Origin of the sequence: Pseudomonas sp. SG-MS2 (genome assembly GCF_009933855.1) — a bacterium.
GTDB classification, from domain to species: Bacteria; Pseudomonadota; Gammaproteobacteria; order Pseudomonadales; family Pseudomonadaceae; genus Aquipseudomonas; species Aquipseudomonas putida_E.
In genome coordinates, this window is sequence record NZ_MOMO01000171.1 from 1 (window position 1) to 41589 (window position 41589).

The 41589-nt window shown below is 60.4% G+C and carries 35 protein-coding genes, 2 tRNA genes and 3 pseudogenes; 10 read left to right on the forward strand and 30 right to left on the reverse strand.

The window, feature by feature from the left end; translation table 11 throughout:
* From BLX42_RS26920 to BLX42_RS14505, 4 genes and pseudogenes are all read left to right on the forward strand, one after another.
* Nucleotides 1-117 (forward strand): annotated as a pseudogene (locus BLX42_RS26920) (phage infection protein); the annotation flags it as partial.
* A 175-nt stretch (nt 118-292) separates the two neighbouring features.
* A complete protein-coding gene (locus tag BLX42_RS14495; RefSeq protein WP_161872039.1) occupies nt 293-1990 on the forward strand; it encodes a hypothetical protein in 1698 nt (565 codons plus the stop codon).
* Nucleotides 1991-2057: 67 nt separating this feature from the next.
* Complete coding sequence (locus BLX42_RS14500; RefSeq protein ID WP_046787815.1) at nt 2058-2690, forward strand: TetR family transcriptional regulator; 633 nt, start codon at nt 2058-2060, stop codon at nt 2688-2690.
* A 49-nt stretch (nt 2691-2739) separates the two neighbouring features.
* On the forward strand, nt 2740-3837 hold the full coding sequence (locus BLX42_RS14505) for an AGE family epimerase/isomerase (RefSeq protein WP_046787814.1): 1098 nt from the start codon (nt 2740-2742) through the stop codon (nt 3835-3837).
* 99 nt (nt 3838-3936) lie between these two features.
* Here the strand turns inward: BLX42_RS14505 and BLX42_RS14510 are convergent, their stop codons facing one another.
* The 6 genes from BLX42_RS14510 to BLX42_RS14535 all read right to left on the reverse strand — a co-directional run bounded on the left by BLX42_RS14510 (nt 3937) and on the right by BLX42_RS14535 (nt 10405).
* Nucleotides 3937-4704 (reverse strand): SDR family oxidoreductase, encoded by a 768-nt coding sequence (locus tag BLX42_RS14510; RefSeq protein WP_046787874.1) that lies wholly within the window; start codon nt 4702-4704, stop codon nt 3937-3939.
* 606 nt (nt 4705-5310) lie between these two features.
* Nucleotides 5311-6027 (reverse strand): ABC transporter ATP-binding protein, encoded by a 717-nt coding sequence (locus BLX42_RS14515; RefSeq protein ID WP_012316454.1) that lies wholly within the window; start codon nt 6025-6027, stop codon nt 5311-5313.
* Nucleotides 6024-6899 (reverse strand): ATP-binding cassette domain-containing protein, encoded by an 876-nt coding sequence (locus tag BLX42_RS14520; protein ID WP_012316455.1) that lies wholly within the window; start codon nt 6897-6899, stop codon nt 6024-6026. The genes BLX42_RS14515 and BLX42_RS14520 overlap by 4 nt, the downstream gene beginning before the upstream one ends.
* Entirely contained in the window at nt 6896-8197 is a 1302-nt protein-coding gene (livM, locus tag BLX42_RS14525) for a high-affinity branched-chain amino acid ABC transporter permease LivM (protein ID WP_125924575.1), read from the reverse strand. The genes BLX42_RS14520 and livM overlap by 4 nt, the downstream gene beginning before the upstream one ends.
* A gap of 2 nt (nt 8198-8199) precedes the next feature.
* The gene (locus BLX42_RS14530) at nt 8200-9114 is read right to left on the reverse strand and encodes a branched-chain amino acid ABC transporter permease (RefSeq protein WP_012316457.1); all 915 of its coding nucleotides are present in this window, start codon (nt 9112-9114) and stop codon (nt 8200-8202) included.
* A gap of 154 nt (nt 9115-9268) precedes the next feature.
* Nucleotides 9269-10405 (reverse strand): branched-chain amino acid ABC transporter substrate-binding protein, encoded by a 1137-nt coding sequence (locus tag BLX42_RS14535; protein ID WP_012316458.1) that lies wholly within the window; start codon nt 10403-10405, stop codon nt 9269-9271.
* Nucleotides 10406-10873: 468 nt separating this feature from the next.
* Here BLX42_RS14535 and pncB point away from each other — a divergent pair, with 468 nt between their 5' ends.
* Entirely contained in the window at nt 10874-12079 is a 1206-nt protein-coding gene (gene pncB, locus BLX42_RS14540) for a nicotinate phosphoribosyltransferase (RefSeq protein WP_046787811.1), read from the forward strand.
* 3 nt (nt 12080-12082) lie between these two features.
* Nucleotides 12083-12910, forward strand: coding sequence for an ammonia-dependent NAD(+) synthetase (gene nadE / locus BLX42_RS14545; RefSeq protein ID WP_012316460.1), 828 nt, complete (start codon nt 12083-12085; stop codon nt 12908-12910).
* A gap of 115 nt (nt 12911-13025) precedes the next feature.
* On the opposite strand, the gene azu is transcribed toward nadE, so the two are convergent.
* From azu to rnr, 9 genes are all read right to left on the reverse strand, one after another.
* Entirely contained in the window at nt 13026-13475 is a 450-nt protein-coding gene (gene azu, locus BLX42_RS14550; protein ID WP_161872040.1) for an azurin, read from the reverse strand.
* Nucleotides 13476-14019: 544 nt separating this feature from the next.
* The gene (locus tag BLX42_RS14555) at nt 14020-16323 is read right to left on the reverse strand and encodes a YgiQ family radical SAM protein (protein WP_161872041.1); all 2304 of its coding nucleotides are present in this window, start codon (nt 16321-16323) and stop codon (nt 14020-14022) included.
* A gap of 122 nt (nt 16324-16445) precedes the next feature.
* Nucleotides 16446-17843, reverse strand: coding sequence for a replicative DNA helicase (dnaB, locus tag BLX42_RS14560; RefSeq protein ID WP_046787808.1), 1398 nt, complete (start codon nt 17841-17843; stop codon nt 16446-16448).
* 113 nt (nt 17844-17956) lie between these two features.
* The gene (gene rplI / locus BLX42_RS14565; RefSeq protein WP_012316464.1) at nt 17957-18403 is read right to left on the reverse strand and encodes a 50S ribosomal protein L9; all 447 of its coding nucleotides are present in this window, start codon (nt 18401-18403) and stop codon (nt 17957-17959) included.
* Between the two features lie 20 nt (nt 18404-18423).
* Complete coding sequence (locus BLX42_RS14570) at nt 18424-19287, reverse strand: hypothetical protein (protein WP_115273768.1); 864 nt, start codon at nt 19285-19287, stop codon at nt 18424-18426.
* 33 nt (nt 19288-19320) lie between these two features.
* Nucleotides 19321-19551 carry a 30S ribosomal protein S18 gene (gene rpsR / locus BLX42_RS14575; RefSeq protein ID WP_003249563.1) on the reverse strand — a complete coding sequence of 77 codons (231 nt, stop codon included), beginning with the start codon at nt 19549-19551 and terminating at the stop codon, nt 19321-19323.
* Between the two features lie 28 nt (nt 19552-19579).
* Nucleotides 19580-20005, reverse strand: coding sequence for a 30S ribosomal protein S6 (gene rpsF / locus BLX42_RS14580; RefSeq protein ID WP_003249557.1), 426 nt, complete (start codon nt 20003-20005; stop codon nt 19580-19582).
* A 308-nt stretch (nt 20006-20313) separates the two neighbouring features.
* Entirely contained in the window at nt 20314-21060 is a 747-nt protein-coding gene (rlmB, locus tag BLX42_RS14585; protein ID WP_161872042.1) for a 23S rRNA (guanosine(2251)-2'-O)-methyltransferase RlmB, read from the reverse strand.
* On the reverse strand, nt 21057-23636 hold the full coding sequence (gene rnr, locus BLX42_RS14590) for a ribonuclease R (RefSeq protein WP_046787806.1): 2580 nt from the start codon (nt 23634-23636) through the stop codon (nt 21057-21059). The genes rlmB and rnr overlap by 4 nt, the downstream gene beginning before the upstream one ends.
* A 271-nt stretch (nt 23637-23907) precedes the next feature.
* On the opposite strand from rnr, the gene BLX42_RS14595 reads away from it, so the two are divergent.
* The 4 genes from BLX42_RS14595 to BLX42_RS14610 all read left to right on the forward strand — a co-directional run bounded on the left by BLX42_RS14595 (nt 23908) and on the right by BLX42_RS14610 (nt 26931).
* Nucleotides 23908-23994 (forward strand) — tRNA-Leu (locus tag BLX42_RS14595).
* An 87-nt stretch (nt 23995-24081) separates the two neighbouring features.
* Nucleotides 24082-24168: transfer RNA gene (locus BLX42_RS14600), tRNA-Leu, on the forward strand.
* 184 nt (nt 24169-24352) lie between these two features.
* Nucleotides 24353-25366, forward strand: a complete 1014-nt coding sequence (locus BLX42_RS14605) for an extracellular solute-binding protein (RefSeq protein WP_012316468.1) — start codon at nt 24353-24355, stop codon at nt 25364-25366.
* On the forward strand, nt 25366-26931 hold the full coding sequence (locus BLX42_RS14610; protein WP_161872043.1) for an iron ABC transporter permease: 1566 nt from the start codon (nt 25366-25368) through the stop codon (nt 26929-26931). Before BLX42_RS14605 ends, BLX42_RS14610 begins: the two co-directional genes overlap by 1 nt.
* Before the next feature lie 105 nt (nt 26932-27036).
* Here the strand turns inward: BLX42_RS14610 and BLX42_RS14615 are convergent, their stop codons facing one another.
* From BLX42_RS14615 to mutL, 15 genes and pseudogenes are all read right to left on the reverse strand, one after another.
* Entirely contained in the window at nt 27037-27693 is a 657-nt protein-coding gene (locus BLX42_RS14615; protein WP_161872044.1) for a Bax inhibitor-1 family protein, read from the reverse strand.
* Nucleotides 27694-28184: 491 nt separating this feature from the next.
* A complete protein-coding gene (locus BLX42_RS14620; RefSeq protein ID WP_161872045.1) occupies nt 28185-28748 on the reverse strand; it encodes a hypothetical protein in 564 nt (187 codons plus the stop codon).
* Nucleotides 28749-28933: 185 nt separating this feature from the next.
* Nucleotides 28934-29308, reverse strand: a complete 375-nt coding sequence (locus BLX42_RS14625) for a hypothetical protein (protein WP_161872046.1) — start codon at nt 29306-29308, stop codon at nt 28934-28936.
* Complete coding sequence (locus BLX42_RS14630; protein WP_161872047.1) at nt 29305-30276, reverse strand: hypothetical protein; 972 nt, start codon at nt 30274-30276, stop codon at nt 29305-29307. Before BLX42_RS14630 ends, BLX42_RS14625 begins: the two co-directional genes overlap by 4 nt.
* Nucleotides 30277-30285: 9 nt before the next feature.
* Nucleotides 30286-30774: a type VI secretion system tube protein Hcp gene (locus BLX42_RS14635; RefSeq protein WP_161872048.1), complete on the reverse strand. Its 489-nt coding sequence runs from the start codon at nt 30772-30774 to the stop codon at nt 30286-30288.
* 371 nt (nt 30775-31145) lie between these two features.
* Nucleotides 31146-32030: a methyl-accepting chemotaxis protein gene (locus BLX42_RS27220; protein ID WP_371926677.1), complete on the reverse strand. Its 885-nt coding sequence runs from the start codon at nt 32028-32030 to the stop codon at nt 31146-31148.
* A 21-nt stretch (nt 32031-32051) separates the two neighbouring features.
* Nucleotides 32052-32744, reverse strand: a pseudogene (locus BLX42_RS27225) (methyl-accepting chemotaxis protein); the annotation flags it as partial.
* Nucleotides 32745-33269: 525 nt separating this feature from the next.
* Nucleotides 33270-34562, reverse strand: coding sequence for an adenylosuccinate synthase (locus BLX42_RS14645; RefSeq protein ID WP_012316474.1), 1293 nt, complete (start codon nt 34560-34562; stop codon nt 33270-33272).
* Between the two features lie 56 nt (nt 34563-34618).
* Entirely contained in the window at nt 34619-35806 is a 1188-nt protein-coding gene (locus tag BLX42_RS14650; RefSeq protein WP_012316475.1) for an ATP phosphoribosyltransferase regulatory subunit, read from the reverse strand.
* Between the two features lie 290 nt (nt 35807-36096).
* On the reverse strand, nt 36097-36966 hold the full coding sequence (gene hflC, locus BLX42_RS14655) for a protease modulator HflC (RefSeq protein WP_046788095.1): 870 nt from the start codon (nt 36964-36966) through the stop codon (nt 36097-36099).
* A complete protein-coding gene (gene hflK, locus BLX42_RS14660) occupies nt 36966-38147 on the reverse strand; it encodes an FtsH protease activity modulator HflK (protein ID WP_046788096.1) in 1182 nt (393 codons plus the stop codon). The genes hflC and hflK overlap by 1 nt, the downstream gene beginning before the upstream one ends.
* A gap of 96 nt (nt 38148-38243) precedes the next feature.
* Nucleotides 38244-39545, reverse strand: a complete 1302-nt coding sequence (gene hflX / locus BLX42_RS14665; RefSeq protein WP_012316478.1) for a ribosome rescue GTPase HflX — start codon at nt 39543-39545, stop codon at nt 38244-38246.
* A gap of 12 nt (nt 39546-39557) precedes the next feature.
* Nucleotides 39558-39818 (reverse strand): RNA chaperone Hfq, encoded by a 261-nt coding sequence (hfq, locus tag BLX42_RS14670; RefSeq protein ID WP_003258160.1) that lies wholly within the window; start codon nt 39816-39818, stop codon nt 39558-39560.
* 94 nt (nt 39819-39912) lie between these two features.
* A complete protein-coding gene (miaA, locus tag BLX42_RS14675; protein ID WP_115273763.1) occupies nt 39913-40884 on the reverse strand; it encodes a tRNA (adenosine(37)-N6)-dimethylallyltransferase MiaA in 972 nt (323 codons plus the stop codon).
* 1 nt (nt 40885) lies between these two features.
* A pseudogene (gene mutL / locus BLX42_RS14680) lies at nt 40886-41589 on the reverse strand (DNA mismatch repair protein MutL); the annotation flags it as partial.

The following is a 41589-nucleotide window of genomic DNA, read 5'->3' on the forward strand; positions in this document are numbered from 1 at the left end:
CTGATCGAGCGCACCGGCCGCGTTGCCGAGGGTGGTTCGGATCGCCTGATCGAGCGCACCGGTCGCGTTGCCGAAGGCGGTTCGGATCGCCTGATCGAAATCAGCCGTGTGAGCTGATCTCCATGGCCGAAAACAACAACCTGCATCAAAGTGCCTACCCACCTCCCAGCCCGGTCAATTGACCGGGCTTTGTTTTCAGGTAACACCGCCCCGCGCAACTGGTAATTCTGCTAGTTCCACATCGCCCATCGCCATTGCTAGGTTACTGAAGGTATGGCTACGGAGCGTTCAAATGAGAAACCCGGCAACTGATCTGATAGCACTCAGGCCTGACTGGCTGGACGAAAGACTGCTGGCGCTCATTGCCCGGCCGATCGAGAACAGCGAAGAGGCCAAACGAACCTTCATTGAACTGTTGGCGCAGCCAAGCCTGCAGGGCGATGCATTGCTTGCCGATCTGCCTAAGTTGCTTCGGTTTCATACAACCTGTGCCATACATGACGGTGCCTTGGCATCGATGATCTCCATTCATTACAACTTGTGCATGGGCTCGATCAAATCGATGGGCAATGACAGTGACTATGTACGCAGCCTGTACAAACAGTTGAACGAAGGCACGGCAATCGGTGTATACCTCGCCACGGAACTGGGGTATGGCAGCAATCTTTTTTCACTGGAAACAGAAGCACGCTATTGCCCCGAGCGACAGATATTCGTGCTTGATTCGCCCAGCCGCCAATCCTACAAGTTCATGCCAAACAGCACGCATAGCCCCTTGCCCAAGATTGCAGTGGTGATGGCGCGCCTGATGGTCAACGACAAGTTCATCGGTATCTTGCCGTTTCTTGTGCCGCTGCACGCAGGCGACACGGCCTTCCCCGGTGTTCGTATTACTGCACTGGGCCACAAACCAGGGATGCACCTGGACAATGCCATGACCTCGTTCGAAAACGTTGAACTCCCTTACGAGGCGCTCTTGCAGCGAGGCACCATCGAACTGGACCGCGATGGGCAACTGCGCACGCTGGCCACTACACGCAGCCAACGCTTCATGCGCTCCATCGAACGTGTCCAGTCCGGCAAGCTGTGCATGGCCAGTTGCGCCCTGGCGGTGGCGATGGCCGGCTTGCATATCAATTACACCTACGCGCAGAAACGTCAGACTTTCAGCCCGGGCGGTCCGGTCAACTTGCTTGCCCATCCCACCTATCGCCACCCACTGGCCATTGATGTCGTGACCAACCTAGTTCATGCCGCGTGGCTTGAACAGATCGTCGCCGGGCACGGCAAAGATGCGCTCAAGCCTTTAGCGCCTGACGTACTCAACGAAGTGGCAATTCTCAAGGCAGTTTCAACCTGGGCCAGCCAGGACATTCTGGTGCGCTGCCGTGAACGTTGTGGCGCACAAGGCATGTTCGCGGCGAACAAGATCATCGGTTACCTGTTGAACAATAACGGCGCGATCACTGCCGAAGGCGAAAATCTGGTGATCATGCTCAAGGCCGCTGCCTACTTCATGAAACACGCGGCCCCAGCCTGCGCGCACGCAGTGAAGGGCAAAAAGCGCCAGCGTCTGCTCGAACACCTCGACACCTGTATCGACCTCATCCGCTCAGGCATTGCCGACAAGCGTGACCGGTTCTTGCAAAGCGAGGACATGCTGCTGCTGGCCAAGCTGCTGGGGGTACGCATGGCCAGTGTGCGCTACCTGGCCCATATCGATGAAAGCCCACTGGATGGCGTTATCCTCGATGTTTTTCTGCTCAGCCAGTTAGAGCAACATGCTGTGGCGCTGGTACGGACCCAGGCAGCATCCTCCAGGCAGATCAGGAGCTGGGCAAACCGCAAACAGGCACTGCTGGTGCAGCATGCACCCTTGATTCTGGAGCGGTTGAAACGCATGGACATGAGAATGTTGGAGGTGCCGATCAGCAGCGACAGCTACATCGAGCATTACGCTTCCCGCCACCACGACGGGCAGGCAGCGTGAAACCTTTTTTTGACTTTTGTCCATGAGCCAATAAAGTGCAGGTTTCCTTCGCGATCAATGGCCTGACATGCTGCCGCGCGCCGAACAGAAGCTACAGACTCGCCAGGCCCTGCTCGACGCGGCCTGCCAGCTCATGGAAAGTGGTCGTGGTTTCGGCAGCATCAGCCTGCGCGAAGTGGCCAAGGCCGCCGGCATCGTGCCCACCGGGTTCTATCGGCACTTCACCGACATGGACGCCCTGGGCCTGGCCCTGGTGGCCGAGGTCGATGACACCTTCCGTCAGACCATCCGCCTGGTGCGGCAGAACGAGTTCGAACTCGGCGGTATCACCGACGCCTCGGTACGCATCTTCCTCGACGTGGTAGCCGCCCACCGGGCCCAGTTCCTGTTCCTGGCCCGCGAGCAGTACGGCGGCTCGCAGGCAGTGCGCCAGGCCATCGGCCGCTTGCGCCAAGGTATCAGCAACGACCTGGCCACCGACCTTGCGCGAATGAAACGCTGGCAGCACCTGAACGGAGCAGCGCTGGCGGTGATTGCCGACCTGGTGGTGAAGACCGTGTTCGCCACCCTGCCGGAACTGATCGACAACCCTGAACAAGGTTATCCACAGGCGCTGAGTGCACGGGACAAGATCACCCAGCAGTTGCGCTTCATCTTCGTCGGTGCGCGGCATTGGCAGGGTTTGGGTAATCCGGGCTGAAGCGCACTTCTGCTACCATGGCGCACTGCCGATTGTGACGAGCGCATTCATGTCCGACCCCCGCCCCACTCCAGCCGAACTGGCCCGCTTCAACCAGCACTTCGCCGAACGCATCGTGCCAGTGTGGCTGGGCCCCGGCTGGAATCCCGAAATGGCCCTGCCCTACGAGGCCCTGGATGCTACGCACCGCCCGCTGCCAGTGCAGCGCTACCGGGCGATGGCCTGCGCGCGTCAGTTGTACCTGTTCAGCAGCCGTATCGAGCAACCGGGAGCGGCAGAGCGGGCCGCAGCCCTGTTTCGCTCGCTGCAGCGGCATTTCCACGACGCCGAACATGGTGGCTGGTTCTACAGCATCGATGCCCAAGGCAAACCGCTGGACCGGCGCAAAGACCTCTACACCCACGCATTCATCGTGTTTGCCTGCGCTCATTACTGGGGAAAAGTCCGCGAAAGCCTGGTGGAATCGGCGCTCAATGCTGCCCTCGAGATCGTCAGCGAGCAGTTTGCCCGCGATGACGGCCTTTACGAAGCGAGCCTCGGTGAAGACTGGTCCGACCTCGGCAGCGGCCCGCTGCAAAACCCACAGATGCACCTGGCCGAAGCCTTCCTGCAGGTTCTCGCCGTGCGTGCAGATCAAGGTGTGCAACAGGCACTGCTGCAACTGTGCCAAGCCCTGCAGACGCACTTCATCGAACCGCAACATGGCCTGATGCTGGAAAAACCCCGCGGTGCTGTGGATAACTGGTTCGAGCCGGGGCACCAGTTCGAGTGGTTCTACCTGCTGCATACCTCGGCACTGCTGCGCGGTACGCCGCTGCATGCGTCCATCGACCGCGCATTCGCTTACGCCGAGCAGTGCGGAGTGAAGGATGCTGCCGTGCTGGCGATGCTGGCTGTGGATGGCCAGGTGATCGATGCGACCCAGCGCATCTGGGCACAGGCGGAGTACCTGCGGGCGCTGGCCTTGCGGTCAGGGAGTGAAGTGAAGGTGGCTGAACAGTTGCAGGCAATGGAACAGCGCTTCCTGCACGATGGTGGCTGGTATGAGTGCCGCGATGGTGAAGGTGCGGTCAGCCGCCATGACATGCCTTCGACTACGCCCTATCACCTGGCGACTTGCCTGGAAGGCTTGCACCGGCTGAACTGACGCAATTGCCGGCAAACTGGCTTCCACAGAGCAAGCAGAGCCGCAACACCTGTGGCAGCCGGCTTGCCGCCGATTGGGCGGCGAAGCGCCCTTACTGCATCAGCCTTTCACCGAACGGTCGATCGATAACCCAGCCCAGTCCTGGCTCACCGGCATCACCTCCAGGCTGTTGATGTTGATGTGAGCCGGCTGATTGAGGATCCAGAAGATAGTCTCGGCGATATCCTGCGGCTGAATAGGCTCGGCACCGGCGTAGGTGGCATCATACTTGGCCTGGTCCCCACCGAACCGCACCAACGAAAACTCGCTTTCGCACAGCCCTGGCTCAAGGTTGCTGACACGCACGCCCGTGCCACGCAGGTCACAACGCAGGCTGAGCGAGAACTGGCCGACGAACGCCTTGGTACCGCCATAGACGTTGCTGCCAGGGTACGGATAGTTGCCCGCCACCGACCCCACGTTGAGGATCGACGCCCCCCGGCCGTGGGCGATCAGGCGTGGCAGCAGCAAGCGGGTGGTGTACATCAGGCCCTTGATGTTGGTATCGACCATGGTTTCCCAGTCGTCCAGGCTGCAGTTCTGCGCCGCATCGACGCCCAGCGCAAGGCCTGCGTTATTGACCAGCCCGCGTAGCTTGTCAAAGCCCGCTGGCAGGTTGGCTATAGCGTGTTCCATGGCCTTGCGGTCACGTACATCGAGCACCAGGCCGTGCACTTCGGTCTTGGCCGACAGTTCGGCGCACAGGGCATCCAGGCGATCCTTGCGCCGGCCGGTGAGGATCAGCTTCCAGCCGGCGTCGGCGAAGCGGCGAGCCGTGGCCTCGCCAAAACCGGAAGTCGCGCCAGTGATGAATACGGTGGACGTCATGCTCTGTTCCTCGCTGTGGATTATTTTCGGCAAGCTTTGCAGCATGCCCGCGACGGGCGTAGTCAGCAAGCCATCGAGACACTTGGTCATTTTTTGTACATTACCCGCAAAGCCGCATGGCAGAGGGTCCAGCGCGAGCTATGCGCATGTTATCCACAAGGCTTTCCCCACGGATTGGGGGCAACTTGACCATCAGGCGGAACCCTTTCAGCCACCTACGGTCAGGATCACGCGTTGCGGTAATGGCGCACCCTTTCAAACATGCCGCTTACAGCAGTCTGTCCAAGGGTTTCGCACAGAGTTATCCACAGGCTGGTAGCCTATCGTTAGCGCTCTAAGGCGTCTGCGAAAACCCGCGCTGAATGACTCATAACAGCAACTGATCAAAATATGAACAGAACCGTGCAGGCCTTGATCTCATTGGGTTGCAGCTAGATGCCACCATGTTTTCCACAGGCGGCTCCACATTATCCGTGGACAACAATGAGCCTGTGGAAACAATGGCTTGCGTAGGGGTTGTGGCAAAGCTCAAGAAAGATATGCGACAAGTTGTCCACATTCGCCAGGTGATGCCGATCGGGGCCGCACAGCAGCCCCGGAGTCAGCTTAGTGCCCGCCAAGATAGGCGCTGCGAACCTCTTCGTTGACCAACAACTCCTGCCCGGTGCCGGTCATGCGAATCTCGCCGTTCACCATGACATAAGCCCGGTCGGACAACTTCAAGGCATGGTTGGCGTTTTGCTCCACTAGAAAGATGGTCATCCCGGTCTTGGCCAGTTCGCGCAGGGTCGAAAAGATCTGCTTGACCACGATCGGCGCCAGCCCCAGCGACGGCTCGTCGAGCAGCAGCAACTTGGGCCGACTCATCAGCGCACGGGCAATGGCCAGCATCTGCTGCTCACCACCGGACATGGTCATCGCACGCTGGTTGCGCCGCTCCTTCAACCGAGGGAACAGCTCGAACATGCGTTGCATGTCCTCACTGGCATATTTGTCACCGATAGGGATGGTACCCATCATCAGGTTTTCCTCGACGCTCATGTCGGGGAACACCCGGCGCCCTTCCGGCGACTGGGCGATGCCATTGGATGCGATGTAGTGCGACGACTTGCGGGTAATGTCGGTGCCACGGTAGACAATCTGCCCCGAGGCTGCGCGCGGCTGGCCGAAGATGGACATCAGCAGGGTCGACTTGCCGGCACCGTTGGCGCCGATCAGGCTCACGGTCTCACCTTCATCGATGTGCATCGAGACCTTTTTCAACGCCTGGATCGGCCCGTAGAACACGTCCAGGTCCTTCAGTTCCAGAATGGGTGCACTCATACCAGCTCCTCTTCGTCGGCACCCAGGTAGGCGGCGATCACCGTCGGGTTGTGGCGGATATCCTGCGGCGCGCCTTCGGCGATCACGTTGCCGTGGTCGAGCACGACGATATGGTCGGAAATGCTCATGACCATGCCCATGTCGTGTTCGATCAGCACCACGGTGATGTCGTGCTCGTCACGCAGCACGCGGATCATACGGCTAAGTGCTTCGGTCTCCTGCGGGTTGAGGCCGGCCGCCGGTTCGTCCAGGCAGATGATCTTCGGCCGCGTGCACATGGCCCGGGCGATTTCCAGGCGGCGTTGCTGGCCATACGACAGCTCCCCGGCCAGGCGGTTGGCACAGTCGACCAGATCGACTACCTCCAGCCAGTAGAATGCGTGGTCCAGGGCATCACTCTCGGCCTTGCGGTAGGCCTTGGTGTTGAGCACGCCGGCCAGCAGGTTGCGGTTGACCCACATGTGCTGGGCGACCAGCAGGTTTTCCACCACCGACATTTCCTTGAACAGGCGAATGTTCTGGAAGGTGCGCGCCAGCCCCGCGCGGTTGACCAGGTGGGTGCCGCCGAACATCTTGTAGTACAGGCGCGAACCAAAACGTGCCGGCGAAACGAAGTCCGCCGCCTGGAAGCGCTCACCAAGCAACTGGATGACGTTGGTATGGCTGCCGCGCACGTTCAGCTCGATGCGCCCGCCGCTGGCCTTGTAAAAACCGGTCAGGCAGTTGAACACCGTGGTCTTGCCGGCGCCGTTGGGGCCGATCAGGGCGAAGATCTGGTTACGCTTGACCTTGAGGCTGACGTCGCTGAGCGCCTTGATGCCACCGAACTGCATCATCAGGTTGTCGACCGAGAGAATGATTTCGTCGCTCATGGCGCCACTCCTTTACGCGGGACCACACCGGCGCGGCTGATGCGGATCAGCCCACGCGGTCGCCAGATCATCATCAGCACCATCAGCACACCGAACAGCAGCACCCGGTATTCGGAGAAGCTGCGCAGCAGCTCCGGCGCTACGGTCAGTACGAACGCAGCGATCACCACGCCCACGGTCGAGCCCATGCCGCCCAGTACGACAATGGCCAGAATCAGCGCCGACTCGAAGAAGGTGAACGAGGACGGGTTGACGAAGCCTTGGTAGGTGGCGAAGAACACCCCGGCGAGGCCCGCAGTGGAGGCCCCCAGGGTGAAGGCCGAAAGCTTGACCAGCACATGGTTCAGGCCCATCGAGCGGCAGGCGATTTCGTCCTCACGCAGCGCTTCCCAAGCGCGGCCAACCGGCATGCGGGTCAGCCGATGCTTGATGTACAGCACCGCCAGCACGACCAGGAACAGCACGGCATAGATGAACACGAACTTCAGATTGGCGTTGTAATCGAAGCCGAAGTACTCGTGGATCGGCACCCCGCCATCCTTGGCTCGACGGCCGAACTCCAGGCCAAAGAAGGTCGGCGCCGGGGCCGGCATGCCGTTCGGGCCACCGGTGAACGACAGCCAGTTGTTCAGCACCAGGCGGATGATCTCGCCAAAGCCCAGGGTCACGATCGCCAGGTAGTCACCGTGCATGCGCAACACCGGAAAGCCCAGTATGCACCCTGCCAACGCCGCGGCGATGGCCGCCAGTGGCAGCACACTCCAGAACCCCAGCCCCAGGTACTGATAGCCCAGCGCCAGGCCATAGGCGCCAATGGCGTAGAACGCCACGTAGCCCAGGTCGAGCAGGCCCGCCAGGCCCACCACGATGTTCAGGCCAAGGCCCAGCAGCACGTAGATCAGACCGAGGATGACCACGGTCAGCAGGTACTTGTTGGCGAAGATGGGGAAGACGATGGCGATCACGATCAGCGCCGGAATGATGTAACGCAGACGCGACTTGTAGTTCGGTGCATTGACGTGCACCCCCGAGCCGCCGCTGTCGAAGCCTTGCAACATGCGTTTGCCTGCGGCGGTCTGCAGGTACAGGCTGAGCAGGAAGCGCCCGACCATCACGCCACCGACCAGCCAGGCCACGCGGCGGGGTTCGGCATTGAAGCTATAGCCGTCGAGCACCACGCCGACGACCGGACCAAAGACAATGAGCGCGAGCAGGCCGGCGACGATGGTCTCGAGCAAGCTGCGTTTGAGATCGAAACCTTGGGTTTCGGAAACGGAGGCAGTTTTGGCAGTGGACATGTTCACACCTTAGCCACGAGCGGGCGACCCAACAGGCCTTGTGGGCGGAAGATAAGGATCAGCACCAGCAGCGAGAAGCTGAACACGTCCTTGTAGTCGGAGTTGATCAGGCCAGAGAACAACGACTCGGAAATACCCAGGATAATCCCGCCCAACATGGCGCCGGGCAGCGAGCCGATGCCGCCGAGCACCGCAGCGGTGAATGCCTTGATGCCGATGATGAAGCCGGCGTAGAAGTCGAAGGTGCCGTAGTTCATGGTGATCAGCACACCGGCAAGCGCAGCCATCACCGCGCCGATGACGAACACGTAGGAGATCACCCGGTCGGTGTTGATGCCAAGGATCGAGGCCATCTTGCGGTCTTGCTGGGTAGCGCGGCACATGCGGCCGAGCTTGGTGTACTTGATCACATAGGTGAGCAGCCCCATGCCGACGAATGCGGCAATCAGGATGAAGATCTTGGTGTAGGTCAGTTGCACGAAGCCAGTGCCCACTTCGACGCGCCAGGCGCCTTCGAGCAGGGTCGGCACGCCTTGCTGGCGGGCGCCCTGGCTGATCTGCGCATAGTTTTGCAGGATCAGCGAGATGCCGATGGCACTGATCAGCGGTGCCAGGCGGGTGGAGTTGCGCAGGGGTTTGTAGGCGATGCGTTCAATGGTGAAGCCATACACACCCGTGACGACGATGGTGAACAACAAGGTGCCCAACATCAGCAGGGGGAACGACTCGATACCGAAATAAGCCAGCAATGCCAGGCTGATTGCCGCGAGGTACGCGGAAATCATATACACCTCGCCGTGCGCGAAGTTGATCATGCCGATGATGCCATAGACCATTGTGTAGCCGATGGCGATCAGGCCATAGACCGACCCGAGGGTCAGGCCGTTGACCAGTTGCTGCAGGAAAATACCATCCATAACGCAATCTCACCTGAGCGAGACTGCACAAGCGCCGAGCACGCCAGGCCACGGATAAAGCGGCCCTCGCAGCGCAGAACCGTGCAGATCTCCGAATAAAGACAGGTACCGCAGGGGCATCGGCCCGGGCGCAGGCCCGGGCTGGCTGCCGTTGTTATTTTTGTTTTTCCAGCTGGTGGTACTTGCCGTCCTTGTCCCACTGGTAGACCACGTAGTCAGAGACAGTCAGGTCGCCTTTGCTGTCCCACTTCTTCTCGCCCATGACGGTCTGCACCGGGTTTGCCTTGAGCCACTTGGCAGCGTCTTCGCCCTTGTTCGACTTGGCGCCGTTGAAGGCAGCGGCCAGGGCTTGCAGCGAAGCGTAGGCGTAGAGGGTGTAGCCTTCAGGCTCGGTGCCGGCTTTGCGGAATTCTTCCACCACCGCCTTGCTGTCTGGCAGCATGCGCGGGTCGGCACCGAAGGTCATGTACACGCCGTCCACGTACTGGGCGCCGCCCGCAGTTGCGACCAGTTCATCGGTGACGATACCGTCATCGGACATGAACTTGACGTCCTTCAGGCCTTGCTCGCGCAGCTGACGCACCAGCGGACCGGCTTCGGGGTGAAGGCCGCCAAAGTAGACCACGTCGGCACCGGTGGAACGGATCTTGGTCACCACGGCGCTGAAGTCTTTCTCGCCACGGGTCAGGCCTTCATACAGCACCGGCTTGACGCCACGCTTCTCCAGCTGCGCCTTGGTTGCATCGGCCAGGCCCTGGCCGTAGGTGTCCTTGTCGTGCAGCACCGCCACCTTCTTGCCCTTGAGCACATCGACGATGTAGTCACCGGCAACGATGCCCTGCTGGTCGTCACGGCCGCACATGCGGAACATGGCGCTCAGCCCGCGCTCGGTGACTTGTGGGTTGGTAGAGCCAGGGGTGATGGCGATCACGCCTGCTTCGTCATACACCTCGGAAGCTGGAATGGTGTTGGAGGAGCAGAAGTGGCCTACCACACCGATTACCTTGTCCTGATCGACCAGACGGTTGGCAACCGATACAGCCTGTTTCGGCTCACAGGCGTCATCGCCTTTGACCAGGATGATTTTTTCGCCGTTGACGCCACCGGCAGCGTTGATCTTGTCAGCTGCCGCCTGGGCACCTTTCATGTATTGCTCGCCAAACGCTGCGTTAGCCCCGGTCATCGGGCCCGCGACACCGATCTTGACGTCGGCCTGAACATACGAAGAAACACCCAGTGCCGTAGCCACGGCCAGTGCCAGGAAACCTTTCTTGTAAAACGTCTGCGACATGAGGTGGTGCTCCTAGAGTTTTTTTTGGTTGGCACTACAACTTCTCAGCCCTGTGCTCAGAGCAAGGGCCGTGCCATCGGTTTTGTCTTCCGGGAAATCACACTGTTGGGGCCGCGTCGAGGCGACCGACGGCCTTTTCTTTACTGAGTGTGCAACCGTCTGCCACGCGACAAGCGCCACCGTGCGCGCAAACAAGGAGCAACCACCGAGTGCCATCATTGCAACCCTGACAAGTGTTTACGTGCAACCACCCTGTAACAGCAGACGTCACCGAACTGCACACCACTGGTGCGCAACTGCTACAGGCGGCACCGTTTCAAGGCTAGCTGGTGCACGGAAAAACACCTGATTTGTCTGTTTCGGCCTCTTCACACACGCACCCGCTCCCGCCGGTAACGCGTTGCCGGCAAGTTCGGAGCGTTTCCTGTGGCACAATGACCGCCATTCGCCGCTTTGGAGCCCACCCTGATGAGCGAGAGCGCATTCGCTGAGCGCATCGTGCACAACCTGCTCGACACCGACTTTTACAAGCTCACCATGATGCAGGGCGTGCTGCACAACTACCCGGATGCCGACGTGGAGTGGGAATTCCGCTGCCGCAATGGCGAAGACTTGCGCCCCTATCTGGGCGAGATCCGCAACCAGCTCGAACGGCTGAGCGAACTTACCCTCGATGATGGCCAGCTGGCCTTCCTCGAACGCATCAGCTTCCTCAAGCCCGATTTTCTGCGCTTTCTGCGCCTGTTCCGTTTCAACCTGCGCTATGTGCAGGTTGGTATCGAGGGCGACCAGCTGTACCTGCGGCTCAAAGGGCCCTGGCTGCATGTGATCCTCTTCGAAGTCCCGCTGCTGGCCATCATCAGCGAAGTGCGCAACCGCCACCTGCACCCGCGCATGCGCCTGGCCGAGGCCCGTGACCAGCTTTACCGCAAGTTCGACTGGCTACAGGCGCATGCCAGCGCCGACGAACTGGCCGAGCTGCAAGTGGCCGACTTCGGCACCCGCCGGCGTTTTTCCAGCCGCGTGCAGGAGGAGGTGGTGCGGGTATTGCGCGACGATTTCCCGGCCCGCTTCGTCGGTACCAGCAACGTCGATTTGGCATGGAAACTGGATATCAAGCCGCTGGGCACCATGGCCCACGAATGGATCATGGCCCACCAGCAGCTCGGCCCGCGGCTGATCGACAGCCAGATCGCCGCCCTGGACTGCTGGGTCCGGGAGTACCGAGGCCTGCTCGGCATCGCCCTGACCGACTGCATCACCATGGATGCCTTCCTCAGCGATTTCGACTTGTACTTCGCCAAGCTGTTCGACGGCCTGCGCCACGACTCGGGTGAGCCGGTGGCCTGGGCGGAAAAGGCCATCGCCCATTACCAGAGGTTGGGGATCGACCCGATGACCAAGACCCTGGTGTTCTCCGACGGCCTCAACCTGACCCGCGCGCTGCAGATCTTCCGTGCCCTGCGCGGGCGCATCAACGTCAGTTTCGGCATCGGCACCAACCTGACCTGCGACATCCCCGGCGTGGCGCCGATGAATATCGTGCTTAAAATGACCGACTGCAACGGCTCGCCGGTGGCGAAGATCTCTGACGAGGCCGCCAAGACCCAGTGCCGCGACGAGAACTTCGTCGCCTACATGCGTCACGTGTTCAAAATCCCCAGCAAGGAGTAACCCATGCAAGCCGTTCAGCAAGAGATTGCCCAGGCGCTCAACGTGCAGCCGCCGTTCGCAGACGCCGCTGCGCTCGAGGCCGAAGTCGCCCGGCGCGTGGCGTTCATCAAGGATTGCCTGGCCAACGCCCGCCTCAAGACCCTGGTACTGGGCATCAGCGGGGGCGTCGATTCGCTGACTGCCGCCCTGCTCGCCCAACGCGCCATCAACGAGTTGCGCGCCGAAAGCAGCGACCCGGCCTACCGCTTCATTGCCGTGCGCCTGCCGTACCAGGTACAGCATGACGAGCACGACGCCCAGGCGTGCCTGGAAGTGATCAACGCCGATGAAGTGCACACCGTTGATATTGCACCTGCCGTGCGTGCACTGGCCGCAGAGGTGCAAGCATTGAAAGACGGCTCGCCGTCACTGGTGGACTTCGTCGTGGGCAACGTCAAGGCGCGTACGCGCATGGTCGCGCAGTACACCATCGCTGGCGCCCGCGCTGGCCTGGTGATCGGCACCGACCACGCCGCCGAGGCAGTGATGGGCTTCTTTACCAAGTTTGGTGACGGTGCCTGCGACCTGGCCCCGTTGAGCGGCCTGGTAAAGAACCAAGTGCGGGCCATTGCGCGCAGCTTTGGGGCGCCGGAGTCGCTGGTGGAGAAGGTGCCTACTGCGGACCTGGAAGACCTGGAACCAGGCAAGCCTGACGAGGCGTCGCATGGCGTGACCTACCAACAGATCGATGCCTTCCTGCATGGGCTGCCGGTTGAGCAGGAAGCGTTCGACATCATCGTCGCCACCTACCGCAAGACCCAACACAAGCGCGAACTGCCGTTCGCACCGTGAGACCTCTGGGGCCGCTTTGCGGCCCTTTCGCGACACAAGGCCGCTCCTACAGGACTGTAGGCGCGGCCTTGTGTCGCGAAGGAGGGCAAAGCCCTCCCCTGCTTTCAAGCTGTCATTACTTGACTACAACCTTGCCCTTCATCATCGAGATGTGGCCGGGGAAGGTGCAGAAGAAGCTGTAATCGCCACCCGCCTCCAGCTTGGAAGTGTCGAACTTCACTTCGGTTTCTTTCTCAGGTGCACCGATCATCGCGGTGTGGGCGATGATGTTGGCGTTGTCTTCCTTCAGATAGCCTTTGTCGATGCCCTGGCTCATGCCTTCAGTGGCAATGGCCTGCATGTCGGCAGTCTCGCTGATCACCAGATTGTGGCCCATCACGTTTTTCGGCAGGTTGCCGGAATGGGTCAGCTTCACGGTGAACTCTTTGCAGCTCTTGTCGACGGTGAATTCCTTGGTGGTGTAGGACATCTGGTCAGTCGAGTCGACAGTTACCGAGCACTCGGCGGCGAAGACGGAGGCGCTGGCGAGGGTCAGCAGGGATACCGCTACAGCTTTCGCAAACATCATGAATCTCCTTGGCAGGGTTTTATCAATTGCGAGACTGCCTGAAACCGTTCAGCCCCTTGCTGACATGCATCAAAGGGTGTCAAGTGGTCAGCCAGTTGAATTGTTCAATGGATTGTATACAACCAATCTAAGGGCACATCATGCCCTTTTAATGGACGATGGGACAACCTCTCATTCAGGAGCAACTGCAATGGCCCTCTCAAGTTTCATGAACAGCCTGCTCGCCGCCTACGCCCACGGGGCCAGCGGTGCGATCTGTGAATTCTCCCGCCCGGAGTGACAACTGCCTTCGAACATTAAGGCCAGGCTTGTTTGATGCGGATGGACTCAACGAGAAGTCGCGTGGTTTTCTCGGCCTTGGCGGCGAAGTGGGTCGACAAGAAGCCTGATTGACCCAGAGGCTTTTGGGACCGCTTTGCGGTCCTTTCGCGACACAAGGCCGCTCCAACATCGACCGCGCTGCCAAATGAATTGTGCTTGCGCGGACATTGCAGGAGCGGCCTTGTGTCGTGATGGGCTGCAAAGCAGCCCCAAGAATCAATCAGCGCGGAATGACAGGCTGGCGCGGCTTCTTGCTGCCTTTGCCACCACCTTTTGCCGCTTCCTTGCGCTCCTTGGCCGCCTGCTGGTTGCGGGCGAACGCTTCAGCCTTGGCCTTCTCACGCTTGTCCCACGGCTTGCTGCCGTCACTGCCACGCGGCGGCAAACCGGTGTGCTGGGTGAGGATCTTCTGATCCTTGCCCACCTTGTGGCTGCCGGCCGGCGTCGAGTTCTTGCGCCGTGCACTCTGGTAGGTGTCGGTCTGTGGCTGGTGCAGCGGTATCAACTGATGCTTGCCCGGGCCAATGAGGTCGGCACGGCCCATACGCTCTAGTGCCTCGCGCAGCATCGGCCAGCCCTTAGGATCGTGGTAGCGCAGGAACGCCTTGTGCAAGCGGCGCTGCTCGTCGCTCTTGACGATCTCCACGCCTTCACTCTTGTAAGTGACCTTGCGCAGCGGGTTCTTGCCCGAGTGGTACATGGCCGTGGCCGAGGCCATGGGCGACGGGTAGAACGCCTGCACCTGGTCGGCGCGGAAGCCGTTGCCCTTGAGCCACAGGGCGAGGTTCATCATGTCTTCGTCGGTGGTGCCTGGGTGCGCAGCGATGAAGTACGGGATCAGGTACTGCTCTTTGCCCGCCTCTTTCGAGTACTTCTCGAACATGCGCTTGAAGCGGTCGTAGGAGCCGATGCCGGGCTTCATCATCTTGTCCAGCGGGCCACGCTCGGTGTGCTCCGGGGCAATCTTCAGGTAACCGCCCACGTGGTGGGTGACCAGCTCCTTGACGTACTCCGGCGATTCCACTGCCAGGTCATAGCGCAGGCCCGACGCGATCAGGATCTTCTTCACACCCGGCAGGGCGCGTGCCTTGCGATACAGCTCGATCAGCGAGCTGTGGTCGGTGTTGAGGTTTTCGCAGATGCCCGGGAACACGCACGACGGCTTGCGGCAGTGCTTCTCGATCTCCGGGCTCTTGCAGGCGATGCGGTACATGTTGGCCGTCGGCCCGCCAAGGTCGGAGACCACGCCGGTGAAGCCAGGGACCTTGTCACGCATCTCCTCGATTTCATGCAGGATCGACTCGTGGGAGCGGTTCTGGATGATCCGGCCTTCGTGCTCGGTGATCGAGCAGAAGGTACAGCCGCCGAAGCAGCCACGCATGATGTTCACCGAGAAGCGGATCATCTCGTAGGCCGGGATGCGCTCCTTGCCGTAGGCCGGGTGCGGAATACGGGCATAGGGCATGCCGAACACGTAGTCCATTTCCTCGGTGGTCATTGGAATGGGTGGCGGGTTGAACCACACATCCACTTCGCCGTGCTTCTGCACCAGCGCACGAGCGTTGCCAGGGTTGGTCTCCAGGTGCAACACACGGTTGGCGTGGGCGTAGAGCACCGGGTCGTTACGCACCTTCTCGAACGATGGCAGGCGGATCACCGACTTGTCGCGGGTCATGCGCGGGCTGTCGAGGATCTGCACGACCTTGGCTTCGTTCGGGTCTTCCTGGTCGCCCTTGGCCTGCTCGATGGCGCAGGCCTGGGTGTCCTGGGTATTGACGTACGGGTTGATGATCTTGTCGACGCGGCCAGGGCGGTCGATGCGGGTCGAGTCGATCTCGTACCAGCCCTCGGGCGTGTCACGACGCACGAATGCGGTACCGCGCACATCGGTGATGCTTTCGATGCTCTGGCCACTGGACAGGCGCTGGGCGACCTCGACGATCGCCCGCTCGGCGTTGCCGTACAGCAGGATGTCGGCGCTGGCGTCGATCAGGATCGAATGGCGAACCTTGTCCTGCCAGTAGTCATAGTGGGCGATGCGGCGCAGCGATGCCTCGATGCCACCGAGCACGACCGGCACGTGCTTGTAGGCTTCCTTGCAGCGCTGGCTGTACACCAGGCTGGCACGGTCAGGGCGCTTGCCGGCCATGCCGCCCGGGGTGTAGGCATCGTCAGAGCGGATTTTCTTGTCTGCGGTGTAGCGGTTGATCATCGAGTCCATGTTGCCCGCCGCGACGCCGAAGAACAGGTTCGGCTCACCAAGCTTCATGAAGTCGTCTTTGGACTGCCAGTTCGGCTGGGCAATGATGCCCACGCGAAAGCCCTGGGCTTCCAGCAGGCGGCCGATGATGGCCATGCCGAATGACGGATGATCGACGTAGGCATCACCGGTCACGATGATGATGTCGCAGGAATCCCAGCCGAGCAGATCCATTTCCTCCCTGCTCATCGGCAGGAAAGGTGCTGGCCCGAAGCATTCGGCCCAGTACTTGGGATAGTCGTAGAGTGGTTTGGCTGCTTGCATGTCAGTGACCGGTTCTGTTGTGCAGGGAAATCGCGGGCGCGGAATATAGCACAAAATTTGACCAAATCCGACGATAGCCGTCGGATTCATACGCTAGTGGGCTGTGATACCCGCGTAGCCTTTTATTCGTCGTCGTCGAAGTTGTACATGCCCGGTGCGAGGTTCTCGAAGCGGGTGTACTTACCGATGAACGCCAGGCGGACGAAGCCGATGGGGCCGTTACGCTGCTTGCCGATGATGATTTCGGCAACGCCTTTGTGCTCGGTCTCCGGGTGGTAAACCTCATCCCGGTACACGAACATGATCACGTCGGCGTCCTGCTCGATTGCACCCGATTCACGCAAGTCGGAGTTCACCGGGCGTTTGTTCGGGCGCTGTTCCAGGGAGCGGTTGAGCTGCGAAAGGGCGATGACCGGGCAGTTGAATTCCTTGGCCAGGGCCTTTAGCGAGCGGGAAATCTCGGAAATTTCGTTGGTCCGGTTGTCACCGGCCGAGCCCGGGATCTGCATCAGCTGCAGGTAGTCGACCATGATCATGGCGATCTCGCCGTGCTCACGCGCCAGGCGGCGGGTACGCGCCCGCATCTCCGAGGGGCTGATGCCGGCGGTATCGTCGATGAACAGCTTGCGGTCGTTGAGTAAGTTGACCGCCGACGTCAGGCGCGGCCAGTCGTCATCGTCCAACTGACCGGAACGCACCTTGGTCTGGTCGATGCGGCCAAGGGAAGAGAGCATACGCATGATCAGCGATTCGCCTGGCATCTCGAGGGAGAACACCAACACCGCCTTGTCGGTACGCAACACGGCATTTTCCACGAGGTTCATGGCGAAGGTGGTCTTACCCATCGACGGACGGCCGGCCACGATGACCAGGTCGGCAGCCTGCAGGCCGCTGGTTTTCGCGTCCAGGTCGGTGAAGCCGGTGGAAACACCGGTGATGTCGCTGTCGGAGTTGAACAGCGTGTCGATCCGGTCGATAGCCAGGGTCAACAGTTCGTTGACGCCCACCGGGCCGCCGGTCTTGGGCCGCGCCTCGGCGATCTGGAAGATCTGCCGTTCGGCATCATCGAGGATTTCGGCGGCATTGCGCCCTTGCGGGTTGAAGGCGTTGTCGGCGATGTCGGTACTGATGCTGATCAGCTGGCGCAACGTTGCCCGCTCGCGAATGATCGCGGCGTAGGCCTTGATGTTGGCAACCGACGGGGTGTTCTTGGCAAGCTCTGCCAGGTACGCCAGGCCGCCAACCTGGGTCGACAAGCCTTCCTTGTCCAGTTGCTCGTGCAGGGTGACGACGTCGAACGGCTGGTTGGCGTCGGCCAGCTTGTGCACGGCACGGAAGATCAGGCGGTGGTCATGCCGATAGAAATCGCCATCCGAAACCTGATCCAGCACCCGCTCCCAGGCGTTGTTGTCCAGCATCAGGCCACCGAGCACGGCCTGTTCGGCCTCGATGGAATGCGGCGGCACCTTGAGGGCAGCGGTTTGCAGGTCTAGCTGTTCGGGATTGGTGATCTCGTTCATGGCCACGAAAGAATTCTGGAGGATGAAAAAGACAAAGGGCACGGCCTGTTCAGAGACAGGACGTGCCCGATGTTAACCGGGCAGCCCGCGAGGAGCTACCCAGTCAGCGCAGCTTAGGCAGCTACGACGACCACACGTACGGTGGCTTCAACGTCGCTGTGCAGGTGCACGGCTACGTCGTATTCGCCAACCTGACGGATGGTGCCGTTCGGCAGACGAACTTCAGCCTTGGCCACTTCAACGCCGGAGGCGGTCAGGGCGTCAGCGATGTCGTGGGTGCCGATCGAACCGAACAGCTTGCCTTCGTCGCCAGCGGTGGCAGTGATGGTCACTTCCAGCTCGGCCAGTTGGGCAGCGCGGCTTTCAGCCGACGATTTACGGTCAGCAGCTGCTTTTTCCAGCTCGGCGCGACGCTCTTCGAACGCAGCCAGGTTGGCGGCGTTGGCAACGGTGGCCTTGCCGAATGGCAGCAGGAAGTTACGGCCGTAACCAGCCTTAACCTTAACTTTGTCGCCCAGGTTGCCCAGGTTAGCGACTTTTTCCAGCAGGATCAGTTCCATTTGGTAAAACCTCTTAACTTTTAACCTTCACCGTTCGCGGAGTCATTCCCCTCAGGGGACTTGCGACCGCGAAAATCAATCAGGCTGTCGACAATGGCCAGAACCACGAGCAACGGATAAATCAGCTGCATTATCAGCGGCAGTGTCACGTACATGCCGACCAGCCAGAAACCGGCCAGCCGACCCTGTGCCACCAGCCCGTGCATCAAGGCGATGCCGGCCAGGACGAGCACCAGGCTGGACGCGGAAGCCAGGACGATGAACTGCGGGCCGATGAACGGACCCAACACCATCGCGGCAACCAGAGCCAGCATGACTGCCCGCGGCAACTTCAGGGCGCGAAACTCGCGACCGAAGCCTCCAGGGTTGTACAACGCTGCTTGCCAATAACGCGCCAGCATCAAAGCCAGCACGCTGAACAACTGCAGCATCACCGCTGTGGAAGCGACCAGCACAGGGCCGATCAGCTCACCGGGAATGACTGGCTTGCCTTCGATTTGCGGCAACGCTTCGGAAAGCGCCTTGGCCAACACTTCGAAGGTTTCGCGCAGTACCGCGTCCAGGATGAGGCTGTAGACCAACCCCAACACAACACTGGACAACAACACCCGGCTCCAGGAATGCCCGGCACGCAACAAGGCGGCCAGCCCCAGTGTTCCCAACAGCACCAGCAAGGTGCTTGGATCACCGAAGGCCCAAATGGCCACCGCCGGCAAAAGGCCGAAAGCGATGACCGTTGAAGCGTCCTTGAACCCGCGCCGCAGCAGCACAAGGCTCCCGGCAGCGGCACTCAACCAGAACAGCAGCGGTAATACCGCACTCACGACCACCACCAAGGTGGCCTGCACACGACCGCGCATGATGAAATCAGCCAACGCTCGCATGCTTATCCCTTACTACTTGTCGACGACCCGGTCTCAGCGGCCGTGGCTGTCGGTGTAGGGCAGCAGGGCCAGGAAGCGGGCGCGCTTGATAGCGGTAGCCAGCTGACGCTGATAACGAGCTTTGGTACCGGTGATACGGCTTGGAACGATTTTGCCGGTTTCGGATACGTAAGCTTTCAGGGTGTTGAGATCTTTGAAGTCGATCTCTTTCACGTCTTCAGCAGTGAAGCGGCAGAATTTACGACGACGGAAGAAACGTGCCATGTAATAGGCTCCTCAAAAGGTCCGTGGATTACTCGTCAGCGTTATCGCTGGAGTCGCTGTCATTGCTGTCGTCGCCTTCGGCGGAGTCAGCATGCTCAGGACGCTCACGACGCTCACGGCGCTCGCTGCGGTTCTCTTCGGCCTTCAGCATCTCGGACTGACCGGTTACGGCTTCGTCGCGACGGATGACGAGGTTACGGATCACGGCATCGTTGTAGCGGAAGTTGTCTTCCAGCTCGGCCAGGGCCTTGCCGGTGCACTCAACGTTCAGCATCACGTAGTGAGCCTTGTGAACATTGTTGATTGCGTAGGCCAGTTGACGACGGCCCCAGTCTTCCAGGCGGTGGATCTTGCCACCATCTTCTTCGATCAGCTTGGTGTAACGCTCAACCATGCCGCCGACTTGCTCGCTCTGGTCCGGGTGAACCAGGAAGATGATTTCGTAATGACGCATGAATGCTCCTTACGGGTTAGTAGTCTGCCAGCGTATCTGGTCAGACAAGGAGTGAATGACACTGTATGTCTTGCCATGGAGGGGAGGCACATGTGCGCCTGCCAGCTCGGCAAGGGGCGCAATTGTAGAGAAGGCGGTGCACACAAGCAAGGTGATTGGCGATTATTTGAACAGCCGGAAACACTTTACCTTGGGCGAGCCCTACCGCCAGCTCGCCGGCTTGCAGCGAAGCACCACAGCCATTGAACCTGGCGTGGTGCTTTTGGGAGCCGGCTTACCGGCGATAGGGCCGCTACAGTGTCGACAGATCAGCGCTTGGCCTGGCGCTGGCGCACTGCCTCGAACAGGCAGACGCCCGTAGCCACTGAAACGTTCAGACTGCTGACGCTGCCCGACATTGGCAACTTGACCAGGAAATCGCAGTGTTCACGGGTCAGCCGGCGCATGCCCTTGCCTTCCGCGCCCATGATCATCACCAACGGGCCGGTCAGGTCCTGCTGATAGATCTCCTGCTCGGCCTCACCGGCCGTACCCACCACCCACAGGCCACGCTGCTGAAGCTTCTCCAGGGTACGCGCCAGGTTGGTCACCGCCACCAGCGGAATCACTTCCGCTGCGCCGCAGGCCACCTTGCGCACCACCGGTGTCAGCGTCGCCGATTTATCCTTGGGCACCACCACTGCCGTAGCCCCGGCAGCATCGGCGGTGCGCAGGCAGGCGCCGAGGTTGTGCGGGTCAGTGACGCCGTCCAGCACCAGGATCAGCGGTGGCGTTTCGGTGCGCTTGAGCAACTCCTCGAGCATCAATTCGCCCCACACCTGGCTTGGGCTGACCTCGGCAACAACGCCCTGGTGCACGCCCTCGACCCAGGCATCGAGCTCACGGCGCTCGGCCTGGCCAACCTGCACACGGTTTTCTGCGGCCAGCGCCAGCAACGCCTGGATGCGTGGCTCGCTGCGCCCTTCCGACAGCCAGATCTGCTTGACCCGCTTCGGATGGTGCTGCAGCAGCGCCTGCACGGCATGCACACCGTAGATTTTTTCCAGCTGACTCATGACTTGTTCTTGCTCTTGCGTGGCGCGCCGGATTTCGGCGGGCCTTTACGGTGCTTGGTGGGCTTGCCGGAGGGCTTGCCGCCTTTGTCCGACTTGCTGCCGGCGTTGCCACCAGTGCGCGCGTCGGTCATCAGCGCCTTCTTCATTTCGCGACTTTTGCGCACTTCAGCATTACGCTGCACGGCATCTTTCGGGAAGTAAGCCTCGGCGGTCTCGCTCTTGCGGCTGCGCGGTTTCGGAGTGGCCTTGGCCTCCACCACTGGCTGCTGCTCGGCCTTTTCTGCGGCCGGTGCGGCGCCACGGCCCTTGCGCCCTATCGGCGCAGCGAGCTGCTGATCGGACACTTCGAAGTCGATCTTGCGCTCGTCTAGGTCAACGCGCATGACCTTGACCTCGATGGTGTCGCCCAGACGGAAGCTACGCCCGGTGCGCTCACCCGACAAGCGGTGATGCACGGGGTCGAAGTGGTAGTAGTCACCCGGCAGCGCACTGACATGCACCAGGCCTTCGACGTAGATATCGGTCAGCTCGACAAACAGCCCAAAACCGGTGACCGCAGTGATCACACCCGGGAAGGTCTCGCCCACACGGTCCTTCATGAACTCGCACTTGAGCCAGTTGACCACGTCACGGGTGGCTTCGTCGGCGCGGCGCTCGGTCATGGAGCACTGCTCGCCGAGCTGGTCGAGGGTGTTCACGTCGTACGGATAGATACGCGCTTTGGGAATGCTCATGGCGCCGGCACGCTTGACGTGCGGAGTATCGACCTTGGAACGGATGATGCTGCGGATGGCGCGGTGCACCAGCAGGTCCGGGTAACGACGGATCGGCGAGGTAAAGTGCGTGTACGCCTCGTAGTTCAAACCGAAGTGGCCGTTGTTGTCGGTGCTGTACACCGCCTGGCTCAGCGAACGCAGCATCACCGTCTGGATCAGGTGGAAGTCCGGGCGCCCGGCAATGCTTGCAAGCAGTGCCTGGTAGTCCTTGGGCGAAGGGTCCTTGCCTTTGTGCAGGCTAAGGCCCAGCTCGCCGAGGAAGGCACGCAGCTTTTCAAGGCGCTCCGGTGGCGGGCCATCGTGCACGCGGTACAGCGCCGGCACGCCATGCTTGTTGAGGAACTCGGCCGTGGCGACGTTGGCCGCCAGCATGCATTCCTCGATCAGCTTGTGGGCATCGTTGCGCACGGTCGGGCGGATTTCCGCGATCTTGCGCTCTTCACCGAAGATGATGCGGGTTTCCTGGGTTTCGAAGTCGATGGCGCCGCGGGCGTGACGGGCATCGAGCAGCACCTTGTACAGGTTGTACAGGTTCTTCAGGTCCGGCAGGACCTCCTGGTACTCCTCGCGCAGCGCCTTGCCCTCGCGGGTACGGGCATGCTCGAGCATGCTGCTGACCTTGTTGTAGGTCAGGCGGGCATGAGAATGGATCACACCTTCGTAGAACTGGTAGTCGACCATCTGGCCGGCCTTGTTCATGGTCATTTCGCAGACCATGGCCAGGCGATCGACGTGCGGGTTCAGCGAGCACAGGCCGTTGGACAGCTCCTCGGGGAGCATCGGGACAACACGCTCGGGGAAGTACACCGAGTTGCCACGCTGCTGCGCCTCGACATCCAGGGCAGAGCCCAGACGCACGTAGCTGGACACGTCAGCGATGGCCACATAGAGGCGCCAGCCACCAGAGAACAGCCGCAGCTTGCCAAGCGGCTCACAATAAACAGCGTCGTCGAAGTCGCGGGCATCTTCGCCGTCGATGGTGACGAAGGGCAAGTGGCGCAGGTCGATACGCTTTTCCTTGTCCTTCTCTTCGACATCGGAGCGGAACTTGCGCGCTTCCTTGATCACGTCCTGGGGCCAGACGTGCGGGATGTCATAGCTGCGCAGGGCAACATCGATTTCCATGCCCGGCGCCATGTAGTTGCCGATCACTTCGACCACATCGCCTTGTGGCTGGAACCGCGGGGTTGGCCAGTGGGTGATCTTGATCTCGACGAACTGGCCGATCTTGGCGCCACCGTTACGGCCCGCGGTCACCAGCACTTCCTGCTGGATCTTCGGGTTGTCCGGCGTCACGTAACCGATGCCGCCTTCTTCGAAGTAGCGGCCGACCACACTTTCGTGGCCGCGGGAAATGACTTCTACCAGCACACCTTCACGGCGGCCACGGCGGTCGAGCCCCGAGACACGCGCCAAGGCACGGTCGCCATCGAATACCAGGCGCATTTGCGACGGGCTGAGGAACAGGTCGTCGCTGCCATCGTCAGGGATAAGGAAACCGAAACCGTCGCGGTGGCCGGAGACCCGGCCGCAGATCAGGTCCAGTTTGTCTACCGGGGCATATGTGCCGCGCCGGGTATAGATAAGCTGGCCGTCACGCTCCATGGCGCGCAGACGACGACGCAAGGCTTCGATCTGGTCTTCTTCGTAAAGACCGAACTCGGCCGCCAGCTCCTCGCGCGCGGCCGGTTCGCCACGGTCGGCAAGGCGCTGCAGGATCAGCTCACGGCTGGGGATAGGGTTGTCGTATTTTTCCGCTTCGCGAGCGGCCTCGGGATCGAGGGATTGCCAATCGGCCATCAGAAGGGGTTCACCTTGGGGTATATAGATATGAATTCTGGCATAGGCCTATTGAAACCGGAAATGTCGGGCTTGGACAGCCCCAGCAGCATGTCCGCAGTGCGGCAATAGGCGTGTGGAATCAACAAGTTGAATTTTTTGAAATTTTTTTTGATCAAGGGCTTTACAGCCCCCGGGAGCGTCCGTATAGTGCGCACCACAACGACGGACAACCCCGAAGTTGTAGTAGAGATGAACGGCGCTGTAAAGCATCTTTTTATCTCGAATGTGTGCCCAGGTGGCGGAATTGGTAGACGCGCTGGTTTCAGGTATCAGTGACCGCAAGGTCGTGGAAGTTCGAGTCTTCTCCTGGGCACCAAGTATTTCAAGTAACAGATGACCAAGGATCTGTTACTACTGTGTGAAAGCGAACGATAGTCGCCTTCATCAGACGATGTAAAGCTTTGCCCAGGTGGCGGAATTGGTAGACGCGCTGGTTTCAGGTATCAGTGACTTAACGGTCGTGGAAGTTCGAGTCTTCTCCTGGGCACCATTCAAAAAACCCACTAGCTTGCTAGTGGGTTTTTTCTTGCCTGCGATTTTTGTGTCACCCTCCCCTGCAGGGCCAGCCATCCGACGATGGGCTAACCATGAATTTCTCGTCACACGGCCACTTGAGAACCGATTTCGTTTACCATTGTTTCCAAATATGTAGCCGTAAGCGAGGAAGTACCCGCATGACGATCCGTCCGCAACCGCTGATGCGCACCCTGGCCGCCGCTGTCCTTAGCCTGGTGATGGGCGCTCCGGCCGCCATGGCAGACGACCCGGTCACTCTGACCATGTACAACGGTCAACACAAGGAAATCGGCGAAGCCATCGCCAAGGCCTACGAGGCCAAGACCGGCATCCATATCAATATCCGCAAAGGCAGCAGCAATCAGCTGGCCAGCCAGATCATCGAGGAAGGCGACCGCTCGCCGGCCGACATCATCTACACCGAAGAATCGCCACCACTGAACAACCTGGGCGAACTGGGCTTGCTGGCGAAGATCGACGACGCCACGCTGAACATGCTGCCCAAGGAATACGTTGCCGCCAACGGTTCCTGGATGGGCGTGACCGCCCGCACCCGCGTGGTGGTGTTCAACCCGAAGAAGATCGATGAGAAAGACTTGCCGCAATCGGTAATGGATTTCGCCAACCCCGAGTGGGACGGCAAGGTCGGTTTCGTACCGACCAGCGGTGCATTCCAGGAACAGGCCGTGGCCATCCTCAAGATGCACGGGCGTGACGCTGCCGAAGAGTGGCTGACCGGCCTGAAAGCCTTCGGCAAGACCTACACCAACAACATGGTCGCACTCAAGGCCGTGGAAAAAGGCGAAGTCGCCGCCGTGCTGGTGAACAACTACTACTGGTACGCCCTGGAGCGCGAGCGCGGCAAGCTCGATTCGAAGCTGTATTACCTGGCCGACGGCGATGCCGGTGGCCTGGTGACCATCTCCGGCGCCGCAGCGGTCAAGGCCAGCAAGCACCCGAAAGAAGCGCAGGCCCTGCTCAACTGGATGGCCAGCGAAGAAGGTCAGCGTGTGATCACCCAGACCACCGCTGAATACCCGCTGCACAAAGGCATGGTCTCCGACCGTGGCCTGAAGCCGTTCGAAGACCTGCGCCCGCCGAAAATCTCGCCGGCCGACCTGGGCAATGCCGAGGAAGCGCTGGAGCTTGAACGCGAGGTCGGCCTGCTCTGATGACCGCCGCCCTGTCCGAGCCGGTGCCGGTACGCTTCGTACCGCGCCGCAAGCGCCCCTCCATCTGGGTGGTGCTGCCTGTACTGTTTCTGGTGGCGATGAGCTTGCTGCCATTGCTGTACGTCGCGATGAAAGCCTGGGAAGCCGGCTGGCGAGAAGCCTTGCACCTGCTCTGGCGCCCGTTCGTCTGGGGCCTGATGCGCAACACCCTGATGCTGATGGTCGGGGTGACGGTGGCGTGCATGGTGGTTGGCCTGGCGCTGGCGTGGCTGCTCGAACGCAGCAACCTGCCGGGCCGTCGGCTGTGGGGCGTAGTGCTATGCCTGCCCTTCGCCGTGCCCTCGTTCGTCAGCAGCTTTACCTGGGTGTCGCTGAGCTCGGACTTCGAGGGACTGGGCGGAGCTATCCTGGTCATGGCCCTGTCCAAGTACCCGCTGATATTCCTGCCGGTGGCCGCCACCCTGCGCAACCTCGACACTTCGCTTGAAGAGTCGGCGCGCACCCTGGGCTGCAGCCGCTGGGGCGTTTTCACCAAGGTCACCCTGCCGCTGCTGTGGCCGTCGATGCTCGGCGGCGCATTGCTGATCGCCCTGCACATGCTGGTAGAGTTCGGCGCGTTGTCGATCCTGGGCCTGCAGACCTTCACCACGGCGATCTACCAACAGTTCGAGCTGGAGTTCAGCAACTCCAACGCCGCCATGCTCTCGGCGGTACTGCTGGCACTGTGCCTGGTGATGCTCTGGCTGGAACTGAAGGTGCGCGGCAAGGCCCGCCACGTACGCATCGGTCAGGGCGTGGCACGCCGCGCGCAGCCGGTACGCCTGGGTAGCTGGGCGCCGCTGGCGCAACTGTTCTGCCTGGGCCTGGCGATACTGGGCAGCGGTATTCCACTGGCCATGCTCGGTTACTGGCTGAGCGTGGGGTCTTCGGCGGCGTTCCCGGTGGCGGAGATTTCTAAGGCGCTGCTGACCTCTCTGTCGGTGTCACTGGGCGGCGCCGGTTTCTGCGTGCTGCTGGCGTTGCCGGTGAGCTTCCTGGTGGTGCGCTACAAAGGCCGCCTGGCGCTCTGGGCCGAGCGCCTGCCCTACCTGCTGCATGCCCTTCCCGGCCTGGTGATCGCCCTGACGCTGGTAGTGTTTTCCCTGCACTACGTGCCGGCGCTGTACCAGACCGCTGCATTGCTGCTGCTGGCCTATGCGCTGTTGTTCCTGCCTTTGGCGCAGGCCCCTGTGCGCACCGCGCTGAACAAGGCATCGCCAACCCTGGAAGAAGCCGCCCGCACCCTGGGTGCCAGCAGTTTCGCGGCGTTCTGCCGGGTGACCTTGCCGATCATCTTCCCAGCATTGGCGGCCGCCTTCGCACTGGTGTTCCTCGATGCCATGAAGGAGCTGACTGCCACCCTGCTGCTCAGCCCGACGGGCATGACCACCTTGGCCACCGAGGTCTGGGCGCATACCGCCAACGTCGAGTTCGCGGCGGCGGCACCTTATGCGGCGTTGTTGATTGTGGTTTCGGGGTTGCCGGTGTATCTGCTGACTACGCGGATGTATTTGAACAAGGCGTGAGAACCTGTCCAGGCTGCCGAACAGCCTGGACCGTCACTAGGCGCTGTACACACAAAAAGGCTATCACCAATATCAGGGGCAAACGCTTGCCGCGGCCTGCACAAGTCACTTCCTGGACATGATCCGCAAGACCCGCAGAAACAGATTGATAATGTCTAGATAAAGCGAGGCGGCGCTGTCGATTGCATTATCCACGGTACGCTCGATTTGGTTCGCACGCCCCCAATCCACCCCAATATAACCACAGAAGATAGCTGCAACGATCCAATCCATTGCCGCCAGGTGGGTGCCGAACAACAGGGCTTGCCCCAACTCGACGACAATAGTAATTACCAAGGCAATGAACAGTGACGCTTCGATACGCTTGAAGAAGCCGGGAAACACCGTACCCAGCAGCATCATGCCCACGGTCAGCAAAGCGGTCGTTTGCGCTGCCTGCACGATGTTTTCATGCGAATAGTCCGGGAGGACGACGACAAGCAGCAAGCTGATCGGAAGCACGATCAGGTTATATCCAAGAAAGCTGTACAGCGGTTTTTCAGATTTGAAGATGATGGCGACACCCGTCATCGCCGTGATCATGTAACCCACCAAAAACAGCATTATGGGTATGGCCCGAACGATCTCAGCTGGCACCGTGGCCACCAGATACCAGTTGACGGCAAAGCCCCACAGCAGTACTGCGCCGAGGATGAGATTGTATGTGTTGGCAGAAATCTGATGATTGGTTCCGACTCGGTTGAAAGTTTCGTTTTCCAGCATGCTCGCTGTGCTCCTCGATACTGCCTCTATAAATTTCAATCAGAATGACGTAGTTTGAACACCCCATGACCACCGAGCTTCTAATTGTAGACACCCGCCACACCCACCATCCCGCCAACATTCGGCGCCATCTAATTAATACTCACTCATACAGACAAAAATTAAAAATGAGATGAACATAAGATTCCACAGGACAACCAATAGATACCGCATCGCCACCGGAAAACTATCTACCTCTCTTGAATCAACCAGCCCTCTATACACGAATATCTTTGGCATAGTCAGCAATATCGAGACCGTACAAATCCGCATGACACGCCCAATCAAGCCCGCCCGCGAATATAGGTTTTTATTCCCTATCACAAAACTAGAGTTGGAAAGCATGGATTCTATGAGCTCTAGATGACGATACGACAAATACACCAACACCAAGAGCGATAGGACCGCCAAAACAAAACACCCCAACACAACCAGATCCACTACACTAATTGTCATGGGTTTAGACTACGATAAAGTACGTCACCAAAATATTCTCCGCCTTGTCCACCTTTCTCCCCACCAATCTTGCCACCTACAGTCCCGCCCAATACAGCACACGCTAATGCACCACTGCCTCCAGTAGGAATACCCAACACCGCCGCGCACACCGCTGTAGCGATAGCACCTCCAACCGCTCCCCCAACGGTGCTGCCGCCAACGCTACCTATCAAAGCGCCCCTTTCGACATACCTGGCTCGCGTGCACTCATCTTCTCGCCCAAAGGTGCATGCTTTATGGATACTCAACCCTGTTGCAGCCACATCGAGTCCGATGCCGATATAAATGCCCTTCTTTATGAGATTTGCAGCCTTAGAAACTCCAGCGACCTTTTCCGCATACCCAACAATTTCACCGGAGTGCAGATAACTCTTCGTGGAAATCCCTAGCGTTCTTTTAGTTGTACCTTTTTTACGCAAGCCCGAGCCGTACGCCGCCAGCCTATCCAGTTGCTCTTCCAACCTGATGAACAAACCCATCCGTTTGGCATAAAATTCATCACGCGCTTTGATTGACACATTCCCCAAGTAATTACGATGAAGCTGCTCGATCTGCCCGAGCGTTGCCTTGATTGCGTCAAGGTGCCTGACGATAAAGGCGCTTGATCGGGCTGAACGATGTTCAGTGGTTGATGAGAGGTACGTATCAGGGCGCGCAGGTGCTCGCCTCGAGCAGCCTGGACTTTCGAACTACACATATGAGCTTACCTCCAGTACTCTATCCAAACAAAAAACAGAACAATCAGTGCAATCAGCAAAATTTGTATAATCCACAAGCGCACTAACAGCCTCTGCAGGTCGATGGGAACCTTAGTAACCTCATCGTTATCTAACAGACCCTTTCGAACGCTAAAATATTTCATAGATAGCATTGCAGAAACTGACCCTAACCGCATGACTTTCCCGAGCAACCCCGCATGAGAATATATTTCTCTATTCACAGCCACCATTCGGCTATTTGACAAGATTGATTCGATACGATCCAAATATCGATACGCAACAAATACCCACACACCAACCATCAAAAACGGCGAAATAATTACAATCACACCAAGCACCGCCAAGTGCAAATTACTCATCGCACTGCCTCATACAAAATCTCCCCCACTCTTTCTCCCAATACCTCACCAAACTCACCGCCAGCAATACCTCCAGCCGCACCCCCCAATACTACGCATGCGAAAGTTGCCGTTCCACCGGTGGGAATACCTACAGCAACACATGCTATTGGCCCCAATACTCCCCCGACATATCCACCAAGTCCTCCCAGCCCCAAGCCCGCAACTAGCGAACTCCTCTCGACATACTCAGCCTTTCTACACTCTTCCTCCCGCCCAAGCACGCAAGCGTTACGAATTGACAGTTCGGTTGACGCCACATCAAGCGCCATCCCTAAATACGTACCTCTTTTAACCCAACTAGCCGCCTTCGCCACGCCAGATATTTTTTCTGCATACCCTTTAATTTCACCACCGTGAAGAAATCTTTTGGTAGATATATCCAGCGCACGCTTGATCTTACCCCGATTGCGCAGCCCTGCCCCATACGCAGCCATACTGTCTAGCTGCGCCTTCAACTTTAAAAACAGCACTGTGCGCTTCGAGTAGAATTCATCACGAGCTTTCAACGTGCCTTGATGCAAATAAACTCGGTGTAGCTGCTCTATCTCCTCTAGCGTTTTCTTGATAGCTTCAAGATGCTTACCCCAAGCGGCACTAGCTGTACCAGCGCCGATGGAAGCACGGGCCAGCAAGCTCTGCAGCAGCTCAAAATTCTCCAGAAGGAAACCGTCAAACCCACCGCCGTTAAATTCAATGTCAAGGTGTATACCTAACGCCTTACCCATGAGAAATGCCTCATGGGCAGTACAGGACGGCGTGCTTGGGTCACCCACAATTATCAGTTCGCCAGGGAAAACAACAGTGTTGACGATATGCGCATTCAACACATCAAATTTGGCCCGCTGATTGGCCGACATCGGCGTATCGGCCTTCAGCGACTCATATGACTGCGCATGCGAATTGATGAAGCTGCGTGCCTCGGACATGGTCGCCCCTCACGCATACTTTTTGTTGTTGATACGGTCCCATCCACCCGTCACGTTTCCACCGGCACTGCCGTCGAGGCGCTTCTGCCGCGTGTAGGTGGTTTTGATCCGCCCGTAGTTGAGCTGTACGACCTCCATCGGCACACCGGAACTGGCGCTCTGGGCGTAGTCAGCGATGATCACTTCTTCGAGCACGACTTCGTAGTACTTGAGCTTGTCGGTACCGGCGCGACACACCACCAGCTTCACTTCCTTCAGGTGCTGGCCCGCACAACTGGCTTCAAGAAGCTTGCAGCTGGCACTGTCCAGGTATTTGGTGAAGGTGAAATTGGTGAGGGTGGTGCGCCCTGAAGATGCGCCACCCGCAGAACTTGCGGTGGCAGACGTGCTTTGGCTGGCACCGAATTTGTAGCCGACGATTTCGATCCAGTTGGCGTATTGCTGGTCCAGCGCTTCGCCAGTGATTTCCGCGATGTGGATATAGGCGTCGAAAGCCATGTGTACCTCTCCCTGGTAACGATTGGTCTGAAAACGACGGTGTTCGGACAGCGTCGATCTGGAGTTGTTCCTCAAGAAGCGAAGCAGAGCATGCCGCCAGGCTTGAGGCCCAGTTGACACTAGTCGTACCTAACTGCAGACGCAATAGTACGCAGATGTTGGAGGTCAAATTAGGAAATAGCCTACAAATTTGACGATAAAGGCGCTTGATCGGGCTGAACGATATTTAGTGGTGATGAGAGGAACGTATCAGGGCGCAGGTGCTCGCCTCGACATCTCCAGCGTTTATGAAACCTAGCGCCGCGCGGGCGGCGCTCGGTCCCAAAGGCGCACAAAAAAACCAAAGGCGAACAACCCGAACCCACCTCGACTCAAGCCCTGAACTGCCCCAGGCTCGCCCGCAGCTGCGCCGCCAAGTCATCCAGCACCTTGCTGCTTGCTGTGGTCTGCATCACCACTTCTGCCGAACGCTCTGCCTGGGCATGAATATTCTCGACCCGCCCACGCACCGCCTGAGCGCCATGTGCCTGCTGTTCCGCCGCCCGAGTCGCCAGGCCGATCGCCGCATGCACCTGCTCCACTGCCGCCTGCACCGACTGCTGCCGGCGCTCGTTGTCGCGCAGCACTCGCAGGCCTTCGCTGGCCTTGAGGCCGGCCTGGCCGATGGTTGTCACGGCCTCCTTGGCGCCCTTCTGCAGCGCCGCGATATGCGCCTGGATGTCGCCGGTAGAGCTTTGTGTCTTGCTCGCCAACGCCCTCACCTCATCGGCCACCACGGCAAACCCGCGCCCGGTCTCACCGGCCCGCGCGGCTTCAATGGCTGCGTTGAGCGCAAGCAGGTTGGTCTGCTCGGCGATACCGTGGATCACGGTCAGCACCACTTCGATCTGCTCGCTCTGCTTGGCCAGCCGTTCGATCACCTGCGAGCCGGTTTCGACCTGGCCAGCCAGGTTCTCGATCATGCCGGCCAGTTGCGTCGAAGCGCGGCTGTTCTCATCGGTCGCCTGGCGGATGTCGACCACCTGCTGCAGCGCCGCCTGCATGGCCTGGCTTTCCGCCTGAGCCTCATCAGCCATGCTCGACAGGTCGCGCAGGCTGGCGGCCACTTCGTCGCGTTGCAGCGCTGCGGCAGCATCGGCGCCTGCATTGCGCTGCGTCATGCTGCCGATCTCGATCCCTGTACGCTGTGCCACCTCGCCCGCCTCACGGACAATCGGCTGCAACTTGTCGACGAAACGATTGACCGCCGAGGCCATGTCGCCTATCTCGTCGCGACTGTCGAGGTTGACGCGCTTGGTCAGGTCACCTTCGCCTGCAGCCAAATCGTTGAGCGCAGTAATCAGCAGGCGCAGCTTGCTGAGCACGCGGCGACCTAGCACCAGGGCCACTACCAGCAACACGCCAACCCCCACCACCACAAGGCCCAGCCCGATGCGCCAACGCAGCTCTGCCGCAGCGTCGCGCACGGTTTGTGCGGTATTGGCCTGCATCGCCGTAGCACTCCCCTGTGCGGTTTCCAGGCGCTCGCGCAAGGCCTTGCCGCTGTCGGCTGCGGCTGCACCGAGGCTGTCGCCCACCAATTGTTCACCGCTGGTGATCAAGGCAGCGAAGCGCTGGTCCAAGGCTTTGAGTTCCTGATCGACACCGGCAGTGGATACCCCCATCAGCACCTTGCCGATTTCCGCGCCGTTGGGGCTGATCGAGGCCTCGACGAAATACACCGAAGGGTCGCGGCGAGCGGCATCCAGTACCTTGTCCAATGCCCGTTCACCCTGGCCTTTTTCCATCAAGGCCTGGTTGATCGGGTTCTGCCGGTTCAGGTAGCGGGTCAGGTGCTGACCCTGGGCGTCGTCGTAGATCACGAACAGTACGTTGGGGTTGCGCTGGGCCCGACGTGCGAAATCGGACAGCACCGGCACGTCGTTGTCCCAGATAGCCCGTGGGGCGACCGATGCCAGCAGTTGGGCCATGTCGTTGGCCGAGTCCTTGAGGTTCTTTTCCAGCGTGGTGCGCAGTTGCTGCTGCTCGCTTTGCAGCCGCTCGGACAGCCCGGCGCTAAGGCGCTGTCGTGTACTGCTGGAGAGGCTGTCCAGACCGGCGCGTACGTCCTGCCCAGCTTGCTCAAGGTCGCTGGCGAGCTTACGGCTATCGCTGCCCAGGCGCTCGCCCAGGTCGGCCTCAAGGGCGGTGACAGTGCTTCGGGTCAGCGCAACGGCAACCACTACCTGCACCAAAAGAGCGATACCAAGGGCAACAAACACAGGCCGCAAGAGGCGGCTTCGTAACAGTGAGAGGATGGCAGACACGGTGAAACCCTCGTGCTTTCTGGCGCCACTATTTTGATGGCATCTACAGAAACTTCTTACAGCAAGGGTTGTGCCGGACACAGCAGGGATAAACGCCAAGGTTAAGCAGTGCCATTGTCAGCATCGAGCAGATGCAAAAACGCCGCGCTCCCTTTCAAGAGCGCGGCGTCAGATCAGCCAGGTGGCAGATCAGGCGAACGGATGACGCAGCACGATGGTCTCGTTGCGGTCCGGACCGGTGGAGATGATATCGATCGGTGCGCCGGTCAGCTCCTCGATGCGCTTGATGTAAGCGCGGGCAGCCGCTGGCAGCTCTTCCAGGGTCTTGGCGCCCAGGGTCGACTCGCTCCAGCCTGGCATCTCTTCATACACCGGCTCCAGGCCGATATAGCTGTCAGCGTCGGACGGCGCGTCGATGACCGCGCCGTTCTCGTTCTTGTAGCCGACACAGATGTTGATGGTTTCCAGGCCGTCCAGTACGTCCAGCTTGGTCAGGCAGATGCCCGAGATGCTGTTGACGTCGATGGCGCGACGCAGAATGACGGCATCGAACCAGCCGCAACGACGGGCACGGCCGGTGGTCGAACCGAACTCGTGGCCACGCTTGGCCAGGGTGGCGCCCGTCTCGTCGAACAGTTCGGTCGGGAACGGACCGGAACCGACGCGAGTGGTGTAGGCCTTGGTGATGCCGAGGATGTAGTCCAGGTACATCGGGCCAACGCCAGAACCAGTGGAGATACCGCCAGCAGTGGTGTTGGAGCTGGTGACGTACGGGTAGGTACCGTGGTCGATGTCCAGCAGCGAGCCCTGGGCACCTTCGAACATGATGTCCTTGCCAGCGCGACGCAGGTTGTGCAGTTCGGCGGTGACATCGAGCATCATCGGCTTGAGCTGCTCGGCGTAAGCCATGCACTCGTCCAGGGTCTGCTGGAAGTCGATGGCCGGCTCTTTGTAGTAGTTCACCAGCTGGAAGTTGTGATAATCCAGCAGCTCACCCAGCTTGGCGGCGAAACGCTCACGGTGGAACAGGTCGCCAACGCGCAGGCCGCGACGGGCAACCTTGTCTTCGTAGGCTGGGCCGATACCACGGCCGGTGGTGCCGATCTTGGCTTCGCCACGGGCTTTCTCGCGGGCCTGGTCCAGGGCCACGTGGTACGACAGGATCAGTGGGGCAGCCGGGCTGATGCGCAGGCGCTCGCGCACTGGTACGCCCTTCTCTTCCAGCTTGGTGATTTCACGCATCAGGGCATCGGGCGCAACGACCACGCCGTTGCCGATCAGGCACTGCACGCCTTCGCGCAGGATGCCGGACGGGATCAGGTGCAAAACGGTTTTTTCACCGTTGATCACCAGCGTGTGGCCCGCGTTGTGGCCACCCTGGTAGCGCACTACGGCGGCAGCATGTTCGGTCAGCAGATCGACGATCTTGCCTTTGCCCTCATCACCCCACTGGGTGCCCAGGACGACGACATTCTTACCCATTACATTGGTCCTCATTCACGCAAACTTGGTTGCCGGCCTACTGCCGACGCAGAAACTCAATGGGTCAGCGGCAGAACCTGCCAGCGCCCGTCTTGCTGAATCAATTGCCGATCACAATCCGCCTCGAGAGCAGCACTCAACGGCTGGCCAGGCAGAGCCTGGACCACACGCTGGCCCTCGTTGCGCAACTGGCAGACCTGCTGCCAGAGGGCCGCGTCACCGCTGTCGGGCATCCAGATGCCGCCAGCTGGCAATACGACCTCCGCTCGCCCCAGTGTGACCAGGGTCTTCAAATCCGTGGAGAAACCGGTGGCCGGGCGTGCCCGACCGAAATCTGCGCCGATGTCGTCGTAGCGCCCGCCTTGGGCGATCGATTGACCTTCGCCAGGCACGAACACGGCGAACACCACACCGGTGTGGTAGTTGTAACCACGCAACTCGCCAAGGTCGAAGTACAGCGGCAGCTCCGGATAGCGCGACGCCAGGCGATCAGCGATCGCCAACAGGTCGTCAAGCGCCGCCAGCACGCTGGCCGGGGCACGACCCAGGCGCACACGGGCTTCGGCCAGCACTTCGCGGCCACCGCACAGCTCGACCAGAGCGCGCAGCATGTTGCCCAGGTCCTTCGGCAAGTCGGCAGTCAGTGCCTGCACTTCATCGACCGACTTGCGCTGCAGGGCATCGAACAGCTGCTGTTCGACTGCGCCGGACAAACCGGCGGCGCGCGCCAGGCCACGGTAGATGCCGACATGGCCGAGGTCCATGTGCACATCCGCGACGTCGGTCAGCTGCAGCGTGGCGAGCATCAGGCTGATGACTTCGACATCACTGGTAGGGCTGGCATCGCCGTACAGCTCGGCACCCAGCTGGATCGGGCTGCGCGAAGTGGACAGCGCACGCGGTTGGGCGTGCAGCACACTGCCGGCATAGCACAGACGGCTCGGGCCTTCGCGGCGCAGGGTGTGGGCGTCGATGCGCGCCACCTGCGGGGTAAAGTCGGCACGGAAGCCCATCAGGCGACCGGACTGCGGGTCCACCACCTTGAAGGTGCGCTGATCCAGGTCCTGGCCGGCGCCGGTAAGCAGCGACTCCAGGTACTCGATATGCGGGGTGACGACCAGTTCGTAGCCCCAACTCTGGAACAGGTCCAACACCTGACGACGCGCGATCTCGATACGCGCAGCCTCAGGTGGCAGTACTTCCTCGATGCCATCTGGCAGTAGCCAGCGGTCTACCGTTGCCATTACGCCATTTCCCCTCTGGTCCGGGCGGCTTGCCTGCAGGCGAGCCGTCAGTGAAGCAGGCATTGGCGCACAGCAGCAGGCAGCACTGATCCCAGCGCCGCCACCGTACCCAATACCCTCGAATTGCCTTGCGAACTGACCAAACCGTCAACTGGCGCTTTGCCAATCAACCTTGCAGACGCAAAAAAGCCGGGAAATTTCCCGGCTGCCTCATCATACACCCCTTTTTAATCAGGATGCACCCCGCCTGGTGTTTTAGCTGCCAGGCGGGGCATTTCCCGATCAGAGCATCAGGGCCTGCTCTTGTCCAGGAAGCGGAAGAACTCGTTCTTCGGATCCAGGACCAGGACATCGCTCTTGCTGGAGAAGCTCTCGCGGTATGCCTGAAGGCTACGGTAGAACGCATAGAACTCAGCGTCCTGGGTATAAGCCTTGGCATAGATGGCGGCCGACTGGGCATCACCATCACCGCGGGTTTCTTCCGCTTCACGATAGGCTTCGGCCAGCAGTACGCGGCGCTGACGGTCGGCATCCGCACGGATACCCTCTGCCAGCTCGTTACCCTTGGCACGATGCTCGCGGGCTTCGCGCTCACGCTCGGTGCTCATACGGTCGAACACACTGCGGTTGACTTCCTTCGGCAGGTCGATGGCCTTGACGCGCACATCCACCACCTCGATACCCAGCTCCTTACTGGCCATGCGATTCAGTGATGCCGTGATGTCAGCCATCAGCGCGTCACGTTCACCGGAAACCACTTCGTGCAGGGTACGCTTACCGAACTGGTCACGCAGGCCGCTTTCCAGGCGACGAGACAGACGTTCATCGGCGATCTGCTTGAGGCCGGAAGTCGCGGTATAGAAACGCTCGGCATCCTGAACGCGCCACTTGGCGTAGGCGTCGACCATCACCGCTTTTTTCTCCAGGGTCAGGAACCGCTGGGTCGGGGCGTCGAGGGTCATCAGGCGGGCGTCGAACCTGCGCACCTGGTTCACATAAGGAATCTTCACATGCAGGCCAGGCTGGACATCCGCCTGGACCACACGGCCGAATTGCAGCAGTACCGCACGTTCGGTCTGGGCCACGATGTAGAAGCTGTTCCAGGCCACGACGGCCAGCACCACAGCTGCGATCAGGGCGATCAGCGATTTATTGCTCATCAGCGGCTCTCCCTAGTGCGCATCTGCTGCTGTTGCTGTTGCAGGTCCTGCGCCGCACGTGCGGCAGCATCATTGGCCGACGGCGACACACTGGCAGCCGGCGCGGACGTGTTGCGGCCGCCTTCGACCATCTTGTCCAGCGGCAGGTAGAGCAGGTTGTTCTGCCCGTCCTTGGTTGCCACCATGACCTTGCTGGTATTGCTGTAAACCTTTTGCATGGTCTCCAGATACAGACGCTGACGGGTCACGTCCGGTGCCTTACGGTACTCGGCGAGCAGCTTGGTGAAGCGGTCCGCCTCACCCTTGGCGCGGGCGATGACTTCGTCGCGGTAACCGTTGGCGTCCTCGATGATGCGCTGGGCCTGACCACGGGCTTCCGGCACCACGCCATTGGCGTAGGATTCGGCCTGGTTACGGGCACGCTGCTCGTCTTCGCGGGCACGGATCACGTCGTCGAAGGCTTCCTGTACTTCACGCGGGGCTGCCGCGCTCTGTACGTTGACCTGGGTGACCGTGATACCGGTACGGTAGTTGTCGAGGAAGCGCTGCAGGCGTTCGCGGATATCCACGGCCATCTGCTCACGACCCTCGGTCAACACCTGGTCCATCGAGGTGGAACCCACCACGTGGCGCAGGGCGCTTTCGGTGGCATGCTGCAGGCTGACCTCGGGCTGGTCGACGTTGAGCACGAAGTCCTGCAGGTTGGTGATCTTGTACTGGACGGTCAGTGGCACCTCGACGATGTTCTCGTCTTCGGTGAGCATCTGGCCCTGCTTGGTATAGGCACGCTCGCGCGTGACGTTTTCCATGTACTTGCGATCGATCGGCGGGAAGTAGATGTTCAGGCCGGGACCGACCGTTTCATAGTACTTGCCGAAGCGCAGCACAACGGCCTGCTCCTGCTCGTCGACCACGTACACGGCGCTGTACAGCCAGATGGCAGCCAGTACCGCCAGGCCGATGCCCAGCAGGCCGTAGCCACCGCCCTTGCCGACATTGCGGTCACCGCCGCCACGTTTCTTGCCGCTGCCGAACATGCCGTTAAGGCTGTCCTGCAGTTTGCGGAAGGCCTCGTCCAGATCCGGCGGGCCTTTTTTATCGCCACCACCGCCACCACCACCGCGGCGGCCGCCCCAGGGATCCTGATTGTTCGAGTTGCCACCCGGCTCGTTCCAAGCCATAGCGCTCTCCATCTGATAAAGCAAAGACGCGCCCACGGCGCGCCGTCCAATGCTACAGAATGCCTGCCACTGCTGCCCGACGACCTCGGCGGGCATTTATTGCAAAGTGTGTTGCTCGACAAACACTTGCGGCTCCATGCCTTCGCGGCTGACCAGGCGATTCAACTCGACCCTGGGCAATCGCACACTCAGCAGGCTGCGCCCTTCTTCGTCATGCTCTTCACTCTGCACCGCACCCAAGTCAAAGAATTGCGCGCGCAAGCGGGCAAAACGCTGCTCCAGGCACAGGGTACCGACAAAAAGATCATCCCCCAGCAACTCGGCAATGGCCTGACCAACCAACTCCAGGCCACGGCCATCTCGAGCCGATACCCAGACCCGCTCCGGCTTGCCATCGGCATTGCGCTGGATCTGCGGCTCGACATCTTCAAGCAGGTCGAGTTTGTTATAGACCTCGAGGATCGGCAAGCCTTCGGCACCGATCTCGCCCAATACTGCCAGCACCTGCTCGATCTGCTCCATGCGCTCAGGCTCATGGGCGTCGATCACATGCAGCAGCAGGTCGGAGTTGCTCGACTCTTCGAGCGTAGCCCGAAATGCCTCGACCAGCTTGTGCGGAAGGTGGCGAATGAAGCCCACGGTGTCAGCCAGCACGATAGGCCCAAGGTCGTCGAGCTGGAGCCGGCGCAGGGTCGGGTCGAGGGTGGCGAACAATTGGTCGGCGGCGTACACATCGGATTCAGTCAGCGCGTTGAACAACGTGGACTTGCCAGCGTTGGTGTAACCCACCAGCGATACCGACGGGATATCCGCGCGGCGACGACCTCGGCGAGCCTGCTCACGCTGGCTGCGGACTTTTTCCAGGCGCGACTTGATCTGCCGCAGGCGCACCCGCAACAGGCGCCGGTCGGTTTCCAGCTGGGTTTCACCCGGGCCGCGCATACCGATACCACCCTTCTGACGCTCGAGGTGGGTCCAGCCGCGCACCAGCCGCGTGCTCATGTGCTCGAGCTGGGCCAGTTCGACCTGCAGCTTGCCTTCATGGGTACGCGCCCGTTGGGCGAAGATGTCGAGAATCAGCCCGGTACGATCAAGCACGCGACACTCGAAGACTCGTTCGAGGTTGCGCTCCTGACTGGGCGTGAGGGTGTGATTGAAAATCACCAGGTCAACCTGTTCGGCTTTGACCAGGTCGCGCAATTCCTCGACCTTGCCGCTGCCAATCAGGTATTTGGCGGTAGGCTGATGCCTTGCCACTGTGACCAGCGAGACGATGTCGGCTCCGGCCGACAATGCCAGCTCCTGAAACTCCTGCGGGTCTTCGCGCGCCTCAGGGTTCTGACCTTCCAAGTGAACGAGCAGCGCCCGCTCACCACCACCGTGGCGCTCAAAGAACAATGCAGGCTCCTATCAGGCGTTGCCTGGTTCGCTGTCGCCGTGTTCGGAATCGGACGGGCTTGGCAGGCGAACCGGACGGGCTGGAACCACGGTCGAAATCGCGTGCTTGTAGACCATCTGGCTGACGGTGTTCTTCAGCAGCACCACGAACTGGTCGAACGATTCGATCGAGCCCTGCAGCTTGATCCCGTTGACCAGATAGATCGAAACCGGGACCTTTTCTTTTCTCAAGGTGTTCAAGTAAGGGTCTTGTAGCGAATGCCCTTTTGACATATGCCGCACTCCTGTAAGGATAAATAGTAGAAAATCAAAAAAATCGATAAGTTAGGCCGCCCCTTCGGAAGAATAGACGGCAATCAGCAGGGACTCAGCTCAATATGGAGATGGCCCCAAGGTATTTCAAGGTGCGGGACAGATTGTCGCAGGCCAGGCTGTCGAGCCAGTGCACGTCGGACCAACCGCGCAACCAGGTGAACTGACGCTTGGCCAGCTGGCGAGTAGCAATGATACCGCGTTCGCGCATCTCATTCTCAGTCAGCTTGCCGTCGAGGTAGTCCCAGACCTGCCGATATCCCACTGCCCGTATAGACGGCAGCCCGGCGTGCAAGTCACTTCTGGCTCGCAGCGATCGGACCTCGTCGACGAAGCCCTGTTCCAGCATCTGCGAAAATCGTAACGCAATTCGCTGATGCAGAATGTGACGATCTGTAGGAGCAATCGCCAAACTCGCGACAGTATAGGGCAAATGCCCGCCAGCGCCTGCGTCTGCGCCGCTACTTTCCGCGAATTGACGCTGGCGATGGGCTGTCATGCTCTCGCCACTCACATGATAGACCTCCAACGCACGGATCAGGCGCTGCGGGTCGTTGGGGTGGATGCGTGCGGCCGACTCCGGGTCCACTTCGGCGAGCTGGCGGTGCAACTCGGCCAAACCCAGCGCCTGCGCCCGGGCCTCGAGTTCGGCACGCACCGCAGCGTCAGCCGGCGGCATGTCCGCCAGGCCATCGATCAATGCCTTGTAGTAGAGCATGGTGCCACCGACCAGCAGCGGGACTTTGCCGCGCGCGGTGATTTCGGCCATGGCCTGAAGGGCATCGGTGCGAAACTGCGCAGCCGAGTAGCTCTCGGCAGGGTCGCGAATATCGATAAGACGATGTGGATGGGCAGCCAATACCTCCTTGGAGGGTTTGGCGCTGCCGATGTCCATGCCGCGGTAGACGAGGGCCGAGTCGACGCTGATCAGCTCGCAGGGCAGGACCTTGGTCAGCTCGATGGCAAGGTCGGTCTTGCCGGCCGCCGTCGGGCCCATGAGGAATATTGCTGGGGGCTTGCCGCTCATGTCATCGACCGCGCAGGAAAAGTTTGTCCAGGTCGTCCAGGCCCATCTGGGTCCAGGTCGGTCGGCCATGGTTGCACTGGCCGCTACGCTCGGTGTTTTCCATGTCGCGCAACAGGGCGTTCATTTCAGGAATCGCCAGGCGCCGGTTGGCACGTACGGCGCCGTGACAGGCCATGGTACCGAGCAGTTCGTTGAGGTGCGCCTGAATGCGATCGCTGGTGCCGTACTCCATAAGGTCGGCAAGCACATCCTGGACCAGGCGGTTGGCCTCGGCCTGCTTGAGCAGGGCAGGAATCTGGCGGATCGCCAGCGTCTCGGGGCCCAGGCGCTGCAACTCAAAGCCCAGGCGCTGGAACCACTGGGCATGCTCCTCGGCGCAATCGGCCTCGCGCTGGCTCAGCGCCAGTGACTCGGGCACCAGCAGCGGCTGGCCACTCAGGCCCTCGCTGGCCATCGCCACCTTGAGCCGTTCATACATGATCCGCTCGTGGGCTGCATGCATGTCGACCAGCACCAGGCCGGCAGCATTCTCGGCGAGAATGTAGATGCCTTTGAGCTGGGCCAGAGCGTACCCCAAGGGCGGGATGTCGCCCTGGCTCTGCGGCAACGTCGCAGGCCCGGCAGCGTCATCGTTCAGCGGCTTGTAGAACTCGCGGTAGACCGCCTGGGCCTCGGCAGCGGGCAACGGCTGTGATGGCCGGGGGG

Coding starts and splice junctions, on each gene's coding strand:
- BLX42_RS14495 (WP_161872039.1), top strand. CDS start 293: ATGAGAAACCCGGCAACTGATCTGATAGCACTCAGGCCTGACTGGCTG.
- BLX42_RS14500 (WP_046787815.1), top strand. CDS start 2,058: ATGCTGCCGCGCGCCGAACAGAAGCTACAGACTCGCCAGGCCCTGCTC.
- BLX42_RS14505 (WP_046787814.1), top strand. CDS start 2,740: ATGTCCGACCCCCGCCCCACTCCAGCCGAACTGGCCCGCTTCAACCAG.
- BLX42_RS14510 (WP_046787874.1), bottom strand. CDS start 4,704: ATGACGTCCACCGTATTCATCACTGGCGCGACTTCCGGTTTTGGCGAG.
- BLX42_RS14515 (WP_012316454.1), bottom strand. CDS start 6,027: ATGAGTGCACCCATTCTGGAACTGAAGGACCTGGACGTGTTCTACGGG.
- BLX42_RS14520 (WP_012316455.1), bottom strand. CDS start 6,899: ATGAGCGACGAAATCATTCTCTCGGTCGACAACCTGATGATGCAGTTC.
- livM (WP_125924575.1), bottom strand. CDS start 8,197: ATGTCCACTGCCAAAACTGCCTCCGTTTCCGAAACCCAAGGTTTCGAT.
- BLX42_RS14530 (WP_012316457.1), bottom strand. CDS start 9,114: ATGGATGGTATTTTCCTGCAGCAACTGGTCAACGGCCTGACCCTCGGG.
- BLX42_RS14535 (WP_012316458.1), bottom strand. CDS start 10,405: ATGTCGCAGACGTTTTACAAGAAAGGTTTCCTGGCACTGGCCGTGGCT.
- pncB (WP_046787811.1), top strand. CDS start 10,874: ATGAGCGAGAGCGCATTCGCTGAGCGCATCGTGCACAACCTGCTCGAC.
- nadE (WP_012316460.1), top strand. CDS start 12,083: ATGCAAGCCGTTCAGCAAGAGATTGCCCAGGCGCTCAACGTGCAGCCG.
- azu (WP_161872040.1), bottom strand. CDS start 13,475: ATGTTTGCGAAAGCTGTAGCGGTATCCCTGCTGACCCTCGCCAGCGCC.
- BLX42_RS14555 (WP_161872041.1), bottom strand. CDS start 16,323: ATGCAAGCAGCCAAACCACTCTACGACTATCCCAAGTACTGGGCCGAA.
- dnaB (WP_046787808.1), bottom strand. CDS start 17,843: ATGAACGAGATCACCAATCCCGAACAGCTAGACCTGCAAACCGCTGCC.
- rplI (WP_012316464.1), bottom strand. CDS start 18,403: ATGGAACTGATCCTGCTGGAAAAAGTCGCTAACCTGGGCAACCTGGGC.
- BLX42_RS14570 (WP_115273768.1), bottom strand. CDS start 19,287: ATGCGAGCGTTGGCTGATTTCATCATGCGCGGTCGTGTGCAGGCCACC.
- rpsR (WP_003249563.1), bottom strand. CDS start 19,551: ATGGCACGTTTCTTCCGTCGTCGTAAATTCTGCCGCTTCACTGCTGAA.
- rpsF (WP_003249557.1), bottom strand. CDS start 20,005: ATGCGTCATTACGAAATCATCTTCCTGGTTCACCCGGACCAGAGCGAG.
- rlmB (WP_161872042.1), bottom strand. CDS start 21,060: ATGAGTCAGCTGGAAAAAATCTACGGTGTGCATGCCGTGCAGGCGCTG.
- rnr (WP_046787806.1), bottom strand. CDS start 23,636: ATGGCCGATTGGCAATCCCTCGATCCCGAGGCCGCTCGCGAAGCGGAA.
- BLX42_RS14605 (WP_012316468.1), top strand. CDS start 24,353: ATGACGATCCGTCCGCAACCGCTGATGCGCACCCTGGCCGCCGCTGTC.
- BLX42_RS14610 (WP_161872043.1), top strand. CDS start 25,366: ATGACCGCCGCCCTGTCCGAGCCGGTGCCGGTACGCTTCGTACCGCGC.
- BLX42_RS14615 (WP_161872044.1), bottom strand. CDS start 27,693: ATGCTGGAAAACGAAACTTTCAACCGAGTCGGAACCAATCATCAGATT.
- BLX42_RS14625 (WP_161872046.1), bottom strand. CDS start 29,308: ATGAGTAATTTGCACTTGGCGGTGCTTGGTGTGATTGTAATTATTTCG.
- BLX42_RS14630 (WP_161872047.1), bottom strand. CDS start 30,276: ATGTCCGAGGCACGCAGCTTCATCAATTCGCATGCGCAGTCATATGAG.
- BLX42_RS14635 (WP_161872048.1), bottom strand. CDS start 30,774: ATGGCTTTCGACGCCTATATCCACATCGCGGAAATCACTGGCGAAGCG.
- BLX42_RS27220 (WP_371926677.1), bottom strand. CDS start 32,030: ATGGCCTCGGCGGTCAATCGTTTCGTCGACAAGTTGCAGCCGATTGTC.
- BLX42_RS14645 (WP_012316474.1), bottom strand. CDS start 34,562: ATGGGTAAGAATGTCGTCGTCCTGGGCACCCAGTGGGGTGATGAGGGC.
- BLX42_RS14650 (WP_012316475.1), bottom strand. CDS start 35,806: ATGGCAACGGTAGACCGCTGGCTACTGCCAGATGGCATCGAGGAAGTA.
- hflC (WP_046788095.1), bottom strand. CDS start 36,966: ATGAGCAATAAATCGCTGATCGCCCTGATCGCAGCTGTGGTGCTGGCC.
- hflK (WP_046788096.1), bottom strand. CDS start 38,147: ATGGCTTGGAACGAGCCGGGTGGCAACTCGAACAATCAGGATCCCTGG.
- hfq (WP_003258160.1), bottom strand. CDS start 39,818: ATGTCAAAAGGGCATTCGCTACAAGACCCTTACTTGAACACCTTGAGA.
- miaA (WP_115273763.1), bottom strand. CDS start 40,884: ATGAGCGGCAAGCCCCCAGCAATATTCCTCATGGGCCCGACGGCGGCC.